Annotated in this window: 44 protein-coding genes and 1 riboswitch (1 of these 45 only partly in view); of the genes, 16 read left to right on the forward strand and 28 right to left on the reverse strand. The window is 67.7% G+C overall.

The genetic code is table 11. From position 1 onward, the window contains the following. The 4 genes in view from BMY53_RS22210 to BMY53_RS22225 are tightly spaced (at most 25 nt apart) and all read right to left on the reverse strand, a layout consistent with a single transcriptional unit that may run on beyond the window. Window positions 1-1,963, reverse strand: partial view of a DEAD/DEAH box helicase gene (locus BMY53_RS22210; RefSeq protein ID WP_092948796.1) — the 5' portion only. The gene continues 323 nt to the left of window position 1, outside the view; the window shows 1,963 of its 2,286 coding nt (coding positions 1-1,963); the start codon lies at window positions 1,961-1,963; its stop codon lies beyond the left edge, outside the window. Window positions 1,964-1,988: 25 nt separating this feature from the next. Continuing rightward, window positions 1,989-3,266, reverse strand: coding sequence for a hypothetical protein (locus BMY53_RS22215; protein WP_143074185.1), 1,278 nt, complete (start codon window positions 3,264-3,266; stop codon window positions 1,989-1,991). A gap of 14 nt (window positions 3,267-3,280) precedes the next feature. Then, window positions 3,281-3,769, reverse strand: a complete 489-nt coding sequence (locus BMY53_RS22220; protein WP_092948800.1) for a hypothetical protein — start codon at window positions 3,767-3,769, stop codon at window positions 3,281-3,283. Next, window positions 3,766-4,428, reverse strand: a complete 663-nt coding sequence (locus BMY53_RS22225; RefSeq protein WP_092948802.1) for an RNA polymerase sigma factor — start codon at window positions 4,426-4,428, stop codon at window positions 3,766-3,768. Before BMY53_RS22225 ends, BMY53_RS22220 begins: the two co-directional genes overlap by 4 nt. 714 nt (window positions 4,429-5,142) lie before the next feature. Here BMY53_RS22225 and BMY53_RS22230 point away from each other — a divergent pair. Together BMY53_RS22230 and BMY53_RS22235 are read left to right on the forward strand one after the other, a co-directional pair. After that, window positions 5,143-5,904, forward strand: coding sequence for a TSUP family transporter (locus BMY53_RS22230; RefSeq protein ID WP_404947904.1), 762 nt, complete (start codon window positions 5,143-5,145; stop codon window positions 5,902-5,904). 85 nt (window positions 5,905-5,989) lie between these two features. Then, window positions 5,990-6,808, forward strand: coding sequence for an HDOD domain-containing protein (locus tag BMY53_RS22235; RefSeq protein ID WP_092948885.1), 819 nt, complete (start codon window positions 5,990-5,992; stop codon window positions 6,806-6,808). A 16-nt stretch (window positions 6,809-6,824) separates the two neighbouring features. Here BMY53_RS22235 and BMY53_RS22240 read toward each other — a convergent pair whose 3' ends face one another. Further along, complete coding sequence (locus tag BMY53_RS22240) at window positions 6,825-8,126, reverse strand: GGDEF domain-containing protein (RefSeq protein ID WP_177200998.1); 1,302 nt, start codon at window positions 8,124-8,126, stop codon at window positions 6,825-6,827. Window positions 8,127-8,520: 394 nt separating this feature from the next. Continuing rightward, window positions 8,521-8,710: riboswitch (FMN riboswitch) on the forward strand. 97 nt (window positions 8,711-8,807) lie between these two features. On the opposite strand from BMY53_RS22240, the gene BMY53_RS22245 reads away from it, so the two are divergent. Beyond that, window positions 8,808-9,377, forward strand: a complete 570-nt coding sequence (locus BMY53_RS22245) for a 6,7-dimethyl-8-ribityllumazine synthase (protein WP_092948887.1) — start codon at window positions 8,808-8,810, stop codon at window positions 9,375-9,377. Here the strand turns inward: BMY53_RS22245 and BMY53_RS22250 are convergent. The 5 genes from BMY53_RS22250 to BMY53_RS22270 all read right to left on the reverse strand — a co-directional run bounded on the left by BMY53_RS22250 (window position 9,372) and on the right by BMY53_RS22270 (window position 16,181). Next, complete coding sequence (locus BMY53_RS22250) at window positions 9,372-10,313, reverse strand: pseudouridine synthase (RefSeq protein ID WP_092948806.1); 942 nt, start codon at window positions 10,311-10,313, stop codon at window positions 9,372-9,374. The two genes, BMY53_RS22245 and BMY53_RS22250, sit on opposite strands and share 6 nt — an antisense overlap. 5 nt (window positions 10,314-10,318) lie before the next feature. Further along, window positions 10,319-11,338: a TIGR02285 family protein gene (locus BMY53_RS22255; RefSeq protein WP_092948808.1), complete on the reverse strand. Its 1,020-nt coding sequence runs from the start codon at window positions 11,336-11,338 to the stop codon at window positions 10,319-10,321. Window positions 11,339-11,358: 20 nt separating this feature from the next. Then, the gene (locus tag BMY53_RS22260) at window positions 11,359-12,660 is read right to left on the reverse strand and encodes a UDP-N-acetylglucosamine 1-carboxyvinyltransferase (protein WP_092948810.1); all 1,302 of its coding nucleotides are present in this window, start codon (window positions 12,658-12,660) and stop codon (window positions 11,359-11,361) included. Window positions 12,661-12,752: 92 nt separating this feature from the next. After that, window positions 12,753-13,709, reverse strand: a complete 957-nt coding sequence (locus tag BMY53_RS22265; protein ID WP_143074186.1) for an oxygen-dependent tRNA uridine(34) hydroxylase TrhO — start codon at window positions 13,707-13,709, stop codon at window positions 12,753-12,755. 102 nt (window positions 13,710-13,811) lie between these two features. Continuing rightward, a complete protein-coding gene (locus BMY53_RS22270; protein WP_092948812.1) occupies window positions 13,812-16,181 on the reverse strand; it encodes an aminotransferase class V-fold PLP-dependent enzyme in 2,370 nt (789 codons plus the stop codon). Between the two features lie 411 nt (window positions 16,182-16,592). Here BMY53_RS22270 and asd point away from each other — a divergent pair, with 411 nt between their 5' ends. From asd to BMY53_RS22290, 4 genes are all read left to right on the forward strand, one after another. Continuing rightward, the gene (gene asd, locus BMY53_RS22275) at window positions 16,593-17,435 is read left to right on the forward strand and encodes an archaetidylserine decarboxylase (RefSeq protein WP_092948814.1); all 843 of its coding nucleotides are present in this window, start codon (window positions 16,593-16,595) and stop codon (window positions 17,433-17,435) included. A 46-nt stretch (window positions 17,436-17,481) separates the two neighbouring features. Beyond that, window positions 17,482-18,801 carry a tryptophan--tRNA ligase gene (locus BMY53_RS22280; protein ID WP_092948816.1) on the forward strand — a complete coding sequence of 440 codons (1,320 nt, stop codon included), beginning with the start codon at window positions 17,482-17,484 and terminating at the stop codon, window positions 18,799-18,801. 142 nt (window positions 18,802-18,943) lie between these two features. Next, the gene (locus BMY53_RS22285; RefSeq protein WP_092948817.1) at window positions 18,944-20,662 is read left to right on the forward strand and encodes an AMP-binding protein; all 1,719 of its coding nucleotides are present in this window, start codon (window positions 18,944-18,946) and stop codon (window positions 20,660-20,662) included. A gap of 24 nt (window positions 20,663-20,686) precedes the next feature. Then, the gene (locus BMY53_RS22290) at window positions 20,687-21,067 is read left to right on the forward strand and encodes a YkvA family protein (RefSeq protein WP_092948819.1); all 381 of its coding nucleotides are present in this window, start codon (window positions 20,687-20,689) and stop codon (window positions 21,065-21,067) included. A gap of 12 nt (window positions 21,068-21,079) precedes the next feature. Here the strand turns inward: BMY53_RS22290 and BMY53_RS22295 are convergent, their stop codons facing one another. Continuing rightward, window positions 21,080-21,976, reverse strand: coding sequence for a LysR family transcriptional regulator (locus tag BMY53_RS22295; RefSeq protein ID WP_255370333.1), 897 nt, complete (start codon window positions 21,974-21,976; stop codon window positions 21,080-21,082). A 239-nt stretch (window positions 21,977-22,215) separates the two neighbouring features. Then, the gene (locus tag BMY53_RS22300) at window positions 22,216-22,542 is read right to left on the reverse strand and encodes a DUF4148 domain-containing protein (protein ID WP_092948823.1); all 327 of its coding nucleotides are present in this window, start codon (window positions 22,540-22,542) and stop codon (window positions 22,216-22,218) included. A gap of 332 nt (window positions 22,543-22,874) precedes the next feature. Here BMY53_RS22300 and BMY53_RS22305 point away from each other — a divergent pair, with 332 nt between their 5' ends. Continuing rightward, the gene (locus tag BMY53_RS22305; protein WP_092948825.1) at window positions 22,875-24,212 is read left to right on the forward strand and encodes an MFS family transporter; all 1,338 of its coding nucleotides are present in this window, start codon (window positions 22,875-22,877) and stop codon (window positions 24,210-24,212) included. 42 nt (window positions 24,213-24,254) lie between these two features. On the opposite strand, the gene BMY53_RS22310 is transcribed toward BMY53_RS22305, so the two are convergent. The 8 genes from BMY53_RS22310 to BMY53_RS22345 form a co-directional block, all read right to left on the reverse strand. Next, window positions 24,255-25,910, reverse strand: a complete 1,656-nt coding sequence (locus tag BMY53_RS22310; RefSeq protein WP_092948827.1) for a SulP family inorganic anion transporter — start codon at window positions 25,908-25,910, stop codon at window positions 24,255-24,257. A 76-nt stretch (window positions 25,911-25,986) separates the two neighbouring features. Continuing rightward, entirely contained in the window at window positions 25,987-28,167 is a 2,181-nt protein-coding gene (locus BMY53_RS22315) for a GGDEF domain-containing protein (RefSeq protein WP_177200999.1), read from the reverse strand. Next, on the reverse strand, window positions 28,164-30,329 hold the full coding sequence (locus BMY53_RS22320) for a GGDEF domain-containing protein (protein ID WP_092948831.1): 2,166 nt from the start codon (window positions 30,327-30,329) through the stop codon (window positions 28,164-28,166). Before BMY53_RS22320 ends, BMY53_RS22315 begins: the two co-directional genes overlap by 4 nt. 120 nt (window positions 30,330-30,449) lie before the next feature. Next, complete coding sequence (locus BMY53_RS22325; protein ID WP_092948833.1) at window positions 30,450-31,733, reverse strand: solute carrier family 23 protein; 1,284 nt, start codon at window positions 31,731-31,733, stop codon at window positions 30,450-30,452. Window positions 31,734-32,049: 316 nt separating this feature from the next. Beyond that, the gene (locus tag BMY53_RS22330) at window positions 32,050-32,649 is read right to left on the reverse strand and encodes a TetR/AcrR family transcriptional regulator (RefSeq protein WP_092948835.1); all 600 of its coding nucleotides are present in this window, start codon (window positions 32,647-32,649) and stop codon (window positions 32,050-32,052) included. Window positions 32,650-32,898: 249 nt separating this feature from the next. Beyond that, entirely contained in the window at window positions 32,899-34,593 is a 1,695-nt protein-coding gene (locus tag BMY53_RS22335; protein WP_092948837.1) for an ABC transporter ATP-binding protein, read from the reverse strand. Window positions 34,594-34,612: 19 nt separating this feature from the next. After that, complete coding sequence (locus BMY53_RS22340; RefSeq protein ID WP_092948839.1) at window positions 34,613-35,659, reverse strand: ABC transporter permease; 1,047 nt, start codon at window positions 35,657-35,659, stop codon at window positions 34,613-34,615. 14 nt (window positions 35,660-35,673) lie between these two features. Next, window positions 35,674-36,612 carry an ABC transporter permease gene (locus BMY53_RS22345; protein WP_092948841.1) on the reverse strand — a complete coding sequence of 313 codons (939 nt, stop codon included), beginning with the start codon at window positions 36,610-36,612 and terminating at the stop codon, window positions 35,674-35,676. 360 nt (window positions 36,613-36,972) lie between these two features. Between BMY53_RS22345 and BMY53_RS22350 the strand changes: the two genes are divergently transcribed. The 8 genes from BMY53_RS22350 (at window position 36,973) to mdoH (ending at window position 50,280) form a co-directional block, all read left to right on the forward strand. Next, window positions 36,973-38,886 (forward strand): ABC transporter substrate-binding protein, encoded by a 1,914-nt coding sequence (locus tag BMY53_RS22350; RefSeq protein ID WP_177201000.1) that lies wholly within the window; start codon window positions 36,973-36,975, stop codon window positions 38,884-38,886. Window positions 38,887-38,902: 16 nt separating this feature from the next. Further along, complete coding sequence (locus tag BMY53_RS22355; RefSeq protein ID WP_255370334.1) at window positions 38,903-40,870, forward strand: ABC transporter substrate-binding protein; 1,968 nt, start codon at window positions 38,903-38,905, stop codon at window positions 40,868-40,870. Window positions 40,871-41,055: 185 nt separating this feature from the next. Continuing rightward, the gene (locus BMY53_RS22360) at window positions 41,056-42,936 is read left to right on the forward strand and encodes an ABC transporter substrate-binding protein (protein ID WP_255370335.1); all 1,881 of its coding nucleotides are present in this window, start codon (window positions 41,056-41,058) and stop codon (window positions 42,934-42,936) included. Window positions 42,937-43,109: 173 nt separating this feature from the next. Continuing rightward, window positions 43,110-44,561 (forward strand): sensor histidine kinase, encoded by a 1,452-nt coding sequence (locus BMY53_RS22365; protein WP_092948845.1) that lies wholly within the window; start codon window positions 43,110-43,112, stop codon window positions 44,559-44,561. Continuing rightward, the gene (locus BMY53_RS22370; RefSeq protein WP_092948847.1) at window positions 44,525-45,124 is read left to right on the forward strand and encodes a hypothetical protein; all 600 of its coding nucleotides are present in this window, start codon (window positions 44,525-44,527) and stop codon (window positions 45,122-45,124) included. Before BMY53_RS22365 ends, BMY53_RS22370 begins: the two co-directional genes overlap by 37 nt. Beyond that, entirely contained in the window at window positions 45,121-46,485 is a 1,365-nt protein-coding gene (locus BMY53_RS22375; RefSeq protein ID WP_092948849.1) for a sigma 54-interacting transcriptional regulator, read from the forward strand. The genes BMY53_RS22370 and BMY53_RS22375 overlap by 4 nt, the downstream gene beginning before the upstream one ends. Window positions 46,486-46,648: 163 nt before the next feature. After that, window positions 46,649-48,181 (forward strand): glucan biosynthesis protein G, encoded by a 1,533-nt coding sequence (locus BMY53_RS22380; RefSeq protein WP_255370336.1) that lies wholly within the window; start codon window positions 46,649-46,651, stop codon window positions 48,179-48,181. Next, a complete protein-coding gene (mdoH, locus tag BMY53_RS22385; protein ID WP_092948851.1) occupies window positions 48,154-50,280 on the forward strand; it encodes a glucans biosynthesis glucosyltransferase MdoH in 2,127 nt (708 codons plus the stop codon). The genes BMY53_RS22380 and mdoH overlap by 28 nt, the downstream gene beginning before the upstream one ends. Before the next feature lie 138 nt (window positions 50,281-50,418). On the opposite strand, the gene soxA is transcribed toward mdoH, so the two are convergent. The 8 genes from soxA to BMY53_RS25705 all read right to left on the reverse strand — a co-directional run bounded on the left by soxA (window position 50,419) and on the right by BMY53_RS25705 (window position 57,406). Further along, entirely contained in the window at window positions 50,419-51,261 is an 843-nt protein-coding gene (soxA, locus tag BMY53_RS22390) for a sulfur oxidation c-type cytochrome SoxA (RefSeq protein ID WP_218151287.1), read from the reverse strand. Then, window positions 51,261-51,584, reverse strand: a complete 324-nt coding sequence (gene soxZ, locus BMY53_RS22395; protein WP_092948853.1) for a thiosulfate oxidation carrier complex protein SoxZ — start codon at window positions 51,582-51,584, stop codon at window positions 51,261-51,263. The genes soxA and soxZ overlap by 1 nt, the downstream gene beginning before the upstream one ends. Window positions 51,585-51,588: 4 nt before the next feature. Beyond that, the gene (locus BMY53_RS22400; RefSeq protein WP_177201001.1) at window positions 51,589-52,014 is read right to left on the reverse strand and encodes a thiosulfate oxidation carrier protein SoxY; all 426 of its coding nucleotides are present in this window, start codon (window positions 52,012-52,014) and stop codon (window positions 51,589-51,591) included. Beyond that, window positions 52,011-52,430, reverse strand: coding sequence for a sulfur oxidation c-type cytochrome SoxX (gene soxX / locus BMY53_RS22405; protein ID WP_092948855.1), 420 nt, complete (start codon window positions 52,428-52,430; stop codon window positions 52,011-52,013). The genes BMY53_RS22400 and soxX overlap by 4 nt, the downstream gene beginning before the upstream one ends. Before the next feature lie 89 nt (window positions 52,431-52,519). Continuing rightward, a complete protein-coding gene (locus tag BMY53_RS22410) occupies window positions 52,520-54,703 on the reverse strand; it encodes a xanthine dehydrogenase family protein molybdopterin-binding subunit (RefSeq protein ID WP_092948857.1) in 2,184 nt (727 codons plus the stop codon). Then, complete coding sequence (locus BMY53_RS22415) at window positions 54,700-55,203, reverse strand: (2Fe-2S)-binding protein (protein ID WP_092948859.1); 504 nt, start codon at window positions 55,201-55,203, stop codon at window positions 54,700-54,702. The genes BMY53_RS22410 and BMY53_RS22415 overlap by 4 nt, the downstream gene beginning before the upstream one ends. Before the next feature lie 112 nt (window positions 55,204-55,315). Further along, window positions 55,316-55,681, reverse strand: coding sequence for a GFA family protein (locus tag BMY53_RS22420; protein WP_092948861.1), 366 nt, complete (start codon window positions 55,679-55,681; stop codon window positions 55,316-55,318). Between the two features lie 75 nt (window positions 55,682-55,756). Continuing rightward, window positions 55,757-57,406, reverse strand: a complete 1,650-nt coding sequence (locus BMY53_RS25705; protein WP_177201002.1) for an endo alpha-1,4 polygalactosaminidase — start codon at window positions 57,404-57,406, stop codon at window positions 55,757-55,759. Between the last annotated feature and the right edge of the window lie 265 nt (window positions 57,407-57,671).

Below are 57,671 nucleotides of genomic sequence, written 5' to 3' on the forward strand. Positions count from 1 at the left end.
CCAGCATCACCGGCACCTCCCCGCCCTGGAAGCGCTGCACCAGGTCGCCCCGCTGGTGGGCCGGGGTGTCGCCGGTCAGGCTCAGCCAGGGGATGCCGGCGGCTGTCAGCACGTCGCGAGCCAGGGCCAGCATGCCCGTGAACTGGGAGAACACCAGCAGGCGCCGGCCCTCGGCCACCATCGCCGGGATGTGGGTGCCCAGCCATTCCAGCTTGGCCGCTTCCATGCCTTGGGGCACGGCAATGCCCGGCACCAGGCGCGGGTCGCAGCAGACCTGGCGCAGCTTGAGCATGGCGTCCAGCACCGAGATCAACCCGTCGCCAAACATCTGCTGTTGCGCCAGCACCCGGCGCACCAGATGGTCCGCGCCGATGCGCACGCTTTCATAGAGCTGCCGCTGGCGCCCCTGCAGGGCGATGCGTTGGGTGACCACCGTCAGCGGCGGCAGTTCCGGCGCCACATCTTCCTTGAGCCGGCGCAGGATGAAGGGGCGCACCAGTTGCGCCAGCAGGCGCGCGCGCTCGGCGCTGCCGTTGTACTCGATGGGCTTGCGCCAGTGACGGGTGAAGTGCCGGCTGTCGCCGAGGTAGCCCGGCAGCAGGAAGTCGAACTGCGTCCACAACTCGCCCAGATGGTTCTCCAGCGGCGTACCGGTGAGCACCAGTCGCTGGTCGGCGGGCAGGCGCCTCAATGCGCGCGCGGCGCGTGAGCGGGGATTCTTGACCGCCTGTGCCTCATCCACCAGCAGCACGCTGAAGCGGTGGCGAGACAAGGCCCTCAGCTCCCGCCAGGCGAGGCCGTAGCTGCACAGCAGCACGTCGGTCGAGCCGAGCCCGGCCAGCACGTCCGTACGCTGGGCAGGGTCCGAGAAGCTGGCCACCCGCAGGCCTGGCGCCACCCGGGCCGCCTCCTGCGCCCAGTTGAAGATCAGCGAGGTGGGCGCGACCACCAGGGCGGGGCGGGTCAACCGGCCGGCCTGCTTCTGTACCCACAGGTGGGCCAGGGCCTGCGCGGTCTTGCCCAGGCCCATGTCGTCGGCCAGGATGCCGCCCAGGTCGTTTGCAGCCAGATATTGCAGCCAGGCCAGGCCCTGCAGCTGATAGGGCCGCAGCGTGATGCCCAGGCCCTCGGGCGCGGCCACCGGCGCGGGTGGGCCGGCGGTACGCAGGCGTGTCCATAGCGCACGCAGGGCTTCGGCACCGTGTAGCTGCCAGCGGCTGTCTTCGCCATCCAGCAGGGAAAGCCGCGCGGCCTCCCAGGCGCTCAGGGCCAGGGGCGTACGGCGCGAGCGCTGCGCCACCAACACCTCCAGCAAGGTCAGCATCAGGCGCTTGAGCGGCGCGGCGGTGCTGTGCAGGCGTTTGCCGCCGGGCGCGCGCAGGCTGAGGATGGCGTCGTCGTCGATGTGGCTGATGGCCTCTGCCGACAGCCAGCGTTTGTCCCGGCGCAGCAGGTCCCAGATCATGGGCGCGAGGTCCACCCGCTGGCCCTGCACCAGCACGCCCAGGCTGAGCAGCCAGGAGCCCTTGCGGCGGGACAGGCCCAGGGTGGGGATGCGGTCGGCGCTCCCATCGGCTTCAACCGCCTCCAGCTCCCAGCCGTCGATGGCCTGGCTGTAATGCGCGAAGCCTGGCGCCAGCTCGACCTCCCAACCGGCCTCGCGCAGGCGGGGAATGTCTTCGGCTGCGAAATCGGCAAAGAGGTCTTCCCGCTCCAGCGTCCAGCTGGGGGTCAGGGCGAGTCCGAAGCCGATGTCCCGCCACTGCAACATGTCCACCTCCACCGGGTGCAGCGGCAGGTTGGCCCATTGAAGGCGGTGGTTCGTGTCCTCCGGGGCCTGGACCAGGCGGATCAGGGTGACCCGATCCCCCCGTGGGCCGAGCTTGCCGTGGGGGCGCATGCCGAGCAGGCCGTCGCCGCGGGAGAGGGTGCGCAGAATGAGATGGGGGCGGGTGCCGGGCATAACCCGCCATTGTCGGCGGTGTCCGTCAGCCCTTCCTGGCTTTGGGCTCGCCAGTGCGGCGATAGTCCGCCGGAACCTTCATCAGCGCGCCATCAGGCTCGCCGCGCCGGATGTCCTGGAGCTGGTAGTTCTGGTCGCCACTGCGCGGGTCCTTCTTCACGGAGCTGACGGTCAGCTGCAGCTCCGGCGAGGTCCAGATCTCGGCGGTGATGACGATGGGTTTCTCGTTGCCGATCTTGCCGGGCTCGATCGTGCTGGTCAGGCGTTGCCCCGTCACCTTCAACCCACCCAGCTCCCGAGCGGGCAAGGTCTCGACCTGGGCCTTGCCAGTCACCGCCGTGAAGCGCTCGGCGCTGAAGCCGACGGCGGCCGGGATGGGCGGGATGGGGCTGTCAATGCCGTCCGGCGTGCCGATCTGGATGACGCGGACCTCCTGCCGGTCCACCGATGGGGCGATCACCACGGCTCGGGGCGGCGGCGGAGGCGGCACCGGCTTCGCTGCGGGGGCGGGCGCCGCCTTGGGGTCCGGACGGGGCTCGGGTTGCGGCGCCGCCTGAGGATCCGGTCGCGGGTTGGCGCCTTCACGCCAGGCCTGGGCATGTTCCCGGGCCCACTCACGCATCCGCGCGGCATAGTCGCGCATGCGCTCGGCATAGTCCTTCTGGCGCTCGGCGTAGTCGCGTTGCCGTTCGGCCTCCTCCCGGCGCGCGTTGTCTTCCACACGGCCGCCCAGGAAACGCGCGGTCTTGCGCTCCGGGTCCAGCAACCAGTTCTCGCCGCTCACCGGGTCGCGCAGGTAGACCAGGCGTCGGCCCTGCCGGTCCACTTCCTGGCGGGTACGGCCTTCACCGTCCCGGCACAACTGGCTGCTCTGCTTGTGCACGATGCGATTGCCGTCGGCCAGCGGCTGAACGGTCTCATGCAACGCCTGGGCGCAGTACGGCGCACCCTTGACCACGCGCTCGCGCTTCATCAGCACGGTGGCAAATCCCGTGTCGATGTCGATGCGGGCCTGTTCCGCGGCGAGGGCGGCACGCTCGGCCAGATCTTCCGGCGGCCTGGGCGGTGGTGGCATCGGGGCTGGTGGCGCGGCCGGCGCCACGGGGGCGGGCGGTGGCGTGGGTGTCTCGGCGGCATCTTCCTGCGCATGCGCGGTGAGCGGGCCGAGGGTGAGCCCGAACGTCAAGGCCACCGCCGCGAGGACGGACGTGCGGCGGTGGAGGTGGCGGAGCCGCCCGCTGCGGCCCATGCGCGTGTCGCTGGCCGCGCCGGAGGGGGTGTCAGTGTTGAGGCAGGCATTCATGTCGTTCTCCTCGATCAAGGCAGGACTCGCATCGCCAGCACGTCGCCGGATGCGTGGATCAGCAGTTCGGTGTGCACGGGCTCGGCCGCGGCACCGGGGTCATAGGGGAGGCCCAGCAGGGCCAGGCGTTCACGCGGTACGTCGGTGGGTACCAGCCAGGCGGTATTGGTGCCGCCGGATTGGTAGGCCGCCCAACGTTCCGCACTGACCAGCACGATGAAATCGCTGCCCCGTGCCACCACGGCACCGCTCTCGCCGGGCGGCGCGAGGCTGAGCAAGCCCACACAGGCCATCAGCGCGGCGGCACACAGGCCGGGGCCGGCCAGCCACCAGCGCCAGCGTGGCCGGCGGGTGGCGGCCTGCCGGGACGCGAAGCTGGCGCGCATGGCGTCCAGGGTGGCCATCTGCTGCGCCTGGGTGGGGTGGCGCTCTTGCAGCTCACGGGCACCAGACCACAACCAGTCGGCCAGGCGGATGAATCGGGGGGCGTCGTCGGATGTCATGGCAGGGTCGGGCTCGAAGAAGGGGCCGGGATGGCGGCCGGACGGCCGGCAGGTGCTGCAGTGCTGCCCTGCAGCAAGGCCAGCAGGCGTGCGCGGCCGCGATGCAGACGGGTGCGCAAGGTGTTGAGTTCAATGCCGGCGATGGCGGCGGCTTCCACATAGCTGCGCTCCTGCAGGTCCACCAGCACCACCGCTTCGCGAAAGCTCCACGGCAGCTGTTGGAGCGCCTCCCAAAGCCGGGCATGGTCCTGGGCCTGGACGAGTTGCTCTTCCGGTGAATGCGCCAGGTCCTCGGGCTCGGGCATGGCGTCATCCGAGACGGGTCGGTCGCGCCAACGGGCCAGCAGGTGGTGACGCGCCATGCCCGCCAGGTAAGCCCCCAGGGGTGCCCGTCCTGGGTCCCAACCCTCGGGCCGGCCGGCAAATTTCACAAAGGCGTCCTGCATGGCGTCTGCCGCCCAGTCGGGCTGTCCGCACAGGGCCAGGGCATAGCGATAGACCGGGCCGGATTCGCTCCGGTAAAGCGGCTCCAGCGCGGCCGCGTCGCCCTGGCGCAGGCGGCGCACCAGACCCTCGATGCTCGCCTGGGCGGTGGTGATGGCGGCCGCATCGTCCCCGCCTACGCGGGCACGTCCGGCCATGCGGGTCCAGAAGCTCACTGGAGGTCCCTCCGCCGGGTCGGAAGGCGCGTCGCTCGCGGGCTAGCCTTGGCTGCCAGCGGCACGTCATCGCGGCGCCGGGCGCGGGGCATGGCAGTTCGACGGAAGGTGGGCGGTCGCAGCATGACCGTATTGCGCCTGCCAGCACAAAAGTTCCCACTAGGGGAACCTCTGCCTTAACCCCCGCAGCCGCCGCGGCCCCGCTTCTGGTGGAGCGCCGAGTCGCGGCAGGTGCTCACCATGGCGCCCGCAGGCGCTGTGGATCGAGGGCCATCCTGGCTTGCTGGAGACGTGCTGCGCAGGCGGTGCCGCTGCGGGGCATCCTTCATTTCAGGGGTATGACACCCTGTTGTAACGCCGTTCGATCATCGCCCACGAGCCAGAAGCGTGCAAAGTGCGATGTTCGCAAAACGTTTTCGACGGGGCTTCTAATGGCAAGTGAGCGCAGGCTTACAGTTCCAACTTGGTGCATTCCCCAAGTGAAAACCCCAAGTGCGTGCATGGATTCACCGTCCTACGATCCAACCCACTCGACGCGACTGCTGTGCGAATGGTGGTTGCCTACGGGGGCTGAGGAGACAAACAGATCAGACCAACACCAACGAAATGCGGTGACACTGTCACAATTCGCGGGCACCTGACGACAGGTGCCCGCTTTGTTTTTGTGGCCCCGACTTTTCCTGGTTTGCGGCCCGCTCCTGCGAGTCGCTGCTCATGATCGAACTCTTCACCGTGGCCGTGGCCTCGCTGCTGGCCGGCTTTGTGGACGCCGTCGTCGGCGGTGGTGGCCTGGTGCTGGTGCCGGCCCTCTTCAGCACCTTCCCCAACGCCGCGCCGGCCACCCTGTTCGGTACCAACAAGGGCGCCTCGGTCTGGGGCACCGCCTGGGCCACGCATCAATACGCCAAGCGGGTCTCCCTGCCCTGGCTTGCCCTCATGCCTGCGGCCATCGCCGCCCTGGCCGGCAGTTTCTGTGGCGCCTGGGCGGTGACGCAGGTGGACCCGTCCGGCCTGCGCAAGGCGCTGCCGGTGATTTTGCTGGCGGTGCTGCTGTACACACTGGCCAAGAAGGACCTGGGCCGCCGCCACGCCCCGCGCCACACGGTGGGCGTGCAGACCGCCATTGCGGCCGTGATCGGCGTGGTGATCGGGTTCTACGACGGCTTCTTCGGCCCGGGTACGGGCAGTTTCTTCGTCTTCCTGTTCGTGCGCCTGCTGGGCTTCGACTTCCTGCACGCCTCCGCCACCGCCAAATTGCTCAACACCGCGACCAATGCGGCTGCCCTGGTACTGTTTGCCAGCAAGGGTCATGTCTGGTGGCACATTGCCGCCGTGATGGCCGTGGCCAACGTCGCTGGCAGCCTGGTCGGCACCCGCATGGCCCTGGCCCGCGGCGCCGGTTTTGTACGCGGCATGTTTGTTGCCGTGGTTGCCCTGCTCATTCTCAAAACGGGCTACGACGCGTTCTTGCGTTGAACTCCTCCCGGGTCTCTCCGCCAAAGGCGGGATGACGGGATAGCCCACAGTCGCTATACCATTGGACAAACAACCGCCGCTCACCATGCCCGTCGATCCACAACTGCGTTCGTTGGACATTGAAATCCCCACTCAGCCGGAGGTGCTGGTCAAGCTCTCGCTGCTGATGGCGGATGAAGACATTGACCTGCAAGCCGTCTCTTCCCTCGTCGAAACCGACATGGCCCTGGCCGCCGCCGTGATGAAGGCGGTCAATTCCTCGCTGTACGGCCTGCGGGGCCGGGTGCAGACCGTGCATCAGGCGCTGACCTATCTGGGCATGCGCGAGGTGGCCGCCATCACCTTTGAAATGGGCTTGCGCGCGGCCTTCCCGCCAGCGGCGGAGCTGGAGCCTGTCTGGAGCCGTGCTGCCAAGCGCGGCCTGCTCATGGGCCGCATGGGCCAGATGCTGGGGGTAGACCCCTGGGCATCCCACTCGGCCGGCCTTTTCGAGGAATGCGGCAAGGCGGTGCTGTACCGCCATGCCCCGGGCCACTATCCGGCCATGTTGCGTGCCGCCGGCAGCGATGTGGAGTTGGTGCAGCTCGAACACACGGCCTTCGGTGTCAGCCATGACGCCCTGGGTTCGGCCCTGTGCGAGAGCTGGGGCCTGGCGCCCGCAGCCGTCAGCAGTGTGCGCTTCCACGTCCAGGTGCAGGACGAACTGCGCATGCCCGAGGCCATGCAACGCCGCGGCGTGGGGGCCATCTCGCTGGTGGCCTGGACCTTGATGAACGATCCGTCCAAGCTGGACGAAACCGTGATGCTCATTGCGCCGCAGGCGCAGCTGGACGAAACCCTGATGCTGCGCGCTGCACGGCGGGTCGAAGAGCAACTTCAGCAGGCGGAATCTCAGGGGCGATGAGTGCCGGCCAGGGGCCTCAAGACGCCAGGCAGATGCGGTCGCGCCCGGTGTGCTTGGCGAGGTAGAGCGCCTCATCGGCCGCCTGCATCAATGCCTGTGTGCTGAGGTAGGGGCGGCCCGGCTGATAGGCCGCCAACCCGATGCTGACGGTCACCAGATCGTCGCGGGCGCTGCGGCCGCGTGACGCCGGCAGTGCACCGTGCGGCATGGCCACAGCCCGCCAGGCATCCCGCACGGACTCCATGCGGTCCTGCGCAGTCCGGAGGTCCAGCCCCGGCATCAGCACGACGAATTCCTCGCCACCGAGGCGGGCCACCATGTCCGTGTCACGCTGGAACTGTTCCGCCAGGAAATGCGCCAGCCGCTTGAGCAGCTCATCGCCCGAGGCGCGCCCGTGACGGTCGTTGTAGGGCTTGAGGTCGTCCACGTCGATGACGGCCAGGGCCAGGCGCCCCTGGTCCCGCTGCACCCGCTTGAACTCGCGCCGCAGTTCCAGCTCCAGCTCCCGCCGGTTGGCCACGCCGGTCAGCGGGTCATTGCGCTCCAGCGCGGCCAGCTCGCGGCGCTTGGCCTCCAGCGAGCGCTCCACCTGCTCCAGGCGCTGATGCTGCCGGGCGATCTCATCACGCAGTTGCCGGCCCCGTGTCTGCTCCCGCTGCAGCTCACCGCCCAGGGTGGTGTGCACGTGCGCAAAGGCGCGTTCCAGTTGCAGCACCTCGTGGGGCCCGTGTTCATCGGGCTCCAGCCAGGAGAGCGATTGCGGCGGCATGGTGGGGTCGAACCGGCGCACCTCTTCACTGAGCCTGCGCAACTGTTGCAGCAGCCACCGGTCCAGCAGCACGGCGGCCACCAGCCCCAGCGCCACCACCACCAGCAGATGCGTCACCGTGCTGCGCAGCAGGGGGTCGTGCCGCAGCGTCTGCATGACTGACGCCGCCTGGGCCTGGACCCGCAGCGCACCGCCGGCGCCACCCAGCGCGAACTCCATGCTCGGCCCCGGATCGCTGTCTTCATCGCTCAGGGCACGGAGCTGCTCGCCGGACTGCATCTTCAACTCGATGCTGCGCAAGCCATGCTGGCGCACGATGCGCTGCAGCAGCGCTTGAGTCGCCTCTCGCGGCTGGCCCTGGCTGTGCAGCAGGGCGACGGTATACAGCGGCGCAATGACGCCCAACTCCTGGTCCAGTTGCTGCGCGCGTCGACGTGTCTCCTGCCGCAGGTCCCAGCCGCTGGACAGGGCCGCCAGCAGCAGCCCCAGCACGAACAACGCCAACAGCGTGCGTGCGCCGACCGAGATGCGAATCGCCTTTGGGGTCATGGGGAGGTGCCGCAACGATCTTGAAACATTGTGCATTTCCATGCCCCTTGGCTTCCCCGGGGAAACGCGCAGGCTCGGGCCCCCTGATGAGGGCCGTGGTCACCCGGAGGTACCGGCATCATGGCGCTCCGCCAGGCGCAGAGCCCCATGCTGCGGGCGGTCGCTGCCGTGGCACCACCGCCGTTCGACGGCCAGCAAGGTGTGGACAGATTGAGGGGACAACACCCGGCACGCCGCGGCGATGACGGGGAGGACCTCGTGCTTTTGGGAAGCGACGCCAACGCCCCGCAGCGGTGCGATGTTCAGCGCACAACGCAAAAAGGGCATCCACTCCAGCCCAGCGCCTTATCGAACGACCGTCCTAAAATCTGCCCCGTCCCGGCTCTCGCCGGGGCAGCGTTCTCAGGGCGGGGTGCAATTCCCCACCGGCGGTATCCGGAACGCGGCGACGTGAGCACGTGGCTGCGCTGTCCGGGAGCCCGCGAGCGCCCTGTAGGGATGGCCGAAAGCCCGCCCCGCAGGGGTCAGCAGACCTGGTGAGAGGCCAGGGCCGACGGTCACAGTCCGGATGAAAGAGATCGCGTTCATCGTCGGCCCACCGGCTGCGCATGCCTGCATGCGTGGCGGAGCCGCGCTGTGCGTGCGCGCCCTGATTCATTGTTCAACCTGAAGAAGGTCCTCATGAATCAGCCTGTTTCCCGCTCCGTATCCTCCCAGCAGCAAGCCGCTGCGCCGCAGTCCCCGCAGTCTCCGCATGCCGCCGGCGCCTCTGGGTCCCCCCCGCGTACGTTTGGCAGCGGCCACCCGCCTCGCATCGCCATCGTGTCCGCCAGCTGGCATGCCGACCTGGTCGGCCAATGCCGCGACGCTGCGGTGAAGGGCCTCGAAGCGGCCGGCCCCTGTCACATCACCCACATCCATGTGCCTGGCGCCTTCGAGACTCCGTTGCATGCCCTGAAGCTGGCGCGCAGTGGCCAGTTTGATGCGGTGCTCGCCTGCGCCCTGGTGGTGGACGGCGGCATCTACCGCCATGACTTCGTGGCGCAGGCCGTGATCGACGGGCTGATGCGTGCGCAGATGGACACGGGCGTGCCGGTGTTCTCCGCCGTGCTCACCCCGTTGGCCTTCCATGAGCATGCGGTGCATCATCAGTTCTTCCATGAGCATCTGGTGCACAAGGGCACGGAGCTGGCCGCCGCGTGCGTGGCCACGCTCACCAGCCTGCGGCAGATCGAGGCGCTGTCCTCATGAGCGCCTGATCGACCCCGGGACGCCCGCCAACTGCAACCGGGTGCTGAAGCGCCTTGCCTGGCCGGTGACCGGATCGTCGAAGCGCAGGGTCCGCGCCAGCAACTGCAGCGGATGGGAGAAGTCCGGGGTGTCCTCCGCCGCTTGCAGCACCGGGTAGATCCGGTCGCCCATCAGCGGCAGGCCCAAGGCGCACATCTGCGCACGAAGCTGATGTTTGGCGCCGGTGGCGGGTTGGAGCTCATAACGCGCCCACCCGCCATCGAGCCGTTCCAGCACGCTCACCCGCGTGAAGGCATTGGGCTCGCCCGGCACGGTCTGCATCTGCATGAAGTCCACCGGGTGCTCTTCCAGCCGCGTGGCCAGGTCCACCGGGAAGGCTTGGGTGTCGGACCAGGGCGCTATCGCCTCATAGACCTTGTCCACCTCGCGATCCCGGAACAGCCGCTGATAGGCGTCCCGGCTGTCCGCGCGCACGGAGAACAGCACCAGTCCAGCCGTCTCGCGGTCCAGTCGGTGCAGGGGGCTGAGGTCTGCGATGCCCGTGAGCCGACGCAGCCGTGTCAGCAGGGTCTGCTGCACATAACGGCCCTTGGGCGTCACCGGCAGGAAGTGCGGCTTGTCCGCCACCAGCAGGTGCTCGTCCTGATGAACGATGCCGACCTCGCCGGGGACCTGCGGCTCGTCCGCCAGCCAGCGCCAGTAATACAGCCGCCGCCCGCGGCAGGGTGCAAAAGGGGCGTCGATCGGCAGCGGCTCGCCGCGCTCATCCAGCACGTCGCCCCGGGCCATTCGCTCGGCCCAGTCCTGTCGCGCCACCAGGGGCAGCCGCTCGGCGAGGAAGTCCAGCACCAGCGCCCATGGCCCGGGCGGGCACGACAAGGCGGACGCGGCCACGCCATCGCGCAGCGGCAGTGCCAGCTTGGTGGGGCGGGCCATGAGGCTCAGTCGACCTGGGCCGGGCCGCGACCGCGCTCGTCCAGATAACGCAGCAGGCGCTGGTGATCCTCGGCGTCCAGCGGGAGCTTGCGCCGCCAGGCGCGGATCCAGGCATCGCGTTGTGGGTCCACCGCCATCTGCCGCAGGGCCTTGTCGATTGCCAGGATCGCCACCCGGCCCTCGGGCGTGCGGCTGCAGCCCGCCGTGGCCAGCGTGGTGCTGCGCCCCTCGGCCACCGGCAGCTTCGCCAGGCCCGGTGCCTCGGGGTGCTGAGCCATATAGTCATCCACCGTGGCGGGATATTCCAGCGTGTAGTCCATGCGCCTCGCCTTCAGCATGGGCAGCAGGTTGGTGCTGCGGCCGGCCACGATGGTGCGGGGCGCGCGTTCGGGGTGGGTGGCGAGCAGCTTGTCGATGCGGGGGCCGTAGCTGCGATTGCGGGGCAGCAGGCCGACCAGGTCCGAGCGCTGCAGCAGGTCCGACAGCTGCAGCACCTGTCCGTCCTTCACGAACTTCCCCATGTCTTCCAGCCGCACCACCACATGGATCTGCCGCGAGACCTGCGGCGGGTAGAGCGAGGTGAAGTACAGCCACTGCAGCCGTTCAGGCGTGCGCACATGCAGCACGCTGCACAGCGTCTCGCCCTGCCGGGCCAGGGCTTCGAACCGTGGCAGGCTCACCTCCAGGAACTCATGCCGGAACTGCGGCATGCGGTCCACCAGCAGGTGGAGGAAGCCGTCCACTTCGCCCTCCCCCAGGTCCTGCGGGCGTTGCGGGGCGCGACCGTCCTTGAAGGTGAAATGCGGGGGCAGGTCCGCGACCACCCAGTGGATGGTCGAGGTGGGCCATGCAGGTGCTGCCGCCGCGCTTGCGGCGCCCGCGCCCGTGGATTGCGAAGGCGGATGCGCGGGCATCTGGGGCGAAGCGGGATGTGCCTGCGCAGGGCCACACAGCGCCAACAGCGTCATCATCGCCATCGCTGCCGCCCACACCGGCGGCACCAGGTCCGGGCGCCGGTGCAGCATCAAGGTTCAGCCAGCCAGGTTCAGTCGCCTTCGACCCATTCCACCCGGGCGCCGAGGCGGGTGATGTTCTCGGCGAACTGGGGATGGGCGCGGCGCACGGGCGCGGCGTTGTGGATGACCGACTTGCCGGGGATGCTGGCCGCCACCATCAGCAGGGCAATGGCCACGCGGATGATGTAGGGGCTTTCCACCTCGGCCGGCGTCAGCGGCTTGCCGCCGAAGGTGACCATGCGGTGCGGGTCCGAGAGGAAAGCGTGGGCGCCGAACTTGGAGAGTTCGGTGGTCCAGCCCATGGCCCCGTCATAGACCTTGTTCCAGAACATCACGCTGCCTTCGGCCTTCACGCCCAGGGCCACGAAGATCGGCAGCAGGTCCACCGGCAGGTAAGGCCAGGGCGCCGCTTCCACCTTCTGCAGGATGTTGCGGGTGAAGGGCTCCTTGACCTTGAGCGAGCCGTTCACCACCGTGCGCGACCAGCCCTCTTCATGCACGACCTGCACGCCGAACTTGGCGAAGGTGCGGTCGATCAGCGGGAACTGCTCCGGGTGGGAATTCTTGACCCGCACGTCGCCGCCGGTGATGGCGCCCAGCGCCAGGAAGGTGACGATCTCGTGGAAGTCCTCGGCGAAGGTGAATTCGCCGCCTCCCAGGGACGACACGCCATGGATGGTCAGGCGCGAGGTGCCCAGGCCTTCCAGTTTCGCACCCAGCATCTGCATGAACTGGCAGAACTCCTGCACATGCGGCTCGCTGGCGGCATTCATCAGCGTGGAGGTGCCGTCCGCCAGCGCGGCGCACAGCACGAAGTTTTCGGTGGTGGTGACCGAGGCGTAGTCGGTCCAGTGGTCGTTGTGGCGCAGCTTGCCTTGCACCTTCAGCAGCAGGCCGTCGGCGGCGCGGTCCACCGAGGCGCCGAAGCGCTCGAACACCTCCACATGCGGATCGATCTCGCGGGCCCCCAGGGTGCAGCCCTTCACGTCATCCTCGATGCGGGCGGCGCCAAAACGCGCCATCAGCCCCGGCACCAGCATGATGGAGCTGCGCATTTCTTCGGGCAGGTGGTCCTTGGCGGGGTCGAAGTGCGTGTCCTGGTGGTGCAGGTCCAGCACGCCGGTGCTGAAATCCACCGAGACGGCGCTGCCGAGCTGGCGGAAGACCTCCAGGATCTTCTTGACGTCGGTGATCTCGGGCACGCCGTGCAGCCGGATGGGTTCCCGCGTCAGCAGCGTTGCGCACAGGATGGGCAACACGGCGTTCTTGTTGGCCGAGGGAACGATGCGGCCCTTCAGGGGGGAGCCGCCGTGGACGATGAGGTTGGACATGGGCCGCGCGAACCAGTTGGAGCAATCAGGCTGCGATTATCGACGCAGCATCGAAGACCGGCCATGCCCTGCGGGCATCTGGTCACGTTCTTTCACGAACTGGCGCCCGGATCCAGCCGTCGCGCCCGTGCCAGGCGCCAGGCTTCGGCCGGGTCGTCGCCGTAGACCTGCTCGGCGGTGGTGGCCGTCTCGCGCCGATGAGTGTCGATGGCGATGCGCTTGTCGAAGACAAAACACTCGCCCAGCCAGTCGGCCTCCGCATCGGGCATCTGGGCGAAGTAGTTGACGATGCCGCCCTCCAGCTGGCGCACGGCCAGGCCCTGGTCGCTCATCCAGCCGGACAGCTTCTCGCAGCGGATGCCTCCGGTGCAGTACATGGCCACCGTCTTGCCCGCCTGCTTCCAGACCTCGGCGTGGGCCTGCACGTAGGCGGGGAAATCGCGGAAGTGCCGCACCTCGGGGTCAACCGCGCCGGCGAAGTGGCCGAGCTGGAACTCGAAGTGGTTGCGGTTGTCCAGCACCACCACGTCGTCACGGCGGATCAGCTCGCGCCAGTCCTGCGGGGAGACGTGGGTGTCCGGCCGGTCTTCCAGGCCGGACACGCCGGGCAGGCCAAAGGCCACCAGCTCCGGCTTTTCATGCACCTTCAGCAGTGTGAAGGGGCGCGTGATGCAGAAGCTGCGCTTGAACTGCAGGTCGGCCAGGGCGGGGTGTTCCTGCAGCGCGGCTTCGTAGGCGGCCAGCGCCGGCGTCGGCCCGCCGATGGCACCGGAGATGCCTTCGGGCGCCAGCAGGATGTTGCCGCCCACCTGGCGGCCCAGGCGTTCATAGGTCTGCCGCAGGTGCTGCGCCAGGCTGGGCGTGTCGTCCAGGGCGACGAACTTGTAGAACGAGCTGTGCTGATGCTCCACCAAGTCCGGCGCGGGCGTGTCGGCCGAATGCGCCGAATGCGCCGAATGCCCCGGACCAGCGGATGCGGCGGCGGAAGGCGCGGCGGCGGCGCTGGTGGGAGCGCCGTCGGGCGCGTCGATGGCAGAGGAGGCGGGCATGGAAATCAGGACGTCGCGGGAACGGAACGGCAGGGAGGGTGGCTGCGAATGCAGATGCGGGTGCGGATGTCGTTGCGGATGCGGCTGGCTGGGGGCCGGTGGCTACATGTACAGCGCCGAATCCAGGGCCTCGGCCCGCAGCGCCTGGTCCCGCGGCCACAGGGCCAGGCCACCCGCCAGGGTGTAGGCGGCTTCATGCCCGAGGCGCCGCAAGGCCAGCGCGGCCTGTGCGCTGCGGTTGCCGCTGCGGCAGAAGAAGATCAGCGGCACATCCGCCGGCAGCTGCAGCCATTCGGGCAGGGCGTCCACCAGGCGCGAGAGCGGCGTGGCATGGAGGTGGTGGCCCGGGCCGAGTTCGGGCAGGTCGGGCATCAGGCTCAGCCGCTGCTCATAGGGCTCGCGGACGTCGATCAGCCGCGCTTTTGGCGACTGCTGCAGCAAGTCGCGCAGGGCGTCCAGGTCCACTTCGATGGCAGCGCCGGCCAGGGCCGCATCGGGCGGCTCCACCCGGGCGCCGCAGGCCATGGTCTTGAACTCGGTCAGCGGGAAGTGGCGCTCCAGCCCGGCCTTGGCGGCCGCAAAGGCGGTGGCGTCCAGCGTGCCGCGCAGGGCGTGGGCCAGCAGCGGCTGGCGGGCGGCTTCGGCGCTGAAGGTGGTGGCAAAGCGCTGGTCGTAGTCGTGGGCGGGGGCCAGCACCAGGTGGGGCCCCACGGTTTCGGCCAGGTGGCGCAGGGAGTCGCGGAAGGCCAGGGGCGCGCTCTGCGAGAAATCGCTGCGGCCCAGCGCGCCGGGCATGACGGTGTCGCCAACGAATGCCACGCTGGTCTCGCCATGGGTGCTCAGCAGATAGGCGGTCGAATCTTCAGTGTGGCCGGGGGTGGCCAGGCGGCGCAGGCGGCGCTCGCCCAGCGTCAAAGCTTCCTGGCCTGCGGGCCAGCCCAGCGGATCAATGGGGCCGGCCGGGGCCAGATGGCCCACGGCGTCCCTCAGCGCGGCAGCGGAGGAGGCGTGGTCACCATGGCTGTGGGTGTCCAGCACGGCCACCAGCTGATAGTCCTGACATCGCACCCATTGGGCCAGCCGGTCGGTCAGTTCAGGCAGGGGGTCGATGACCACGCAGCGGCGGCTGGCCGCGTCGGCGATCAGCCAGCAGCAGGCGCCGTCCACCATGAAGCGGGTGATGCCGTCGGCGGGCTGGGGGTGGTTGCCGTCGGGGCTGAGGCAGTGGTCGCGCAGGGCTTCGCCGCAGGCGCGGATGCGGGCGCAGGCCTCACGGATGAAGGTCTCGTCCACGGCGGGGCCGAAGGACAGCCGCACGGCGGATTCCGTCTGGGCCGCTGGCAGGCCCATGGCCTCCAGCACGTGGCTGGGTTGGGCCTTGGCGGCGCTGCAGGCGGAGCCTCCGCTGATGCGGATGTCCGCCGCGTCAAAGAGGTCCAGGAGCAGCTTGGAGCTGAGGCCGGGCACCGAGAAATTCAGCGTGGTGGGCAGGGTGGTGGCCTGCGGGGCGTTGAAGCGCAGTTCCGGGAAGGCATCGCGCAGCGCGGCGGTCAGCCGGTCTCGGAAGGCCTGCAGGGTGGCCAGGTCCCGAAAGCTGCCGCCCTCCTCCAGCGCGGCCAGCACGGCGCCCAGTGCGGCGATGCCGGACATGTTCTCGGTGCCGGAGCGCAGGGCGCTTTCCTGGCCGCCACCGGCCATCAGCGGTGTGAACGGGGCGCCGGCCCGCACGTACAGCAGGCCGATGCCTTTGGGGGCGTAGAGCTTGTGACCGGAGAACGGTGCGTAGTCCACACCCCAGGCTTCCAGCCGCAGGGGCAGTTTGCCCAGGGCCTGGACGCCGTCCACCAGCCAGAACGGGCGCTGCGGGCAGGCGGCCAGCACGGCGGCGATGCCATCCAGGTCGGAGATCACGCCGGTTTCATTGTTGGCGGCCATGGTGCAGACCAGCCCGGCCTGCGGCGCGTACTGGCGCAGCCATGCCAGATCGTGGCGGCCGTCCGACCCGACCGGGATGGCCTTCACCTCCAGGCCGAGGCCCAGCAGTTGATTCCAGTGGCGCAGCGCTTCTGGCACGGCCTTGTGTTCTGTGGCGCCGTAAAGCAGCCAGCGCACGGGTGGACGGGTTTCCAGCGGCGAGGGGTTGGCCGGCTGCAACGCGGTGCCGGTCGCTTCGGCAAGGGCGCCAGGAAGCGCGAGGGCATCGGCCCCCGCCGCGCGCAGGGCACTCAGCGCGGACAGCACGGCGGTCTGAATGCCTTCAGTGGCACCGCTGAGGAACAGCAGCTGGCCTGTCTCTACCCCCAGGACACGCCGGGCCCGGGCGCGTACGGCGTCCATCAGCGCACGGGCTTTCAGGCCGGTGCTGTGGATGCTGCTGGGGTTGCCGAAATCCTGGTCCATCACGGCCAGCGCGGCGGCGCGGGCCTGTGCCAGCACGGGCGTGGTGGCGTTGGCGTCGAGATAGATTTCCATGGCGTGGCCGGGCTAGAGGGGGCGTTGTGGTGGCGATGGTCCCTGCGCCGGGCACAGCTGTACCAAGTCAGGTCACCAGCCGTGATGGTACCGGCTGACCCCTGCCACCGCCTACGCCCTGGGCGCCCGCCGGACATACCCTCCCCGCCCACCCATATGCTCCCACCAAATATGCCCACCCCCTCCCCTTGGCGGCCGCAAGGCCCGCCCCTTCTCGCAACAGCCCGGGTCAGCGTCTCCCGACCGACCGACCGACGGACGGCCTCCCTTGGCGGCCGCAAGGCCCGCCCCCTCCAGCCACATCCTTGGTCAGGGTCCCCCTGACCAACGGATGGCGCCCCTCGGGGGCAGGAGCGAAGCGACTGGGGGGCACCATACAATCTGGTGTTATTGCTTTTCAGAAAAACAATCGTGTCAGACCGCCTTGCCGTTCTCCCGCAGTACCTGATGCCCAAGCTGTTGCTGACCCGCATGGCTGGCCGGCTGGCAGGCGCGGAACTGGGCGGCTTCACCACCTGGACCATCCAGCGCTTCATCAGGAAGTACGGGGTGAACATGGCCGAGGCGGCGGAATCCGACCCGACCGTCTATCCGACCTTCAATGAATTCTTCACCCGGGCGCTCAAGCCGGGCGCCCGCCCGCTGGCGGATGCGCCGCTGATCTGCCCCGTGGATGGCGCCATCAGCCAGTTCGGGCCGGTGCACGCCGAGCAGATCCTGCAGGCCAAGGGGCACCACTATTCGGTGACCTCGCTGGTGGGCGGCGACCAGCAACTGGCAGCCCGCTTCCGGGACGGCCATTTCGCCACCATCTACCTCAGCCCGCGTGATTACCACCGCATCCACATGCCCTGCGCAGGCCGGCTGGTGCGCATGATCCATGTGCCGGGCGACCTGTTCTCGGTGAACCCGACCACCGCCCGGGGGGTCCCTGGCCTGTTCGCCCGCAATGAGCGGGTGGTCTGCCTGTTCGAGGGTCCGCAGGGGCCCTGGATCATGGTGCTGGTGGGCGCCACCATCGTGGGGTCCATGGCCACCGTCTGGCACGGCGTGGTCAACCCCCCCCGCCCCGGTCGCATCCGCACCTGGCATTACGAGGAAGAGCGTTTCAGCTACGCGCAAGGCGACGAAATGGGCCGCTTCCTTCTCGGCTCCACCGTTGTGATGCTCTTCCCCAAGGAACAGCCCATGGCCTTCAACCCGAGCTGGGTCCCCGGCGGCGCGGTCCGTCTTGGCGACGTCATGGCCACCTGATCAGCGAGAATGGGGGTCTTTCCCAGCGTTCCGACCGAAGGCCCCCATGTCCCTGCGTGTCCTGACCGGCATCACCACCACCGGCACCCTGCATCTCGGCAACTATGTCGGCGCCGTGCGCCGCGCCATTGCGGCCAGCCGTGAGCCCGGTGCCGAGAGCTTCTTCTTCATGGCGGACTACCACGCGCTGATCAAGTGCGACGAGCCCGACCGCATCGAAGCCTCCCGCCTGCAGATCGCCGCCACCTGGCTGGCCGCCGGCCTGGACACCAGCCGCGTCGTGTTCTACCGCCAGAGCGACATCCCCGAGATCCCCGAACTGACCTGGCTGCTGACCTGCGTGACCTCCAAAGGCCAGATGAACCGGGCCCATGCCTACAAGGCCTCGGTGGATGCCAACGTGGCTGCGGGTGAAGATCCGGACGCCGGCATCACCATGGGCCTGTACAGCTATCCCATCCTGATGGCGGCGGACATCCTGCTGTTCAACGCCCATCGTGTGCCCGTGGGCAAGGACCAGGCGCAGCACATCGAGATGGCACGGGACGTGGCCCAGCGGTTCAACCACACCTTCGGCAAGGGGCAGGAATTCTTTGTCCTGCCCGAAGCCAGCATCGACCAGGAGATGGAGCTGCTGCCGGGGCTGGACGGCCGCAAGATGTCCAAGAGCTATGACAACGTCATTCCGCTCTTCGAAGGCGGTGCCAAGGCGCTGCGCGAGGCCATCGCCCGCATCGTCACCGACTCGCGCCTGCCCGGCGAGCCCAAGGAGACCGAGGGCTCCCACCTGGTGCAGATCTACGACGCCTTCGCCACACCGGCGCAGCGCAAGGCCTTCCGCGAAGCGCTGCACGCCGGCCTCGCGTGGGGCGAGGCCAAGCAGCAGCTGTTCGACGTGATCGATGCCGAGATCGGCCCGATGCGCGCCCGCTACGACGAACTGATGGCGCACCCCGAGCGCATCGAGCAGATCCTGATGGAAGGCGCGGCCAAGGCCCGTACCCTCGCCGGCCCGCTGCTGCAGCGCTGCCGCGAGGCCGTGGGCTTGCGCCGCTTCCAGATGCTGGCTGCGCCGGTGGTCACGGCCGCCAAGGCCAAGACGCAGGTGCCGGGCTTCAAGCAATACCGCGAGGCAGACGGCCAGTTCTACTTCAAGCTGCTGGCCGCCGACGGCACGCTGCTGCTGCAGAGCCAGGGTCTGGCTTCGGGCAAGGACGCCGGGCAGTGGGTCTCGCGCCTCAAGCGTGAAGGCCAGGGGGCGCTCGCCGAGGCCCCCGTGGTACGCGAGGCGGACGAAGCCACGCTGACCGCGGCGCTGGATGCGCTGGTCACCGCAGAGCAGGAAGCGGCCGCCCAGAAGGGCTGAGTGCGGCGAGCGCAGCGGTTCATCGAGAACTCGATCACGGTCGATCGTCCTGCCTGTGTCCGCGCGAGGGCGGCCCGTCGTAGTCTCCTGAATCATCGTCCGGACGTGCATGCGTCCGCGAGAACAACAGGAGACCCGATCGATGTCCGTGCCGCGCCTTTCGTCCGACGCCCTGGCCCTGCAGCGCCTCTACCACTGGGAGGACGAAGCGCCGGACCGCCTGACCCTGCGCCAGCCCATGGGTGGCGCCGAGCTCAAGGACTTCACCTGGCGTGAAGTGGCGGACCAGACGCGCCGCATGGCGGCCTATCTCAAGACCCTGGGTCTGGAGCAGGGCTGGGCGCCGGGCTCACGCATCGCCATCCTCTCCAAGAACTGCGCCTGGTGGCTGATGAGCGACCTGGCCATCTGGATGGCGGGTTATGTCTCGGTGCCGCTGTACCCCACACTGACGCCCGAGACCGTCAACCAGATCCTGACCCACAGCGAGGCCCGGCTGTTGTTCGTGGGCAAGCTCGATGGCTGGGAGGGCATGAAGCCCGGCATCCCGGCCGGGCTGCCCTGCGTGAGCTATCCCGTGTCGCCGGAAGACGCCCAGGACCATTACGACACCTGGGACGCGATCTGCTGGGACACCCCGCCGCTGCGTGGCCGCCCGGCCCGCACTGCCGATGAACTCTGCACCATCATCTATACCTCCGGCACCACCGGCCAGCCCAAGGGCGTGATGCACAGCTTCGGCAACTTCGCCTGGGCCATCCACTCCGGCCTGCGCCGGGTGAACCTGAATGGCGAGGACCGCATGCTGTCCTACCTGCCGCTGGCCCATGTGGTGGAGCGGGTGCTGGTGGAACATGGCTGGCTGCGCACCGGCATGACGATCTACTTCGCGGAAAGCGTGGAGACCTTCGCGGCTGACCTGCGTCGCGCCCGCCCCACCGTGTTCTTCTCGGTGCCGCGCCTGTGGACCAAGTTCCAGCAGGGCGTGTGGGCCCGGCTGCCGCAGGGCAAGCTGGAATTGCTGCTCAAGCTGCCTTTCATCGGCAACCTGGTGCGCCGCAAGGTGCTCACCGCCTTGGGCCTGGACCAGTGCCGCCTGGCCGCCGGGGGGGCCGCACCGATGCCGGTGGCGATGCTGCGCTGGTATCGCGCGCTGGGCCTGCCTATCAACGAGGGCTACGGCATGACGGAGAACCTGGCCGTTTCCCACATCACTGTGCCGGGCGAAGACCAGACGGGCACGGTGGGTCCGTCCTACGATGGCGTGCAGACGCGCCTGGACCCCATCACTGGTGAGCTGCAGATGAAGAGCCCCGCACTGATGCTGGGTTATTACAAGCAGCCCGAGCTGACCGCCGAAACGATCACTGCCGACGGCTGGCTGCACACCGGCGACAAGGGCGACATCCTGACCAAGGGCGCGGTGTCTGGTTGCGTGCGCATCACGGGCCGGGTGAAGGACCTGTTCAAGACCAGCAAGGGCAAGTACGTTTCACCCGCGCCGATCGAAGACCGCCTCGGTGCCCATCCGGTGCTGGAGGCCTGCGCCGTGGCCGGTGCCGGGCTGTCCCAGCCTGTGGGCATCGCGATGCTGTCCGCCGAGGCCATCAACCAGGTGGCCACCGCTGGCGGCCGCGAAGCGCTGCTGGCCGGCCTGGCCTCGCACCTGGCTGCGGTGAATGCCAAGCTCGACCCGCATGAGCAGCTGGACACCCTGGTGGTGGTGACCACCCCGTGGACGGTGGACAACGGCATGATCACCCCCACCTTCAAGGTGCGCCGCCCCAAGCTGGAGGAGGTCTACGGCCCGAAGCTGGAAGGCTGGGTCGCACAACGCCGCAAGGTCTTGCTGGCCGAGTGAGCGGGCGTGCCGCATGATGGCGGCATGAAGCGAGGTTCCCTCAAGCGCTGGGCCGCCCTGCTCAAGGGCGAGTTGCTCACCGTGTTCTATGCCGCCAGGGACCGTGAGGCCCCCTGGCCGGCCCGCCTGCTGGCGCTGGCGGTGGCCGCCTATGCGCTCAGCCCCATTGACCTGATTCCCGACTTCATCCCCGTCATCGGCTGGCTGGATGACCTGCTGCTGGTGCCGCTGGGGTTCTGGCTGGTGCTGCGCCTGATGCCGCCGCCGGTCATCGCCCGGGCGAGGCAACGCGCAGCGCTGCAACGGGAGCGGTTGCCGCGCAGCCTGCGCATGGCGGCGGCCATCATGGTGGCGTGGGTGTTGCTGGTGGTGGTGTTGGCCGTGTGGTGGTTCCGGTCGCCGTAAGGCGGGCTGGCTTCAGCTCACGCCCAGGCCGCGCTTGTGCAGGGTTTCGGCCACCCATTCGATGAACACCCGCATCCGTGCGGAGACATACCGGTTCGGTGAATAGACCACGTAGATGGGGACGGCGGGCGCTTGCCAGTCCTCGAAGAGGGGCACGAGTTCGCCATTGGCCAGGTGTTGTTCCACCGCGTAGGCGGCCACCTGCACGACACCCAGGCCGGCCAGCCCGGCGGCCACATAGGCATTGCTGTCGTTGACGTCCAGCCGCCGTCGGCCCTGGATCTCCAGCTTGGTGTCGTTGCGCCAGAAGGAGAACGGGAACACCCGGCCGGTGCGGGAGGAGAAGTAACCGACCGACAGGTGCGGTTCCCGGTCCAGGTCTTCCGGATGGGCAGGCCGCCCGTATTGGGCGAGATAGCCTGGCGAGGCGCAGACGCAGAAGCGGATCTCGCCCACCCGCCGGGCCACGAAGCCCGGATCGTCGATCTTGCCGACCCGCAGCACGCAGTCCACGTTGTCCACCAGCAGGTCGATGGCGCGGTCGCTCACACCCAGGGCGATCTCGATGTCCGGGTAACGGGCGTGGAAATCCCCCATGGCGGGGATGAGCACCTTGGAGCCTGTGAGCGTGGTCACGTCCACCCGCAGGCGGCCGCGGGGGCGGCTGTTGTCGTGCAGCATGCCCTGGTCGATGGCTTCCAGCTCGCTGAGCAAGGCGACGGTGCGTTCGTAATAGGCGGCGCCGTCCTGGGTCACGGTCACTTTGCGGGTGGTGCGGGTGAGCAGTTGCACCCGCAGGCGCGCTTCCAGGGCCTGCACCAGCCGTGTCAGGCTGGCCTTGGGGAGGTCCATGGAATCTGCGGCCTTGGTGAAGCTGCCGGTTTCCACCACCCGGGCAAATGCCCGCATTTGCACAATCCGGTCCATCGCACGCCTTTTGGTATTCCGCCCAATATCGGGCGGAGGACGCGCGGATTTTCAATAATGATCCGCCAATCGTCCATTCGGGTCAGTTCCGGGCGATTTTCGGATATTCACGGCAGCAAGCAATATCCCCGTGGCCTGCCCACAAGCAAAACCCTCCGGAAGAGATTTCTCTCTCCCGAAGGGCTGATGGCTTTCACGAAAAGCGACTGAGGGGCCAACAATTACCGGCCAGCGACAGCGGTGATCTTGCTGGCGTCGCCACCGAAGCGCTTCACCAGCGTGGCGTAATAGGGCGATTGACGCAGCTGGGTGTACTTGGCCTGGGCCTGTTCACGGCGGGCCACGTCGTAGCCATAGGATTCGGACTGCTCCACAGCGGCCAGGCCCGATTCACGGTAGATCTGCAGGTCGGCCAGCACTTCGGCACGGCTCACCTGGCTGGGGGTGTTCACCGGTTGCAGATGCGGGTTGTCGTTGGCCATCGCGTTGCCGGCCACAGCGGCCACGGAAGCGAACAGGACGGAAGCAATGATGTTCTTGGCGGTCATGATGATTCCTTTCGAATTCAGCCTCAGGGCCTCAGCGACCTTTTCAGGTGGCCTTTGCGGAGGGGCTTCAGGTGTTTCGACGTTTCGGAATTGATTTGTCGATGGCGTAACGATAGAGGATTAGGGTTCCCCCTTAAATCCGTCCCCACGCAACACACCGTTGAATGATTTGGAACAATGCGTCCGATTCGGCCGCCTGACGATCAAGGCGGCGCGAATCGCACGGATGGGCCGGTTTGGGGCGCCCGATTCCGCCCGCCCGTGCGCGCAGCGTTCGCCACCGGCCGCCGGCCGTCAGCAGCTTTTAGGCTGTACGAGTAGGCTTGCCGCCCATGACCGCCTATAACAACACCCCCAATACCCTGGCGTCCGGACGGAGCACCGGGCACTACACGCCGCACGAGAAACGCAACCGCATCCTGGCGATCGTGGGTGCGTCCTCCGGCAACCTGGTCGAGTGGTTCGACTTCTACGTCTACGCCTTCACCTCGATCTACTTCGCACACGCCTTCTTCCCCAAGGGCGATCCGATCGTGCAGCAGCTCAGCAGCGCGGCCGTCTTCGCGCTGGGCTTCCTGATGCGACCGATCGGTGGCTGGCTGTTTGGCCGTATTGCCGACCGGAAGGGCCGCAAGACCGCGATGATGATCTCGGTGCTGATGATGTGTGGCGGCTCGCTGACCATCGCGCTGATGCCCACCTACGAGACCATCGGTGTGATGGCACCCGCCCTGCTGCTGCTGGCCCGGCTCTTCCAGGGCCTGTCGGTCGGCGGTGAATATGGCACCAGCGCCACCTACATGAGCGAAGTGGCGCTGCGTGGCCAGCGCGGCTTCTACGCGTCCTTCCAGTACGTCACCCTCATCGGCGGGCAACTGCTGGCCGTGCTGGTGGTGGCCCTGCTGGAGCAGACCCTCACCGATGCGCAACTGCACGAGTGGGGCTGGCGCATTCCCTTCATCGCGGGCGCCCTGACCGCCGTGGTGGCCTTCTACCTGCGCCGTTCGCTCAACGAGACCGCCAAGGCCGAACAGCTGCAGAGCAAGGAATCGGGCTCCATGCGTGAGCTGTTCAAGCATCACGGCAAGGCTTTCCTGATCGTGCTGGGCTTCACGGCGGGCGGCTCGCTGGCGTTCTACACCTACACCACCTACATGCAGAAGTATCTGGTGCTGAGTGTGGGCATGGACAAGAAGACCGCCAGCACGGTGATGACCGCCGCGCTGTTTGTCTACATGTGCATGCAGCCGCTCTTCGGCGCCCTGTCGGACCGCATTGGCCGTCGTACCTCGATGCTGCTGTTCGGCCTGCTGGGCATGCTGGCCACCTGGCCCATCCTCACTGCGCTGAAGACGGTAAGCAGCCCCTACGCGGCCTTTGGTTTGATCATCGCGGCGATGGCCATCGTGAGCCTGTACACCTCCATCGGCGGCCTGATCAAGGCGGAGATGTTCCCGCCCCACATCCGTGCGCTGGGCGTGGGCCTGTCCTATGCCATCGGCAACGCCATCTTCGGCGGCTCCGCCGAGGCTGCCGCGCTCTACCTCAAGACCATCAACCACGAGAGCCTGTTCTACATCTACGTCTCGGTGATGTGCGGCTTCGCCTTCCTGGTCTGCTGGCTGATGCCCGACCTGCGCAAGACCGGTTATCTGAACGAAGAGCACTGATCGGCCCTGCTCATCACCGGCCCTGCTCATGGCCGGTCCTGCTCATGGCCGGTCCTGCATCCCCTGGTGATGGCTCAGGAAGAGCTTGCCGCGGAACCAATGGTCCCACCCGCCTGCCTTCAGGCGGTCTATGACCGGCCCCTTCACTTCGCTGAGATCCAGGCGCCGGCCCTGACGGGCCAGCGCGTCATGCAGCTCCTTCAGCGCGCTCAGGCCGCTGAAATCGATGCTGTTGACCGGAGACATCTGCAGCAGCACCCGCTGGGTGGACGGGTGGGTGTCCAGGTGGGCCTGGACCACGTCCGCCAGGCTGCGGCCATTGAGAAAGAGCAGGCTTTCGTCGATGCGCAGGCCCAGCACTTCGGGGTCCAGCTCCACCTGGTAGCGCTCGACGTTGCGGTAGTGCTCGGTGCCGGCAATGCGCCCGATCAGCGCCACATGGGGGCGCGCGCTGCGCTTGAGCAGCAGGGCGATGGCTGCCAGCACACCCAGCCCCAGCGCGGCCGTGATGCTCACCCCCAGCACCAGCAGCGTCACCGCCATCATCAGCAGCGCTTCCGCGCGGTCATAACGCCAGGCTTCCCGGTAGGGCTGCAAGGTCAGGCCGGACAGCACCGCCACGATGATGCTGGCCGCCAGCACGGGCTTGGGGCACCAGGCCAGGACGGGTGACAAGGTCAGCAAAGCCACCCCCATCAGCGCCGCGACGAAGACACCGGTCATGCGGGAACGGCTGCCGGCGTCGCTCATCAACACGCTGCGGGAGAAGCTGGCGGCGGCGGGCATGCCGCCCGTGAGTGCCGCCGCGATGTTGGCGCCGGCCAGGCCCATCAGTTCGCGGCGCGGGAACACGCGTTGACCCACGCGCCGAGCCAGGGATTCAGCCACGGCAAGGCTGGAGACGTAGCCCAGCAGCGCAATCAAGGCGGCCCCCGGCAGCAGCGCGGCCCAGAGGTCGGCATCCAGGCGGGGCACGGTCAGGCCCAGCGCCAGCGGAGGCAGCGTACCTACGCGGGCCAACCCGACCGGATCCAGCCCCCAGCCAAAGGCCACGCCCGCCAGCAACACGGCCAGCGGCGCCATCCGCGACGGCAGGCGCTTGGGCAGGCGCCGCACGAGGACCAGCGCCACCAGTGCGATCACACCAAAGGCTGCGCTGACGGCATGCCCGTCAAAGCCATGGGCCTGGGCGGAGGTCCACAACTCCGGGAGCGTGGCACCGGCCGCCTTGGCACCCAGCAGAACGGGCAACTGGCTGGCTGCAATGGCCAGCGTGGCGCCTGTCTCGAAGCCATGCAGCACCGGCACGGACAGCAAGGCGGCCAGCGCGTCCAGCCGCAGCAGTGCTGCCGCACCGAGCAACAGCCCGACCTCGGCCGCCAGCACCAGGGCCGCTTCGCTCGGGCTCACGCCAGCGGGCGCCAGCTGCAGGGTCTGCAGGATCATCAGTGCCAGCACCGCCACCGGGCCGACGTTCAGGAACGGGCTGGAGCCCAACGCCGCATACAGCAGCGGGGGCAGCAGGCTGGCGTACAGGCCCACCTGCGGCGGGAGGCCGGCCAGCATGGCGTAGGCCAGGCTTTGCGGAATCAGCAGCACGCTGACGACCAGCGCAGCGACCAGGTCGTCCTTCAGGCATGCCTGGACGTAGTGGCGCACACGCTGACGCAAGGGGAGCCGAAGGTCGATCAGGGGCATGGCAACGGCGCAACGGCCATCTGGAGGCGGCGCGCGGCAGTATAGGTGGCGGGGCTGGCCGGTGCCCGCCCGGGCATCACGCCACCGCCTGCTCGGGGCCGAGGATGGTCTGCAGGCAGACCTGCCCGGCGCCGCAGGCCGCTTCGAAGTCCGCCTCGATGCGCAACAGCGTGTGAATGTCGGCCGCCTGTACCGACACGATCCCGCGTGCGCGGTTGCGCCCCTGGGACTTGGCCGTGTAGAGCGCCATGTCCGCCCAGTTGACGGCCTGCTCCCAGTGCAGGGGCAACTGGGGGGCGGTGGGCGGCAACGGGGTCAAGGGCACCGGCGGTGTCAACGGCAACGGCGGCACCAGCGGCTCCAACGGGAAATGGGCAAAGCCGATGGAGCAGGCCACCGCCAGCGGGCCGGCCGCCGTCTCCACCGGTGCCTGGCCCACGCCCAGCAAGATGCGCTCGGCCAGATGCTGCAGCGCTTCCGGCGCCACGGTGCGGGCAAAAACCAGGAATTCCTCACCGCCCCAGCGCACCACCAAATCTTCCGCCCGCACCGCATGGCTGATGCGGCGGGCGATTTCCCGGATCACCGCGTCACCGGCGGCATGTCCATGGCGGTCGTTGATCTGCTTGAAATGGTCGATGTCGATCATCAGCAGCGCGCCGCTGAAGACATCCCGCCCTTCCTGGCGTTCCATCACCGACAGGAAATGGCGGCGGTTGGCCAGGTCGGTGAGCGGGTCGCGCTCGCTCTGGGCCCGCAGCAGGCGCTGGTTGGCCTTGAGCCGCTTGTTGGCGTCTCGCATGCGCAGCAGCATCACACCGATCAGGATGAAGGAGAGCCCGAGCAGGACGGCCAGACCGAGACCCACGTACTGCGCCAGCCGGCGGTTGGTCAGTTCCTGGCCGGTCAGCGCCTGCTGGCGGCGGGCCAGCTCCAGGTCGCGCTGGCGGGCACTGCTGTCGTACTTGAGGCTGATCTGACGCAGCGCGGATTCACGCTTGCGCTGGGCTGCCTCGGCACTGAGGGTGCGTTCCTCGTGATAGAGCCGCAGCGCCTCGCGTGGCTGATTCACTGCCGCATAGGCTTCCCCCAGCTCGCGCAGCTGCAGGATGCGGCGCACCACGTCATCGTCGCCCTGGGCCAGCGCGGCGACGCGGTTGAGCTCGCGTCGGGCGGCATCGAACTGACGCAACAACACCAGCGCCACCGACAGGTTGTGGCGAAGCGTCCGCTCCAGGCGCTGGTCGCCGAAGGCCTGCACCACCGGCAACGCCTCGCGCGCCAGGGTGGCGGCGCGGGCGGGCTGGTGGGAATGCATGTAGGCGTCCGACAGGCTGGCCTGCATGGACGCCACCTCACGACGGCCGTTGGTGTGTTCGGCCAGGCGCAGGCCCTGGGCCAGCGCAGCCAGCTGCGCCTTGGGGTCCTTGCGGCGGGCTGCCATGCCGGATTCCACCATGTGCATGCGCGCAGTGGCGAGCGGGTCGCCCTGGGCCAGTTGGAAGGCCTGCGACAGCCAATGCTGGGCGGTCGTGGGTTGGTCCATGTCCTGCAGGGTGGCGGCCAACTGGCCCATCACGTTGAGGGTGGCGTAGGTGTCCGGCGCCGCCTGGGCCAAGGCCAGGGCCTGGCGCAGGCGTGTCTCCGCAAAAGGGGCCTCGCCGCGTGCTGCAAGCGCGCGTGCCGTAATGCGCAAGGCGCTGAAGAGGGTGCGCCAATCGCAAGCCGGCGTGAGTTGATAAGGCGGCTCTTGCGGGCATGTCGGCGCCAGCGCATCAACCGCCTGCTGAGCGAGTTCACCAGCCTTGACCGGTTGTCCGATACGTTCCTGCACCTCGGCGCGCAGCATCTGGGCGAGCGGTTGGCCGCCCGCGCGCTGCTCGAGCTTGTCCGCCAGGCGATGGGCCTCGGCCATGTCACCCGCGATGGCCTGCACCCGGCCGATGGTGTAGTCAATGCGCAGCGCGCGGTTGGGATGCTGTGGGGCCTTGAGCGCTCGGAGGGCGCCCAGGGCCTTGAGCGCTTCGGCAGGTTCGTTGAAGCCCAGGCGTTCCCAGTGCGCGAGTTCGATGTCCAGCTGCCGGTCCGCGGCGTCCGCAGCTTGGGCCCGCCCGGGGGCGATCGCCAGGCCGATCAACAGCAGGGCGGCCGCGACCACGAAATGCCGTGGCGACCGCATGGGCCACGACGGCGACCCCCAACGCCGCTGCCAGGGATGCCGGCCGGGCCGCTGGCAGGACAGCGCGGGCCCGCTCATGCTCGCTCCTCCAGCTGCGGCCCGAGCAGATTGATCAGGTCCACCTGCCCCTGGTGCCAGGCGGATTCCATCCGGCCGGCCAGGGCCAGCAGCTCTTCCGGGTTGCGCGCCGTCATGGCCGCCACGCCGTACGCCTTGTTGCGGCCGTGCGCCTTGCTCATGTACATGACGGTGTCCACCAGGTCCACGGCACGCTCCCATTCGAGCGTCAGGCCGGCGGGTGCCATCGGGAAGCTGGCGAAGCCGATGGATGCGGTGACGGGAATGGCCAGCGGCCCATGTTCCACCGGCACGCCGCCGATCTGGTCCAGCAGCCGCTGGGCCAGCAGGCGCGCGTCATCGGTGCTTTCGGAGCGGACCAGGATGAGGAACTCCTCCCCGCCCCAGCGCACCACCAGGTCCTGCTCGCGCAGCACACTGCGCAGGCGCCGGGCCACCGCGACCAGCACTGTGTCGCCAGCGGCGTGGCCCCATTGGTCGTTGATGCGCTTGAAGTGATCGATGTCCACCAGGAACAGGCTGCCGCGCACGCCATGGCCACCCTCACAGCGCCCGACGATGTCCTGCTGGAAATGCCGCCGGTTGGCCAGGCCGGTGAGCGGGTCGCGCTCGCTTTGCACCCGCAGTGATTCATTGGTCTGCGCCAGGGCGGCATTGGTGCGGCGCACGCGCCGGTAGGCCACGATCAGCAGCGCGCCGGAGAGCAACACGCCCACGCCGACCTCGGCCCAGAGCTTGAGCTGCAGATCCCGGCTGCGGACCTGTTCGGCCTTGAGGTGGTTGTCCTGGTTCAGCAGCGCGATTTCGCGCTGGCGCTGCTGGTCCTCGAAGCGGGCCTGGGCTTCCAGCACCGCCTTGCGGGTTTCGTCGCGCAGCACCGCGTCGAAGAGTTGACGCGAGCGGTGGTACGCGTCCACCGCACCGGCGCTGTCGTCCACCTTCTCCAGATAGGTGCCGAGTTCCAGCCAGGCGTCGGCCGTATAGCTGCTGGCTTCGCGCTGCGCGTCCATGGTGATGGCTTGCAGTACATCGCGTTTGCCTTCGTCCAGCCGGCGCAGGCCGATCTTGGCGATGCCCATGTTGTGGCGCGCCAGGATCTCGGTCTGGATGTCGTGGATCTCCTGCGCCAGCACACTGGCGCGTTGCGACAGGTCCAGGGCGCGGGCGTAATGTTCCTGGCGGAGTTCCAGGTCGGCCAGGTTGCCCATGGCCAGCGCCTGCAAGCCGCGAGACTGGGCGTCGCGGGCAAAACGCAGGGCCTGCTCGCGGGCCTGCAGGATGAAGGGCGTGTCGTCGTCCTGCGAGTGCACGATGCCGATCATCGTGTGCACCGTGTACATGAGCACCGGGTCCGGGTCGATCTGGGCCGTGGCCAGCGCCTCGGCCATGATCTGCTTGGCATGGTCGAACTGCTGGCTGCGGAAATAGGAGAAGGCCAGCGTGGTCTGTGCGGTGGCGGTGCGCCAGCCCGCGCCCATGCTGCGGGCCTGGCCCACTGCCTTCAGCAGGTTCTCCACGGCGTCGTCCACCTCGCCATAGTCACCCTGCAGGTAGCCCAGCAGCAGCGTGGCACGCCAGAGCATGCGCGGGTCCGCGTGGGTCGTGTCCAGATCGGACAGGCCGGCCAGCATCCGCATGCCGGCGCCCAGCTGACCGTTGGCCTTGAGCCATTGCGCACGTGCCAGCATCAGCGCCAGCGGCACCTGGGCTCGCGCGGGCGCGTCCGCCGGCCAGGCCTTGATGGTCTCCACGGCGGCCTCGTGCCCGGTCCGGTCACGGACCTGCGCCAGCAGCGCGGCACGCTGGCTCACGGCTTCCAGCCGTTCCGCGCTGCCGGGCGGCAGGCCGGCTTCCAAGGTCAGCAGTTGCCGCACATGTTCCTGCGGCTGGGCCAGGCCGATGCGTTCCTGCTGCTCCAGCTCGGCGATCACGGCGCGATCATGGGCCGGCGCTTCAGTGACCGATGGGCTCGGGTTGGCGGGGCAGCCGGCCAACAGGCCTAACAGGCCCAGCATGCCCAGCAGGCGGGTGCCCCACAGCCCGGCCACCCCGGCACCCAACCAGGCAGCCGGCAGCCACCCGCGACCCCGGGCGCCCGGCCTGCCGGCAGGCGCGCGTGACCACGGGGCCCCTGCGTCTTCGGCTTGCGGACTCCCAACCATGTCTTTTTTTCTCTCTCGCTAGGTCTGTTTGTACGTCTTGTTACGGTCGCCCGGTGACGGCGTCCGTGGGCAAGCGTGCACTACTGCGCGTCGGGACGAGATAAGAAGGGAGCCGGGCGCTCAGCGCCGGCCCGGACGCAACACGGCGTGCAGCAGGATGGCGCCGAAGGTGGCGGTGCCGATGCCCCCCAGGGAAAACCCGCCCATGTGCAGCGTGTAGTCGCCCGTGCCGATCACCAGCGTGATGGCGGCCACCATCAGGTTGCGCGGGTCCTTGAAGTCCACCTGGTGTTCCACCCAGATGCGCGCGCCGGCCACGGCGATCAGGCCGAAGACCACGATGCTGACGCCGCCCATGACCGCCAGCGGAATGGCCTGGATGAGAGCGCCGAACTTGGGCGAGAAGCCCAGCAGCAATGCCATCAGTGCCGCCACGACAAAGACGGCGGTGGAATAGATGCGAGTGGCGGCCATCACGCCGATGTTCTCGGCATAGGTGGTCACGCCGGTACCGCCCGAGGCGCCGCTGATCATGGTGGCCACGCCGTCACCGATGAAGGCGCGGCCGAGGTAGGGGGACATGTCCCGGCCGGTCATGGCGCTGACGGCCTTCAGATGGCCCAGGTTTTCCGCCACCAGGATCAGCGCCACCGGCACGATCATCAGCATGGCCTGTGTGTCGAACTGCGGCGCGGTGAACGTGGGCCAGCCCAGCCAGGCGGCGGCGTAGACGCCGCTCAGGTCCATCGGCTTGCCCAGGCCCAGGCCGTTGGTCAGCAGCGCGTACAGCAGGCTGGCGGCGATCAGCCCGGCGAGGATCAACAACCGACGCCACATGCCGCGTCCATGCACCGCCACCAGGGCCACGCAGACAAAGGTCAGCCCCTGCATCCATGCGTCGAACGGGGTGGGTGCCATGTTCTTGATGGGCACCGCCGCCAGATTCAGGCCGATCACCGCCACCACGGCGCCGGTGACGACCGGTGGCATCAGCCGTTCCACCCAGCCGCCGCCGACGGCGGCCACCACCGCGCCGATCAGGGTGTAGACCAAGCCGCAGATGATGATGCCGCCGAGCGCTGCAGGCAGATGGGCATTGGGGCCGCTGCCGCCGTAGCCGGTGGCCGCGATGACCACGCCGATGAAGGCGAAGCTGGATCCCAGATAACTGGGCACACGGCCGCCCGTGATGAAGAAGAACAGCAAGGTGCCGACACCGCTCATCAGCACCGCCACGTTGGGGTCGAAGCCCATGAGCAGCGGCGCCAGCACGGTCGCACCGAACATGGCGATCACGTGTTGCAAGCCCAGGGCGACGGTGTTGGGCCAGGAGAGTCGCTCGTCAGGAGCCACTGCCATCTCGGGGCTGGCCACCACAGGGCGCCAGCGCATCATCCATCCCATGGTCTCTACCTCAGTTCAAATAGCCACTGAGTGTAGTGAGCCCGCGCACGTGCAGACCCCCGGGCATTTCCTCTGCAGCGGCGTCAGCCCAGGCGGGGCCTGCCGGCTGGCCGGGTCAGAACAGGACCAGGTCGCGGTTGTGCCGCGGCAGCATGCGCAGCAGCCGGCGCCAGCTCACCCAGGCGCGCCAGACACCACCACCCGCAAAGAGGGCCGCCAGCAAAAGGATCAGCATGATCAGCTCCTTGAAAAATTTCCGCACGACCGTGCGAAGTAAAGCGACAAAAAATGAGGTCGGGCAGGGAAAGGGCCGGCCTCAGGCTTGGTAGTGACGGATGAGACGTTCGAAGCTGGCCCAGGCCCGCGCGGTGGCATCGGGATTGCGCAGGAAGCGCACTTCCCGGACGAGTGCGGTGAAGAGGCCGTCCAGTTCGAAGATGAGTTGGTCCAGGTCGGCGTCCGGCTGCAGGTGGCCGGCCTCCCGGGCCTGGATCAAGGTGCGGTGCAAGGTGGCGCGCCAGCGGCGAACGCCTTCCAGCAGGCGGTCGCGCAATTCGCCTTCGCGGTCATCCAGTTCAAAGGCGCCAGACACGTACAGGCAACTGCCGTTCGGTCCACCGACGCGGGCCAGCCAGCCCTTCACCATGGCGTTGAGCCGTGGCAGGCCGCGGGGTTCACGCAGCGCCGGCAGCAGGACCTCGTGCTGGAAGGTCTTTTCGAAGGCGTCGATGACCGCGCACTGCAGCGCCTCGCGGGAACCGATGCGCGAGAAGACGCCGCTCTTGGAGAGGTTCAGGCGCTTGGCCACCTCGCCGACGGAGAGGCTCTCCAGCCCGTCCGTACGCGCCATCTCCAGGGCGACATCCACGATGGCGCTCTGGGTCAATTCGCTGCGGGCGGTCTTGGCGGTTTCCATGCGGGGCAATTTAGCACGGTCGTACGGAATTTATCCGGCGTGCGGCAAGACCTTGTCGGCGGGCGGGGCAAAGCGGTCGTCGCCCGATCCGCCCATGAGGTAAATCCGCCCTGTCGGCCCTATTCGCCCTATGGGCCCTACGCGCCCTACGCGCCCTACGCGCCCAACGCGCCCTACGCGCCCTACGCGCCCTACGCGCCCTACGCGCCCTACGCGCCCTACGCGCCCAACGCGCTTCAGGGTCCCGACTCAGGCGACGGCCGCTGCCTCGCCCTCGCGTGCCGAATAACCGCGGGGCACCGCACCCAGCAGACGCCGGGTGTATTCCTGTTGGGGCGCGGCCAGCAGCGCACGCGCATCGGCCTGTTCCACCACGTCGCCCTGCTGCATCACCAGCACCTCGTCCGAGATGAACTTGACCACCGCCAAGTCATGGCTGATGAAGATGTAGCTCAGGCCAAACTCGTCCTGCAGGTCCTTCAGCAGGTTGAGCACCTGGGCCTGGACCGACACGTCCAGGGCCGACACGGCTTCGTCCAGCACCAGCACCTCCGGCTTCAGCGTCAGGCAGCGCGCGATGGCAATGCGCTGGCGCTGGCCGCCGGAGAACTCATGCGGATATTTGTGCAGCGCGCTTTCGTCCAGCCCCACGCGCAACAGCAGCGCGCTGGCCGTGGCCAGCCGCTCATCATGCGAGGCGCCAATGCCATGGATCTCCATCGGTTCCAGCAGCGTCTGCGCAATGGTGAAGCGCGGGTTCAGCGAGGCATAGGGGTTCTGGAACACCACCTGGATGCGGCGGCGCATCTTCTGCCACTCGGCGCCGGACATCTTCAGCAGGTCGCGGCCCTCGAACAGCACCTCGCCGCCGGTGGGCTCATGCAGGCGCAGCAGCGTCAGGCCCATGGTCGTCTTGCCCGAACCGGATTCGCCCACCACGCCCAGGGTGTGCCCCTTGCGCAGCTGGAAATCCACGCCCTTGACGGCCTTGAACTCCTCCTTGGAGAACAGCCCGGACTTGAAGAAGAAGCTCTTGCGCAGGCCCTTGGCTTCGAGGATCACCGGCGCGTTCGGATCCTTGGCCTTGCCAGCGCCCTGCGCCTGGCGGCCGGCGATGTGGTCGTCGATCACCATCAGCCGTACCGGGTTCTCCGTCAGCGACGGGCGGCAGGCCAGCAAGGCCTTGGTGTAGGCGTCCTGCGGGGCGTGGAAGATGTCGGCCACCGGCGCCTTCTCGCGGATCTCGCCATGACGCATCACCACGACCTGGTCGGCGATCTCGCCCACCACGCCCAGGTCGTGGGAGATGAACAGCATGCTCATGCGGTGCGTCTCCTTGAGACGTGCGAGCAGCTCCATCACCTGGCGCTGGATGGTCACGTCCAGCGCGGTGGTGGGTTCATCGGCAATGAGCAGCTTGGGATTGCAGGTCAGCGCCACGGCAATCATCACGCGCTGCTGCTGGCCGCCGGACATCTCGTGCGGATAACTCCTGAGCCGCCGCTTCGGGTCGGGGATGCCCACCTCGTTGAGCAGTTCCTCGGCGCGCACCAGCGCTTGCCTGCGCGACAGGCCCAGATGCTTGATCAGCGGCTCCATGATCTGGTCCGCCACCGTGAGCACGGGGTTGAGCGAACTCATCGGGTCCTGGAACACGCAGGCAATCTCGCGGCCGCGCACCGCCTGCAATTCACGCAGGCTGGTCTTCAGCAGGTCACGGCCCTGGAACAGGATCTGGCCACTGCGCTCGGCATTGTCCGGCAGCAGGTTGAGGATGGACATGGCGGTCACGCTCTTGCCCGACCCCGACTCGCCCACCAGCGCCACCGTGCTGTTCTCCGGGATGTCGAAGCTCACGCCCTTCACCGCCAATGCCCGCTGCACTTCACCGTGGACCTTGCCCACGCGGAAGGCCACCTTGAGGTCCTGAATACTCAACAACATGTGTCTCTCCGGTCGGTCTTCAGCGCAGCTTGGGGTCGAGCGCATCGCGCAGCGCATCGGTGAACAGCGAGAAGGCGGTCACAAAGATCGCCATGAACACCGTCACCACCACCAGCTGCCACCAGTAGCCCAGGATCAGTTCATTCTGGGCTTCCGACAGCATCGTGCCCCAGGAGACCTGGTCCACGCTCACGCCCAGGCCCAGGTAGGAAAGGATGACCTCGCTCTTGATGAAGGACACCACGTGTGCCGAGAGCTGCACCAGTGCCACGTGCGAGACGTTGGGCAGGATGTGCTTGAACATGCGCGAGGTCTTGCTGGCGCCGATGGCCTCGGCCGACCGCACATATTCACGCACCGAGTGCTTGATGAACTCGGCACGTACCAGGCGGTAGATGCCGGTCCAGCCGGCCAGCCCCAAGATCATCACCACCGGCATCACGCCGCGGCCGAACACCACCGCAAAGGCGAAGATCAGCAGGATGTTGGGCATGGCGGTGAAGACGTTGTAGACCCACTCCAGGAAGTCGCCCACCTTGCCGCCGTAGAAGCCGGAGAGGGCGCCCAGCACCGTGCCGATCAAGGTGGCCACCACGGCGGCCAGCAGGCCGACCATGATGGAAATCTCGGCACCCTTGATGGCCTTGGCCAGCACGTCGCGGCCCAGGCGGTCCGCGCCGAAGGGCAGCGTCTGTGCGCGCGGCGTCTCGTCGGTCTTGTACTGTTTGGCGCGTTCGGTCCATTCACCGTACTTCGGTGCCAGCGGATCGATGTCGCTCAGGTCCACATTGGGGCCCTTGGGCACCTCGATGGCGCTCGCGCTTTCCGCCGCGCCCGGGCCCATGAAGCTGGGCGGTGCATTCGGCACGCCGGTCTCTTTCTGCCAGCCGCTGGCCACCAGGCCCAGCGCCGCAGAAAGCACCAGCAGCAGCGAGAGTGCCACCACCGCCAGGGCCGTCATGCCCACCTTGTCCGCCCGAAGGCGGCACCAGGACGCGGCCCACACCCCCCGGGACTTCTGTGCCGCAGGGGCTGCGGCCCCGCTGGCTGTCATCACACTGCTCATGCCGCTGTCTCCGCTCACTTCAACACCACACGGGGATCGACCAGCTTGTAGAGCAGGTCGGTCACCAGGTTCACCACCATGGTGATGGCCGCGATGTAGATCGCGAAGGCCTGGATCACCGGGAAGTCGCTGCGGTTGACCGCGAGCAGGATCTCCCGGCCCAGGCCGGGAATGGAGAAGAACACCTCCAGCAGGAAGGAGCCCACGAACAGGCTGGGCAGGGCCACCGAGATGTTGGTGAGGATGGGGATCAGCGCGTTGCGCAACACATGCTTGAGCAGGATGGTGCGTTCCGTCAGGCCCTTGGCGCGCGCGGTGCGCACGTATTCATGGCCGATCTCGTCCAGGAAGAAGGTGCGGTACAGCCGCGTGTAGGGGGACAGCGCCACCGCCACCGCCACGAACACCGGCAGTGGCGCGTAGGTGGTGAGGTTGGTCCAGAGGCTGTCGCTCCAGCCCTGCACCGGGAACCAGCCCAGCTGGAAGGCGAAGACGTACTGGAACACGATCACATAGACCAGCAGCGAGATCGACACGGCGATGGTGGTGCCCATCATCACCATGCGGTCGACCGCGCGGCCACGCAGGTAGGCCACGATCAAGGCGAAGGGCACCGGCAGCAACACCTCCAGCAGCAGGATGGGCACCATCACCGTCAGCGTGGCGGGCAGGCGCGTGGCAAACAGATGCGCCACGGACTCGTTGGTGGCCCAGCTCTTGCCCCAGTCGAAGGTCACGATCTGCTTCAGGAAGATCAGCAGCTGTTCCCACACTGGCTTGTTGAGGCCGAGCTGGTCGCGGATGGCCTGGATCTGGTCGGCGCTGGCGTTCAGGCCGCCCAGCACTTCTGCGGGGTCGCCGCCAAACCATTTGAAGAGGAAGAACACCAGCAGCACGACACCCAGCAAGGTGGGAATCATTTGCCACAGGCGCCTGAGCAAGTAAGCCGCCATCGCTGGGGGACTCCATTCAAGCGTCGCCATGTTGACGACAAAAAAAGCAAAACCCTGGACGCTTGTGACGGCCAGGGCCTTCAGCAACCTCCGCAAATCACGCGCGAGTCTAAGTCAGCACATGCAAGACCCGTACCGGCATTTGCCCTCAATGAATCGCTAACGCATCGGAGAAAGCTGATGGCTGACTGCGGTTGTTTCTGCGGGATGGTCGCCATGCGCCCAGTGTGGGCCGACGGGCCGGCGGTGAGGGTTGCCGGCATGGTCAAGCGAGGGGCCCCCACCTAGACTGCGCGTTTTATCGCGCACGGCCATGAGCCTCGCGCGCCCCGTTTTGAGGATGGTTTCCTGATGCGACGCATGACGGCCTCGACCCGAGGCCTGGCCACGGCCCTGGTATTCGGTTTTTCTTCCTGGTTTGCGCAGGCCGCTGCAGCATCCACGCCGGCCTCCGCGCCCGATGGGGCCACGCGTGCGCCCAGCAGCGCATCCGCGACGGCGGCAGACACCTCCCAGCGCGCCGGCACCGACAGCCAGGCGCCGGAGAAGGTCCTGCGATTCGCCATGCGCAACGCCGAGACTGGCTTCGACCCGGCCTACGTCACCGATCTGTACTCGCGCAACGTGCTGGCCAACATCTTCGATGCACCGCTGCGCTACAGCTATCTGGCCCGGCCCTACCAGCTCGAGCCCGCCGTCACCGACGGCATGCCCGAGGTGCTGGACAACGCCACCCGCTTTGTCTTCCGCATCAAGCCCGGCATCTACTTCGCGGACGACGAGGTCTTCAAAGGTCACAAGCGTGAATTGACCGGTGCCGACCTCATCTACACGCTCAAGCGCCACTACGACCCGACGGTCAAGAGCGGCCACCTGTACCGGTTGGAAGGTGCTGGCATCCTCGGCATGAACGAGGTGCGCACGGAAGCGCTCAAGGGCAACAAGCCCTTTGACTACGACCGCGCCGTGGAGGGCCTGCGGCTGGTGGACCGCTACACGGTCGAAATCCGCGTGCGCCACAGCGACCCTCGTTTCATCTATCACTTCGCGGATCCGATGCTGGCCCTGGTGGCCCGCGAGGTGGTGGAGGCGTATGCGGGCCATGTCGGGGAACATCCGGTTGGCACCAATGCCTGGGTGCTGTCGCAATGGCGCCGCTCCTCGCTGATGGTGCTGACGCGCAACCCCAACTTCCGCGAGGTCTACTACCACGAGCCGGTGCCGGAGAACCGCCCGGACCTGGCAGCCGACGTGAAGCGCCTGCAAGGCCGGCGTCTGCCGATGGTCGACCGGGTCGAGGTCTCCATCATCGAGGAGAGCCAGCCGCGCTGGCTCTCCTACCTCCGCAAGGAATTCGACCTGCTCGACGACCTGCCCAACGAGTTCGCGCCCGTGGCCATGCCGCAGAACAAGCTGGCGCCCAACCTGGTCAAGCTCGGCCAGCGCGCGGTGCGTTATGACCGTGCGGACGTGACCATGAGCTACTTCAACATGGAAGACCCTGTGGTGGGCGGCTACACGGCGGACAAGATTGCGCTGCGCCGCGCGATTGGGCTGGCCATCAATGTCGACGAGCAGATCCGCCTGCCACGGCGCGGCCAGGCCATTCCCGCGCAGGGCATCATTTCTCCGGGCGTGACCGGCTACGAGAAGCAGCTCAAGTCCGAGATGGGCGATTTCGACCGTGCCCGCGCCAAGGCCTTGCTGGACCTCTACGGCTATGTGGACAAGGACGGCGACGGCTGGCGCGACCTGCCCGATGGCAGCCCGCTGGTCATCGAATACGCCACCGAACCCGACGCCCAAAAACGCCAGTTTGCCGAGCTGTGGCAGAAGAACATGACCGCCATCGGCGTTCGCATCCGTTTCAAGATCGGCAAGTGGCCGGAGAACCTCAAGGCCGCCAACGCCGGGCGCCTGCAGATGTGGGGCCTGAGCTGGAGTGCGGACATTCCGGACGGCGAGAACTTCCTCGGCCTGGCCTACGGCCCGAGCAAGGGTCAGTCCAACAAGTCCCGCTTCGACCTGCCTGAATACAACCGGCTCTTCGAGCTGCAGCATTCGATGCCCGACGGCCCCGAGCGCCTCGCGGTGATGAAGAAGATGCAGCGGATGGCGGTGGCCTACATGCCGTTCAAGGCGGAAACCCACCGCGTGTTCACCGACATCACGCAGCCCTGGGTGATCGGCTACGACAAGAATCTCTATCAACGCGATTTCTGGGCCTATGTCGATATCGATACGGATGTGCTGCGACGAGCGTCATCGCGCTGAGGGTCGGCTGCGGTTGATGCCGTCATGGGTCCGACAGCGGGGGCAACGGCCCCAGCGGCCGCAGCGGCCGCAGCCGCTGCGTGCATTGGCCACCTCGGCCGCCTCGATCGCGTTGCCCCTGTTGACCGCGCTGGCCATCGGCCTGGCCGCCCCGCCGGCCCGGGCCCAGGGCACCGGCCCTGATGGCTCGCCCCCCAAGGTGCTGCGCTTCGCCTTGCGGGTGGCCGAAACCGGCTTTGATCCAGCCAGGGTCAGCGACCTGTATTCCCGCATGATCACGCCCCACATCTTCGAGGGGCTCTATACCTACGACCAACTGGCCCGCCCCGCGCGTATGAAGCCGCTGACGGCGGCCGCCCTGCCCGAGGTCAGCGATGACTACCGGACCTGGACGGTGCGTCTGCGCCCGGGCATCTTCTTCGCCGACGACCCGGCCTTCCAGGGCCGGCCGCGTGAGCTGGTAGCGCAGGACTATGTCTACGCCATCAAGCGTTTTGCCGACCCGGCCGTGGTCTCGCCCAGTTGGAGCGAGATCGAGGAACTCGGCCTGCTGGGGCTGGCGGAGTACCGCACGGAAGTGCGCAAACGCGGCGTTCCCTTCGACTATGACCATCCCATCGAAGGCCTGCGCGCGCTGGACCGCTACACGCTGCAGTTCCGGGTGAAGGAAACCCGCCCGCGCCTGATGGAGACCTTTGCGCAGAGCGACCTGTACGGCGCCGTGGCGCGTGAGGTGATCGACGCCTATCCCGGCCAGTCGGCCGCCCACCCGGTGGGCACCGGGCCCTTCGTGCTCACCCAGTGGCGACGCAGTTCGCGCATGGTGCTGGAGCGCAACCCCCAGTACCGGCCACGTTTCTATGACCAGGAGGTCCAACCCGCGCCTGAGGATGCCGATGGGCAGGCCCTGGTGGCCCGCCTGAAGGGACGCCGCCTGCCCATGATCGACCGCGTGGAGATCAGCGTCATCGAGGAAACCCAGCCGCGCTGGCTCTCCTTCCTCAACGGGGAGTTCAACTTCATCGAGCGCGTGCCGGAGGACTTCATCACCCAGGCCATGCCCAACGGCAAGCTCGCCCCCAACCTGGCCAAGCAGGGCATGAAGGCCTATCGCGTCACCGCGACGGACGTGATGTTCACCGTGTTCAACATGGAAGATCCGGTGGTCGGCGGCTACACGCCGGACAAGGTGGCCCTGCGCCGTGCGATCGGCCTGGCGCTGGATGTGAACCGCGAACTCAGCGTGGCCCGGCGGGGGCAGGGTTATGTGGCGCAGTCGCTCTACATGCCCAACACCACCGGCTTTGATCCGGCGTTCAAGAGCGAGAACGGCGACTTCGACCCCGCCCGCGCCAAGGCCCTGCTGGACCTCTACGGTTATGTGGACAAGGACGGCGATGGCTGGCGCGACCAGCCTGACGGCCGTCCTCTGGTGCTGGAGAGCCTCACCACGCCGGAGGCCTTCCAACGGCAGATCGACGAGATCTATCAGAAGAACCTGGCGGCCATCGGCCTGCGCATCAACTTCAAGACGGGCAAATGGCCCGAGAACCTCAAGGCCATGCGCGCGGGGCGCTTCTCGATCTGGTCATTGGCCACCTCCGGCTCCAAGCCCGACGGCCAAGACTCGCTGGGCCGGCTCTATTCCGGCCAGATCAACGGGCAGAACTACGCACGTTTCACCCTGCCCGCGCTGGACAAGCTCTACCAGCAGGTCAGCCATCTGCCCGACGGGCCGGAGCGGGCGGCGGTGTTCCTGGAGACCAAGCGCATCTCCGCCGCCTACATGCCCTACAAGTACCGGCTGCACCGCTACATCACGGACATCGCCCGACCCGAGATCATCGGCTATCGTCGGTCGCCGTTCTGGCTCAACTGGTGGGAGTATGTGGACATTGCGGCGGATGGAGCTTCCCCATCCGCCACCCCACCCGCCGGGGCCAGCCCGGCATCTGTCGCGTCTTCATCGGCCCTGTCCCGCTAGCACCCTTGCCCACCATGCTCCTGCGCTTGCCTGTTTCTTCTGTCGACGCCTCGCGATCAGCGCTACAGCGATGCTGGCGGCGGGCGGTTGAAGGCGCAGTCAGCCAGGGTCCCGCAGGCTTAAAGCCGCCCGAGCCGCCCGAGCCGCCCGAGCCGGCGAGCAACCGTGCGCTGGGCGCCCGGGTGATGGCGGTCGTGGTGGGCGTGGCATGTGCCGCGGGCTTGATGGGTGCGGCGAGCTTGTCGGCCGCCACACCTGCGGCCCCTGTCGCCGCCACCTCCGCCACCTCCGCCGCAGCGTCGGCGCCTGCTGCTGACGCTGCCGCTGCCGGTGCCCCCCGCGAGAAGGTGCTGCGGTATGCCTTCCTGGTGGCGGAAAGCACCTTCGACCCTGCGCAGATCAGCGATCTCTATTCGCGCACGGTCACGGCCCATATTTTCGAGTCGCTCTACAACTACGACTACCTCGCCCGGCCCTACAAGCTCAAGGCCAACACGGCGGCGCAGATGCCCGAGTCCACGGACAACTACCGCACCTGGACCATCCGCCTGCGCCCCGGCATCTACTTCTCGGACGATCCGGCCTTCAAGGGCCAGCGCCGTGAACTCACGGCGGAAGATTACGTCTACAGCCTCAAGCGCTTCTTCGACCCCGCCGTGAAGGCGCCGCTGTACTCGAGCTTCCGCCAGGAAGGCATCAGAGGTCTGCAGGCGCTGCGCGACGAGGCGATCAAGACCAGGAAGCCCTTCAACTACGACAAGCCCGTGGAAGGGGTGAAGGCGCTGGATCGCTACACGCTGCAGTTCAACCTGGAGCAGCCCCGCCCACGCTTCATCTACAACCTGGCCGGCGGCGACACCTACGGCGCCGTCGCGCGCGAAGTGGTGCAGGCCTATGGCGGCAGCATCGGCGAGCATCCGGTGGGCACCGGCCCGTTCAAGCTGGAGCAGTGGCGGCGCAGCTCCTTCATCCGTCTGGTGCGCAACCCGGCCTTCCGGGACGTCCGGTATGAGGTGGAACCCAATGCCGACGATGCCGAAGGCCAGGCCCTGCGGGCGCGTTTCCAGGGTCGCCGGCTGCCGCTGGTGGATGCGGTGGAGATCAGCATCATCGCAGAGAGCCAGCCGCGCTGGCTCTCCTACCTGAACCGCGAGTTCGACCTCATCTACACGCTGCCCGAGGAGTATGCGGACGTGGCGCTGCCGCACGGCAAGCTCGCGCCCAACCTCGAAAAGCGAGGCATGCATCTGCATCGGGTGCTGGCGAGCGACCGTTACTTCTACTACTTCAACATGGAAGATCCGGTGGTGGGGGGCTACACACCGGACAAGGTGGCCCTGCGCCGCGCGATTGGCCTGGCGACCGATGTGAGTGCCGAGATCGCCATCGCGCGCCACCAGCAGGCCGTACCGGCGCAGTCGGTGGTGGCGCCCCTGACGTGGGGCTTTGACGAGCATTTCAAGTCCGAGAACGGCGACACCGACCTCGCGCGCGCCAAGGCGCTGCTAGACCTCTACGGTTATGTCGACAAGGACGGCGACGGTTGGCGCGACATGCCGGACGGCAGCCCGCTGGTGGTGGAGGTGGCCTCGACGCCGGATTCACGTTCCAAGCCCTATGACGAGCTCTGGAAGCGCGACATGGACCGGCTGGGCGTCAAGCTGCGCATCCGCATGGCGCAATGGCCGGAGAACCTCAAGGCGGCGCGAGCAGGGCAACTGCAGATCTGGCAACTGGGCTTCAACAACACCACGCCGGATGCGCAACTGGGTCTGGAGCTGGTGTATGGCCCGGCTTCGGGCGGGCAGAACCTGGGCCGTTTCAAGCTGGACCGGTTCGACGAGATCTACCGCCAGATGCTGGTGCTGCCCGATGGCCCCGAGCGCCTGGCCTTGCTGCGCGAGGCCCAGCGCCTGTTGACCGCCTACATGCCGCAAAAGATCCGCGTGCACCGCATGGTGACGGACATCAGCCAGCCCTGGGTGATCGGGTACCGGCGTCCCTTCTTCAATCAGTTGTTCTGGCAGTACGTCGATATCGACACGGCATTGCAGCCCAGGTTCTGATGGGCCCACGCCAGGCGTGCCCGGCAAGGCCCATGGGCAGGCAGGGCTACACTGCCCGCCATGCCCATCCCCCCTTCATTCCGTCGGCCCCTGTGCAGGCCGTTGGCCCCGGATTGCCGTTCTCAGCGCGTTGACGTGAAGCCCCCGATGGCCCGGCGTGGCGGCATGGCGTGATGTTCGGTTTCTTCCGCATTTCCTTCCGCCAGGTGCTGCTGATCGGCTTTCTGCTGATCGCCGGCTTGTTGTCGGCCGCATCGTTGGGCGCGCTGCTGACGCTGGAGCGGCTGACGGTACAGGGCCGTGAGGCCGTGCTGCGCGCCGCCCGCATGGGCAACGAGGTGCAGCAGCTGGCTGAACGCAGCGTGAGCATGGAGCGTGCGGCCCGGCAGTACCTGGTGCTGGAGGACCGCAGCCTGCGCCAGCGCTTCGAGGACGATGCCGAGGACGCTGAACGCCTGCTGCAGCAGCTGCGCGACCAATCGCTCTACCCCGAGCCCCTGGAGGCCTGGGCGAACAAGCTCGCTGAAATCCGCAGCCTGCTCGACCTGGCCTCGCGCGCAGGGCCCGCGCGCCGCAAGGAAACCGACCTCACCGCCAAGTTCCGCGACCTGGGCGCCCTGACCGCCAAGCTGGCAGACATGGTGCGCCAGCACACACAGCAGAGCAACGGCTCGCTGCAGGACCAACTGGAAAGCGGCCGGGTGAAGCTGGGCCAGCAGGTGCTGGGGGCCATCGGGCTGTCCGTGTTGCTGGCGCTGGCCTTCGGCTTCTGGCTCACGCGGCCGCTGCGCCGCCTGGAACAGGCCATCGTGCGTCTGGGCGAAAACCGCCTGGAGGAGCCCATCGACTTCCGCGGCCCTGCCGACTTGCAGTCCCTGGGTCAGCGCCTGGACTGGCTGCGCCTGCGCCTGGGTGAGCTGGATGCCGACAAGGCACGGTTCCTGCGGCACATTTCCCATGAATTGAAGACCCCGCTGGCCGCGCTGCGCGAGGGCGTCTCGCTGCTGGAAGACGAAGTGGCCGGTGTGCTGAACGACAAGCAGCGCGAGGTCGCCCGCATCCTGCGCGACAACACTGCCGTGCTGCAGCGCCAGATCGAAGACCTGCTGCGTTTCAACGCGGCTGCCTTCGAGGCCCGCCGCCTGCAGCGCCAGCCCACCGAGCTGGCCTCCCTGATCCAGGGGACGATCGACGCCCAGCGGCTGCAGTGGCAGGTACGAGACTTGCGAATCTCCGTGGAGGGGGGGCCGCAGGAGATCGAGGTGGATCCGGACAAGCTGGGCGCCGCGTTCGGCAATCTGCTCTCGAACGCGATACGCTTCGCCCCGCCGGGCGGTGGGATTCGTTTTGAACTTTCTCGCCGGGACGGCCACTTGCTCATCGACCTGGGCGACGACGGTCCGGGCGTTGCGCCCGCCGATCGCGCCCGGATCTTCGAGCCCTTCTACCGTGGGGAACGCCAGCCGGAGAACGCCTTGCGCGGCACCGGCATTGGCTTGTCCATCGTCAAGGAGTACATCGCCGCACACGGCGGGCAAATCGACCTGATGCCCTCCGAGCGCGGTGCCCATTTCAGAATCAGCCTGCCATGCAGCCACACGCACCTTCCCCCCGCCACGTCCTGACGCCGACCACGCTCGCCGCTGTGCTGACCCTGCTGCTGGTGGGCTGTGCCCCGCTGCCGCCCAAGACCATCGTCAAGGAAGTGCGGGTAGAGGTGCCGGTGCAGGTGCCGACCGTCAGCCCGGCGGATGCAGCTGCGCGCAGCCTGCTGGCCTATCACGACCGCATCCGGCAGATGCAGGCGCCCGAACTGGCCCAGGAACTGCAGCCCCGGGACGACGCTGCCCAACCGCCCGCTGCGGCCGTACCGCTGGCCCTGGCGCTGATGACCAACCACGGGCAAGGCGAGCTGGCGCGAGCCCAGACGCTGCTGGAGCAGGTGCTGCGCCAGCCCGACGCCGGCGACTGGAAGCCGCTGGCGCAACTGCTGCTGGACCGGCTGGTGGAGCAGCGCCGCCTGGAGGACCAGGCCGACAAGCTCAACCAGCAGCGCGGCAGCCTGCAGCAACGGCTGGATCAGGCCAACCAGAAGCTGGAAGCGCTCAAGGCCATCGAACGCAGCCTGGTCGCGCCACGTCCCAGCGCCACGGCGGCCAGTGCGCCGGCCAGCGGGGCGTCCAAATGACCGGCACGCGCCTGCTGCTGGTCGATGACGACGCCGACCTGCTGAAGCTGCTGTCCATGCGCCTGGACGCGGCAGGTTACGACGTCACCGCCGTCGCCTCCGCCGAGGCGGCGCTGACCCATCTGGCGGTTCAGCGCCCTGCACTGGTCCTGAGCGATGTGCAGTTGCCGGGCATGGACGGCCTGGCCCTGTTCGATGCCATCCGTGAGCGCCATCCGGCCTTGCCGGTGATCCTGCTCACCGCCCACGGCACCATTCCGGATGCGGTGGCCGCCACGGCGCGCGGGGTCTACACCTATCTCACCAAGCCCTTTGACGGGCGTGCGCTGCTGGACACCATCGCCCAGGCGCTGGCCCTCACGGCGCCCCAAGGGGATGTCGAACAGCATGGCGACACGGCCTGGCGCGAAGGCATCGTCAGCCGCTCCAACATCATGGCCGAGGTGCTGGCGGAGGCCAAGCTGGTCGCCACGTCCCAGGCCAGCATCCTGATCCGGGGCGAAAGCGGCACCGGCAAGGAACTGCTGGCCCGCGCCATCCATGCGGCCAGCCCGCGCGCCGGCAAGCCCTTCGTGGCGGTCAACTGCGGCGCCATTCCAGAGGCGCTGCTGGAGTCCGAACTGTTCGGCCATGTGAAGGGCGCCTTCACCGGCGCGGTCAGCAACCATCGGGGCCTTTTCCAGGCGGCGGACGGCGGCACCCTGCTGCTGGACGAGATCGGCGACATGCCGCTGCCGCTGCAGGTCAAGCTGCTGCGTGTGCTGCAGGAGCAGCAGGTGCGGCCGGTCGGGTCCAGCGAGACCGTGCCCATCGATGTGCGCATCCTCTCCGCCACCCACCGCGACCTCGACCTGGCCATGGCCGAGGGCCTGTTCCGCGAGGATCTTTATTACCGGCTGAATGTGGTCAGCATCACATTGCCCAGCCTGAACGAGCGGCGTGAGGACATTCCGCTGCTGGCGCAGCATCTGCTGAACCGCCTGGCCGCCAAGTACGACAAGCGCCTCAACGGCTTCGCACCGGACGCCTTGAAGGCGCTGAGCATGGCCACCTGGCCCGGCAATGTCCGCCAACTGCACAACGTGGTGGAACAGGTCTGCGCCCTGGCGACCTCACCGCTGATCCCGCTTTCGCTGGTGCAACGCGCGCTGCGGGTGCCCAGCATGGAAGTGCTGAACTATGCCCAGGCCCGGGAACGGTTTGAGCGGGAGTACCTGGTGGGGCTGCTCAAGCTCACCGACGGCAACGTGGCGGACGCCGCACGCCTGGCGGATCGCAACCGCACCGAGTTCTACCGATTGCTGCAGCGCAATGGCCTGAACCCCGGTCTTTTCCGCGCAGATCCCCCTGTCGCTGAATAGCGACAAGAAAAAACTCAGCCAAATCAATAACTTGGAGTATTTCGCCGTAGATCCGTCGCCGCCCGGCGACACATAAGCGGGAAAAATTACGCATCCCCTGCGTAAGTCATTGATTCATAACGGTTAAGTTGCATGGCACGGGTGTTGCATAAGACCCTGTCACATGCGTACTCCTGCCCCCACCCTCACCCCCCGATACGCCGGCCTCCTGATGGGCCTGGCGCTCATGCTTCGCTGCGCCGCAGCACAGGCTTTCGGCTTCGACGATGTGGCCGAGCGTGCACGGGCCCTCGCGGCCAAGCCTTACCAACCCGCCACCCAGGCGCTGCCGGCCGAACTCAAGAATCTTGATTACGACGGCGCACGAGACATTCGCTTCAAGCCGGCCCGCGCCCTGTGGCGCGAGGACAAGCTGCCCTTTGAAGTGATGTTCTTCCACCTCGGTCACTACCAGACCGAAGGCGTGCGGGTGAACGAGATCACCGGAGCGGGCGCCCAGCCCGTGCCCTTTCGCAAGGACGACTTCGACTACGGCAAGAACAAGCTTTCGCCGCAGAAGTGGGGCGATCTGGGCTTTGCGGGGTTCCGCGTGCACTACCCGCTGAACAACAACCAATACAAGGACGAGCTGGTCGTCTTCCAGGGCGCCTCGTATTTCCGCGCCCTGGGCAGCGGCCAGCATTACGGCCTCTCCGCCCGCGGCCTGGCCATCGACACGGTGGGCGGCAAGGGCGAGGAATTCCCCCGCTTCACCGAGTTCTGGATCGAACGCCCGGCCGCTGACGCCAAGGCGCTGACCATCTACGCGCTGATGGACTCCAAGAGTGTCAGCGGCGCCTACCGATTCGTGGTGCAGCCCGGCACCGACACCGTGGTGGATGTGAAGGCCCGTGTCTTCCTCCGTACACCGGTCGCGACGCTGGGCCTGGCCCCGCTGACCAGCATGTTCCTGTTCGGCGAGAACCAGCCCCAGGTCGGCGACTTCCGCCCCGAGGTGCATGACTCCGACGGCCTGATGGTCAACAGCAGCTCCGGTGAATGGATCTGGCGCCCGCTGATGAACCCCAAGGGCACCTTCACCACCTCGTTCAGCCTGCCGGGCGTGCGCGGCTTTGGCCTGATGCAGCGGGACCGCCGCTTCTCCAGCTACGAAGACATCGAGGCCCGCTACGAAAAGCGTCCCTCGGCCTGGATCGAGCCCGTGGGTGACTGGGGCCCGGGCCGCGTGGAGCTGATGCAGCTGCACACGCCGGACGAGACCCACGACAACATCGTGGCTTATTGGGTGCCTGCCAAGCAGCCCGCGCCCGGCCAGCCGCTGGACTTTGCCTACAAGCTGCACCAGCAGGGCGACGATCCCCAGCAGCGCCCGCCCGGCGCCTGGGCGGTGCAGACCCGCACCGGCTACAGCTACGCCAAGCTGGCCGCCAACGAGGTGCAGTACATCGTTGATTTCGAAGGCCCGTCGCTCAAGGCGCTGCCGCCCAACGCCGAGGTCAAGGCCCAGCTGAGTGCCAACGCCAATGGCCAGATCACCGAAGCGAACGCCTATCCCAACCCCGTCACCGGCGGCTGGCGCATGACCGTTCGTGCCAAACAACTTCGCCCCGGGCAGCCGCTTGAGCTGCGCGGTTTCCTCCAACAAGACAACAACGTACTGACCGAAACATGGAGCCTCGTACTACCTCCCCAATGAGTGCCGGCCTCGCCGGCCCGGCGGGCGCCAGCGCTCCGTCGGTCAATCGTGGTGCCATGGTGCCGCGTCCGTGGTTCAGCGAAGCGCCCGTTGAGGGTGCGCTGCCTGCGGCGCCGGAACTGGCCCCTTGGGAACGCGCTGCCCGTCGTCGGCGCCGTGCACTGATGCTTTCCATCGGTGCTGCCACCACGCTCGCCACCGGTGTGCTGCTGCGCACGCAAGGCGGCTGGGCCTCGCCCGGTCTGCCGCTGCTGCTGCAGTGTCTGCACCTGAGCCTGTTTGTCTTGCTCTTTGCCTGGGTGAGCGCCGGTTGCGTCACGGCCGTGATGGGCTTCTGGGTGCAACTGCGTGGTGACCGACATGCCCTGTCGGCCCACCAGGCCGGCAACGGCCCCATCAGCGCGGACGCCCGTACCGCCCTGGTGATGCCGATCTGCAACGAGGACGTGACCACCGTGTTCGCCGGCCTGCGTGCCAGCTGCGAGTCACTGGCCGCTGCAGGCGCGCTGCGCCTGTTCGACGTCTACATCCTCTCCGACAGCAGCGACCCGGAATGCCGCACGGCTGAACTGGCCGCCTGGGCGGAGCTGCGCGAGCAGTTCGCTGGCCAGGGCCGCATCCATTACCGCTGGCGCCAGCGCCGGGTCAAGAAGAAGGCCGGCAATGTGGCCGACTTCTGCCGCCGTTGGGGCCGCAACTATCGCTACATGGTGGTGCTGGATGCCGACAGCGTGATGAGCGGCGACTGCCTGCTGACGCTGGTGCGCCTGATGGAAGCCAACCCGCGCGCCGGCATTTTGCAGGCCGCCAACCAGGTCTGCGGCCACGAGACGCTGCATGCGCGTGCTCAACAGTTCGCCAGCCGCGTGACCGGCCGTCTGTTCGCCGCCGGCATGCAGTACTGGCAACTGGGCGAGGCCCACTATTGGGGCCACAACGCCATCATCCGCGTTGAACCGTTCATGAAGCACTGCGCGCTGGCGCCGTTGCATGGCAAGGACATCATGTCGCACGACTTCGTCGAAGCGGCCCTGATGCGCCGTGCCGGCTATCAGGTGTGGCTGGTGCATGACCTGGTGGGCAGCTACGAACAACAGCCGCCGCACCTGCTGGCCGAGCTGCAACGCGACCGCCGCTGGTGCCAGGGCAACCTGCAGAACGTGCGTCTGGTGGCGGAGCCCGGCCTGCATTCGGTGCACCGTGCGATGCTGGTGACCGGGGCGCTGTCTTACTTCGCAGCGCCGCTGTGGTTGCTGTATGTGTGCCTGGGCGCCCTGCTGTGGAACGTGGGTGGCAACGATGCCTTCCACCCCTTCACGCCCGACGGCCGCCTCGCACCGGGCGTACTGGCCCTGTGGGTGGGCACCATTGGCATGTTGACGCTGCCGCGTCTGCTGTCGGTGGGTTCGGTGCTGCTGCGTGGTGAGCAGGGTGAATACGGCGGTGCCCTCAAGCTGTTGGCCAGCAGCGCCGTGGAAGCGGTGATGGCCCTGCTGCAGGCGCCCCTGCGCATGGTCGCCCACAGCATCTTCTGCCTGGTGGCACTGACCGGCATCTCGCTGGAGTGGAAGTCGCCCCCGCGGTCGGCCGAAGACGTGTCCTGGAAGGAAGCATTCGCCGCCTTCGGTCGCCCAGGTCTGTTCGCGCTGGCCGTGGCGGTGGTGCTGGCGGTGCTGCGTCCCTCCACGGTGCTGTGGATTGCGCCGATCGCCCTGCCGCTGATGCTGGCGGCGCCGATCACCGTGTTCACGAGCCGTGCCTTGCTGGGTGCCCGTCTGCGCAAGCTGGGCCTGCTGATGATCCCCGAGGAGAGCCGCACACCGACGGTGCTGCAGCACGCCTGGGCCTATGGTCAGCAGAACCGTCGCCTGCCGGGCTGGGCCGACATGCTGGAGAACCGCCGCCTGCTGACCCTGGCCTGCCAGGCGATGGGCCACCGTGACACCGGCCGTGGGCTGCGGGCGCATGTCCGTGACCTGCACCTGTCGCGCATTGCCATGTTGCCCAGTGCGCTGCACAGCCTGGCCGCCAATGAGCGCATGCGCTTCCTGAGCGAGCCCAGCCATCTGCTGCGCTTGAGCCAGCTGAAGGCCGCCTGATCCGCTGACCGTTGCTCCGGCGCGGGCCGTGGTTGTCCACTTCGGTGGCACCCGGCCCGCGTTTCTATTTGGGGCCGCAGAAAGGGCCCTTCTCCCTGCACTGGCCGTGGCGACGTGCGAGGACAGGGCTGACGCGGTTCAGGGCCGTACGGCGGGCGTTTCAAGCGGGAGACCGTTGGCACGCTGCATCAGGTAGAGCTCCACCTGCGTCAGTTCCTCTTCATTCAGCGGCGCCGCCCGCACGCCGGTGGTGCAGTTGAGCAGCCGGCGAGGCAGGGAGCCCAGGCCCTGCCACTCCAAGCGATACAGCGGATAACCCGTTGCCAGCCCGGAAGGGATGACGGCGCCGGCCAGGCGCTGCCCGGCCCGATCCTCATGGCACTGCGCGCAGGAGAGGTTGAGCTGCCCGATGCGGGCGCGGTAGAGCGCTTCACCTGCCTGGCGCCAAGGCGTGAGGCGCTCATCCTCCGGTGGGTCAATCGGCAGGCCCCGGGACTGCTGGCCAATGTAGGCAGCCAGGGCCAGCAACGGTTCGCTCTCGTTGGGCCAGGCCGCTTGTTCCTGATGCGTGGTGCGGCAGCGGTTGATCTGCTGGAGCAGCGTCACGGGGCGCTGCAGGGCGTCCGAGAACGCAGGGTATCGGTTGGCGGTGCCGGCAAGGCCGGACGCATGACAGCCGGCGCATGCGGGCTTGCCATTGGTGGGCGCCGCCTTCCAGAGGTCAGCGCCGCTCGCGACCCAGAGCATGGCCGGGTTTTGGGCATCACTGCGCTGCATGGCCTTCAGGGCGGGGGTCATGAAGTCGAATCCGGAGCGCTGAGCCGGCGCCGCCATTGACGCGGACTGTGCCGGGGACAGTGCCCGCGCGCGTGCCTGTGCCTGTGCTGCGGGCCCGCCGCTGCCCGCGCCGAGCAGCCATGGCAGGGTGGCCAGTGCGAGCCGCAGGGTACCCCGCCGCAGCACGCACCGGCGCTTGAGCATCACCCCTGCACCTCCAGCATCCGCACCTCTTGCTGCTCGAACCCATGGTCGCCGGTCCACCGGAACGCCACCTGCCCGCTGCGCTCCGCCACGAGCGTGAAGGCGCAGTAAGGGTTGGCGGCGATGGCTGGGAACAGGTCCAGGCTGATCACCGTCTGGTCCAGGTAGCGGCACTCAAAGTGGGTGATGATGTCGCGGGGGACGAGCCGGCCCTGCTCGTCGCTGCGGTGGCCTGTTTCCATCGGGTGGGCAATGAGCCATTGCACCTCGATGGCTTCGCCGCGTCTGGCTTGTGCAGGCAGCGTGATGCGCGTGATGGCCATCGCTTCAACCTCCTTCAATGCATGCGGCCAGCGTGACGATCACGTCCACGCGGTGCGACCACCACCTGCCGTCCTGCGTCTGCGCCAGTGCCACCAGTTGCTGGCTGGTGGCCAGACGGATTCGCGTCGCAAGCCGGGCACCCGTGGGGCCTGGCGGGAGCCGGGCCTGCAGAACTTCGCGCTGCGGGTTCAACTCGTTGAAGAGTGCCAGCGCCCTCGCGGGTTGGGTCGTGGACAAGGTCACCGGCACCGCATTGCCGTTCTCGATCAGCGGTGCAACGTCCAGACGCACTTGGCCCACGCGGGGCACCTGCCCTTGGGTGAACGCGAGGATGGCCTGCTCGAGCTCCGCACGGTTTGCCCAGGCCGGGTGTGGAAGTAGCGCGGCCATGGACAGGGTCTGCAGCACCAGGCGTCGGCTGGCCATCATTTCAGCGTCCCCAAGTAGGCCACGATGTCCTCGATCTGTTGGGCCTCCAGAATGGGCCTGCCCTCCAACTCACGCGCCACGCGCTGCAGGCCGGCCTCCGGTCCGGCCCGGTAATACGCCGGCATGACCGTCTGCGCATTCACCGCCTGCGGTGCCACCAGCCGCAGCCGCAACTGACCTTCGGCCAGACGTTGCGCCACGCCTGCCAGATCCGGCGCCAGGTTGCCTTGCTGCCGCTCCTCCGGGATGGGCGCGGCATGGCAGAGCAGACACAGGCTTTGAGACCGGCTGGCCACCAGCGCACGGCCCCGTGCCACATCGCCTTTCAGCCCGCCCAGAGGCTGATTGATGGCGTCCCCTTCCAGCTGGAAGGGCAGCAAGGCACTTGTGGCCAGCAGCATGACGGCGATGGGCATGGCGGGGACTTCGGTGGCCGGGGAGGCTTCGGGCGCTGGATGAGACGGACGGGTCGGTGCTGAAGCGCCTCATTCGGCGCCACGCGCGCTCAAGCCGCCTTCGGTTTGAGCTGATGCCGGGACAGCGGCAGATCTCGGATCCGCTGCCCCGTGGCCGCGAAGATGGCGTTGAGCACGGCCGGTGCGGCCACGGCGATGGTTGGCTCGCCCACACCACCCCAGAAGCCCCCGGACGGCATCACGATCGACTCCACCTGCGGCATGTGCTCCATCTTCACCACCGGATAGGTGTGGAAGTTGTCCTGTTGCACGCGGCCGTCCTTGAGCGTGATCTCACCGAACAGCGCCGCCGAGAGCCCGTAGACAAAACTGCCCTCCACCTGCGCCTGGATCTGCTGCGGATTGACTGCATGGCCGGGGTCCGTGGCCGCGATGATCTTGTGGATCTTCAGCGTGCCGTCCTTGGCCACCGACACCTCTGCACACGCCGCCACATAGCTGCCGAAGCCCATGATCTGGGCCAGGCCGCGGTATCGACCCTTGGGGGCCGGCTTACCCCAACCCGCCTTGTCCGCCACCGCATTGAGAACGGCCAGGTGTTTGGGGGACTGCGCCAGCAATTCGCGGCGCAGCGCCAGGGGGTCCTTGCGGGTAGCGTGGGCGATCTCGTCGATGAAGCTCTCGACATAGATCGCGTTCTGGTTGAGGTTCACCCCGCGCCAGAAGCCGGGTGGCACTGGCGGGTTGCGCATCGCGTGGTCGATGAGCAGGTTCGGCACGGCATAACCGAACGCGCCTTCGGCGCCGCCCTGGTTGAGGCCCTGGAACACCACTGGGTCCAGACCGTTCTTGATGTTCTGAGGAAAGATGTCCGCCACGATGGACTGGCCCGAGATGCGCATGTGCAGGGCCTGCAGCTGCCCTTTGGTGTCCAGCCCTGCTGTGAACTTGCACTGCGTGATCGGGTGGTAGCGGCCGTGCTGCATGTCCTCTTCACGGCTCCAGATCAACTTGACCGGTGTACCGGGCAGCGCACGGGCGATGGCAACGGTCTGCCGCACCCAGTCGTGCACAGCACCTCGTCGGCCAAAGCCACCGCCCAGGTGCAGCTTGTAGACATCACACTGCGCGGGCGGCAGGCCGGCGGCTTCGGCGGTGGCGGCCAGCGCGGCTTCACCGTTTTGCGTCGGGGTCCAGACCTCGCAACGCTCCGGCGTCCAGCGCGCCGTGGCGTTCATGGTCTCCATCGTGGCGTGGTTCTGGTGCGGGTAGCTGTAGACCGCCTCGATGCGGCGTGCCGCCCCCGCAAGCCCGGCGGTGAGGTCGCCCTGGCGCTGGCCGACCACTGCCTCCGGGGCGTCCAACCCGGCCTTGAGCATGGCGGCAATCTGCTCGCTGTCCAGCTTGGCGTTGGGGCCTTCATCCCACACGATGGGCAGTGCGTCCAGCGCCGTCTTGGCGTGCCACCAGGTGTCCGCCACCACGGCGACGGCGGAGTCACCCACGGGCACCACTTTCCTGACGCCGGGCTTGTTCGCGATGGCTGCGGCATCAAAGCTCTTGAGCTTGCCGCCAAAGACCGGGCAGTCCTTGATCGCGGCATTGAGCAGGCCGGGCATCTTGAGATCTATGCCGTAGACCTGGCTGCCGTCGAGCTTGCCGCGTGTGTCCAGCCGCTTGAAGGGCCGGCCCGCAATCTTCCAGTCCTTGGGGTCTTTCAGCGTGATGTCGGCTGGCGGCGTCTGGGTGGCGGCCTTGGCAGCCAGTTGCCCATAGGTGGCGCTGCGGCCGCTGGCGGCATGGCGCACTTGGCCGGGTGCGGTGCTCAGCTCGCTCACCGGCAGCTGCCATTCATCGGCGGCGGCCTGTATCAGCATCAGGCGAGCGCTGGCGCCGCCCTTGCGCATGTAGTCATGGGATTCGCGCACGCCCCGGCTGCCTCCCGTGGAGAAGCTGCCCCAGATGCGGTTGCGCGCCAGGTTCTGACCCGGGGTGGGGTATTCGGTCTTCACGCGGGCCCAGTCGCAATCCAGCTCCTCGGCCACCAACTGGGCCAGCCCGGTGAGGGTGCCTTGGCCCATCTCGGAGCGGGCGATGCGGATGATCACGGTCTCGTCGGGCTGGATGACGACCCAGGCGTTGATTTCTGGGGGGGTGCCAGGGGCGGCTGTCTCGGCTGCGAAACCGGGAACGTGGAAGCCCACCATCAGCCCACCAGCCACCGCCGAGGACTGCAGGAACAGGCGGCGGCTCCATGGGTGCGGCGCGTTCATGCTTCGCTCCCGTTGGGGTCCAGCAGCCGGATGGCGATGGCCTTTCGGTTCACTTGGCCAGCCGCCAGGTGGATGGCGGCACGCACCCGGTTGTAGGTGCCACATCGACAGATATTGGTGATGGCGGTGTCGATGTCCGCATCCGTCGGTTTGGGCTTTTGCTTCAATAGCGCGGCGGCGGCCATGATCATGCCGCTCTGGCAGAAGCCGCATTGCGGCACGTCCAGCGCGGCCCAGGCCTTCTGCACCGGGTGGCTCGCATGGGCGGCGAGGCCTTCGATGGTGGTGATGCGGTCGGTGGGGGCCACCGTGGAGAGCGGGCGTACGCAGCTGCGTACGGCTTCCCCGTTGAGGTGTACGGTGCACGCGCCGCATTGGGCCAGGCCGCAGCCGTACTTGGTGCCGGTGAGCCCCAACTGCTCACGCAGTGCCCACAGCAGCGGCGTGTCGCCATCGGCGTCCACATTCAGTGTCTTACCGTTCACATGCAACTGAGCCATGACATCTCCCCTGCGGTGGAGCTTTGACTTTAGCGATGGGACGGGGCGATGGCGTGGGGGATTCTGCTGATCGCTGGTGCTGATCGCTGTTGCTGATCGCGTTCGGGCCCGGTTACTCCTCCAGGAACGACCAGGTGACTGCTCCGTCGAATTTGCGAACACGTACCGAGGCGATCAACGCCGGATCGAAATTCCCGAGATTGACACCATGTCTTTCACCGGGCTCCAGCGTGATTGGCTCCCAGTGGGTGACGCAGCCGCAGTGTTTGCAGTGGATCGTGCGCAGGGTTTTGTCGCCCTGCACATAGGCCACGGTCGATTCGGGATGGCCTTCGATCTTCACGGTGCCAAACGCGAAGTACACCCAGGGTCCGCCGATCCGGCGGCAGAGGGAGCAGTTGCATCTCGTGGCGACTTCGGGCGTCGATGGGAGCGTGAGCCGGACGGCTCCGCAGTGGCAAGCGCCTTGATGCGTCATCAGAAGCTCCCGTTGAATGAGGTCGCCGGAGCCTACCTCAAGGCGGCCAGCCGCCCTGAAGTCATGGAACCGTGATCAGTCGCAGCTATACCGGAAGCTGCCGTCCAGATCCAGCGGCAACACCAGCGTGCGGATGTTGGCAGCGCGCGAGGCCGTGCACAGCTTGTCGCGAGCACCGCTGGTGTTCTTGACGTACTTGCTGGCGTATTCCGCATTGAACACCGGCTTGTTGTTGGACGTGAACGCGCTGTAGCCGCCGCACTCGCTGTATTCGTTGCACTGCTCGTTGACGGCGAAGTCGAAGGAGGGCTGAAGGGCGGCAATCTGGTCGACGTCGTTCTTCAGGCCGATGCCCAGCCCCCGGGCATGGGCTTGTGTGGCCAGGAACTGGTTGTAGTCCAGCTGCGTGGCTGCGGTGAGCGGCAGGCCGCTCTTGTTCGTGTAGCCATCGACGTTGTCCGGCTCCACGGCATCACAGCCCTTGGACTTGGCCAGGTCCAGGCGGGCCGTCATGACGGCGCGCACGGTCGCGGAGCGTGTATCCACCCAGTACTCGCCGGGCCAGCCGTCCAGCCCCTTGCCTTTATCGGCTGTGATGAACTGGGCGTAGTCCGAGCGCCAGTCTTCCGCGCTGCCGGCGGAGAAGTAGCACACCACCCGGCGGCCAGCGGCTTTCAGTTGGGCAATGGTGGCGGCGGTGTTGTCGAACAGGTCGATGTCGTAGACCGTCGCGTTCACGGTGGTGTCCAACTTGCCGGTGAGTTGCCAGGTCCAGGTAGCAGTCGCCGTGGGCTTGTACCAGGAACCTGGTGCAGGGGCCGGTGCGGGCGCCGGAGCAGGTGCTGGTGCTGGTGCTGGTGCTGGTGCTGGTGCTGGTGTGGGAGCAGGGGCAGGGGCCGGTGTGGGAGCCGGAGCAGGCGCCGGTGTTGGGGCCGGCGCAGGGCTGGGCGCCGGAGAAGGTGCGGGTGTCGGCGCGGGAGCCGGGGCGGGTGATGGCGCCGGTGTGGGCGCAGGAGCCGGTGCCGGAGCGGAAGCCAACGAAGAGAGGCTGAAGATCTCGTTCGCGTTGCTGCTGCTGCAGGTGGCGGTGGAGAAGCCCAGCGTGCCCAGCTTGGACGCCCCCACCAGGCACAGGCCGCTGGCGATGTTGCGCAGCTCGACGTGCAGGCCATCCGCCTGCATCAACACCTGGAACTGCTGGCTGGTGCTGGTGTCACAGGTGTCGAGCTGCACATAGGCGCCGGCACGAGTGCTCTCGGGCTTCAGGCAGGCGCCCTTGATGCTGGCCGATTCAATCGTGTAGACCGAAGAGCTTCCGCTCACCGGATGGAACACGAAGTTCTGATCAGTGCCGCCGCTGCAGGCACTCAGCTTGACGTCCCAGCTGGACACGGCCTGCGTGCAGGCGTTGAGGGCACTGGCCACGATGGTGGTGGTGGTGCTGGGCAGTGCTGCCGCAGCGGCCTGGATGGACACACGGCCACGGGCCTGGCTGATCGAGGTATCGGTGCTTTCGGTGGCCGCCGCAGCGGAAGCCGTTGGCGCGGTGTCGGCGCCCGTGCCACCACCGCACGCGGTGAGCAGGCTCAGCGTTGCGCAGCTGCTCAGCACGGAAACCAGGTAGGTCAGGCGCGAACCATGGCTGGTGTCAGCTGAGAACCGAGCGGCACCGAACGCGGGGCGGTACTTCGGAGCGGGTGCGGGATCGGGGAGCTTGTGAGCCATGGTCTTGCCGGAGGGGATTGGAAGTCGGCGCATTCTTGTCGTGATTGTTTTGGGATGTGTATTCAATTGAAATCGAAGACACATGGCGCCGTGGCGACCGCCGTTGACTGCGGTAGATCGGGGTTGCCCGCTGATCGGACTTGGCGGGTGTTTGAGGATGAATCCCGCGAATTGCGCGGGGTCACCGGTTCTTTAAGGACGCGGTCATATTCGGGCGATGCCGTCTCCCGACGGCGGCGCCTCACATCAGGAGACATTTCAGGCG

The organism is Roseateles sp. YR242, assembly GCF_900109745.1.
Classification (GTDB): Bacteria; Pseudomonadota; Gammaproteobacteria; order Burkholderiales; family Burkholderiaceae_C; genus Roseateles.

Excerpts from the sequence above, each read along its gene's own strand:
- BMY53_RS22215 (WP_143074185.1), bottom strand. The coding sequence starts at position 3,266 with ATGAATGCCTGCCTCAACACTGACACCCCCTCCGGCGCGGCCAGCGAC.
- BMY53_RS22220 (WP_092948800.1), bottom strand. The coding sequence starts at position 3,769 with ATGACATCCGACGACGCCCCCCGATTCATCCGCCTGGCCGACTGGTTG.
- BMY53_RS22230 (WP_404947904.1), top strand. The coding sequence starts at position 5,143 with ATGATCGAACTCTTCACCGTGGCCGTGGCCTCGCTGCTGGCCGGCTTT.
- BMY53_RS22235 (WP_092948885.1), top strand. The coding sequence starts at position 5,990 with ATGCCCGTCGATCCACAACTGCGTTCGTTGGACATTGAAATCCCCACT.
- BMY53_RS22240 (WP_177200998.1), bottom strand. The coding sequence starts at position 8,126 with ATGACCCCAAAGGCGATTCGCATCTCGGTCGGCGCACGCACGCTGTTG.
- BMY53_RS22245 (WP_092948887.1), top strand. The coding sequence starts at position 8,808 with ATGAATCAGCCTGTTTCCCGCTCCGTATCCTCCCAGCAGCAAGCCGCT.
- BMY53_RS22250 (WP_092948806.1), bottom strand. The coding sequence starts at position 10,313 with ATGGCCCGCCCCACCAAGCTGGCACTGCCGCTGCGCGATGGCGTGGCC.
- BMY53_RS22255 (WP_092948808.1), bottom strand. The coding sequence starts at position 11,338 with ATGCTGCACCGGCGCCCGGACCTGGTGCCGCCGGTGTGGGCGGCAGCG.
- BMY53_RS22260 (WP_092948810.1), bottom strand. The coding sequence starts at position 12,660 with ATGTCCAACCTCATCGTCCACGGCGGCTCCCCCCTGAAGGGCCGCATC.
- BMY53_RS22265 (WP_143074186.1), bottom strand. The coding sequence starts at position 13,709 with ATGCCCGCCTCCTCTGCCATCGACGCGCCCGACGGCGCTCCCACCAGC.
- BMY53_RS22270 (WP_092948812.1), bottom strand. The coding sequence starts at position 16,181 with ATGGAAATCTATCTCGACGCCAACGCCACCACGCCCGTGCTGGCACAG.
- BMY53_RS22280 (WP_092948816.1), top strand. The coding sequence starts at position 17,482 with ATGTCCCTGCGTGTCCTGACCGGCATCACCACCACCGGCACCCTGCAT.
- BMY53_RS22285 (WP_092948817.1), top strand. The coding sequence starts at position 18,944 with ATGTCCGTGCCGCGCCTTTCGTCCGACGCCCTGGCCCTGCAGCGCCTC.
- BMY53_RS22290 (WP_092948819.1), top strand. The coding sequence starts at position 20,687 with ATGAAGCGAGGTTCCCTCAAGCGCTGGGCCGCCCTGCTCAAGGGCGAG.
- BMY53_RS22295 (WP_255370333.1), bottom strand. The coding sequence starts at position 21,976 with ATGCGGGCATTTGCCCGGGTGGTGGAAACCGGCAGCTTCACCAAGGCC.
- BMY53_RS22300 (WP_092948823.1), bottom strand. The coding sequence starts at position 22,542 with ATGACCGCCAAGAACATCATTGCTTCCGTCCTGTTCGCTTCCGTGGCC.
- BMY53_RS22305 (WP_092948825.1), top strand. The coding sequence starts at position 22,875 with ATGACCGCCTATAACAACACCCCCAATACCCTGGCGTCCGGACGGAGC.
- BMY53_RS22310 (WP_092948827.1), bottom strand. The coding sequence starts at position 25,910 with ATGCCCCTGATCGACCTTCGGCTCCCCTTGCGTCAGCGTGTGCGCCAC.
- BMY53_RS22315 (WP_177200999.1), bottom strand. The coding sequence starts at position 28,167 with ATGAGCGGGCCCGCGCTGTCCTGCCAGCGGCCCGGCCGGCATCCCTGG.
- BMY53_RS22320 (WP_092948831.1), bottom strand. The coding sequence starts at position 30,329 with ATGGTTGGGAGTCCGCAAGCCGAAGACGCAGGGGCCCCGTGGTCACGC.
- BMY53_RS22325 (WP_092948833.1), bottom strand. The coding sequence starts at position 31,733 with ATGGGATGGATGATGCGCTGGCGCCCTGTGGTGGCCAGCCCCGAGATG.
- BMY53_RS22330 (WP_092948835.1), bottom strand. The coding sequence starts at position 32,649 with ATGGAAACCGCCAAGACCGCCCGCAGCGAATTGACCCAGAGCGCCATC.
- BMY53_RS22335 (WP_092948837.1), bottom strand. The coding sequence starts at position 34,593 with ATGTTGTTGAGTATTCAGGACCTCAAGGTGGCCTTCCGCGTGGGCAAG.
- BMY53_RS22340 (WP_092948839.1), bottom strand. The coding sequence starts at position 35,659 with ATGAGCAGTGTGATGACAGCCAGCGGGGCCGCAGCCCCTGCGGCACAG.
- BMY53_RS22345 (WP_092948841.1), bottom strand. The coding sequence starts at position 36,612 with ATGGCGGCTTACTTGCTCAGGCGCCTGTGGCAAATGATTCCCACCTTG.
- BMY53_RS22350 (WP_177201000.1), top strand. The coding sequence starts at position 36,973 with ATGACGGCCTCGACCCGAGGCCTGGCCACGGCCCTGGTATTCGGTTTT.
- BMY53_RS22355 (WP_255370334.1), top strand. The coding sequence starts at position 38,903 with ATGCCGTCATGGGTCCGACAGCGGGGGCAACGGCCCCAGCGGCCGCAG.
- BMY53_RS22360 (WP_255370335.1), top strand. The coding sequence starts at position 41,056 with ATGGCGGTCGTGGTGGGCGTGGCATGTGCCGCGGGCTTGATGGGTGCG.
- BMY53_RS22365 (WP_092948845.1), top strand. The coding sequence starts at position 43,110 with ATGTTCGGTTTCTTCCGCATTTCCTTCCGCCAGGTGCTGCTGATCGGC.
- BMY53_RS22370 (WP_092948847.1), top strand. The coding sequence starts at position 44,525 with ATGCAGCCACACGCACCTTCCCCCCGCCACGTCCTGACGCCGACCACG.
- BMY53_RS22375 (WP_092948849.1), top strand. The coding sequence starts at position 45,121 with ATGACCGGCACGCGCCTGCTGCTGGTCGATGACGACGCCGACCTGCTG.
- BMY53_RS22380 (WP_255370336.1), top strand. The coding sequence starts at position 46,649 with ATGCGTACTCCTGCCCCCACCCTCACCCCCCGATACGCCGGCCTCCTG.
- mdoH (WP_092948851.1), top strand. The coding sequence starts at position 48,154 with ATGGAGCCTCGTACTACCTCCCCAATGAGTGCCGGCCTCGCCGGCCCG.
- soxA (WP_218151287.1), bottom strand. The coding sequence starts at position 51,261 with ATGCTCAAGCGCCGGTGCGTGCTGCGGCGGGGTACCCTGCGGCTCGCA.
- soxZ (WP_092948853.1), bottom strand. The coding sequence starts at position 51,584 with ATGGCCATCACGCGCATCACGCTGCCTGCACAAGCCAGACGCGGCGAA.
- BMY53_RS22400 (WP_177201001.1), bottom strand. The coding sequence starts at position 52,014 with ATGATGGCCAGCCGACGCCTGGTGCTGCAGACCCTGTCCATGGCCGCG.
- soxX (WP_092948855.1), bottom strand. The coding sequence starts at position 52,430 with ATGCCCATCGCCGTCATGCTGCTGGCCACAAGTGCCTTGCTGCCCTTC.
- BMY53_RS22410 (WP_092948857.1), bottom strand. The coding sequence starts at position 54,703 with ATGAACGCGCCGCACCCATGGAGCCGCCGCCTGTTCCTGCAGTCCTCG.
- BMY53_RS22415 (WP_092948859.1), bottom strand. The coding sequence starts at position 55,203 with ATGGCTCAGTTGCATGTGAACGGTAAGACACTGAATGTGGACGCCGAT.
- BMY53_RS22420 (WP_092948861.1), bottom strand. The coding sequence starts at position 55,681 with ATGACGCATCAAGGCGCTTGCCACTGCGGAGCCGTCCGGCTCACGCTC.
- BMY53_RS25705 (WP_177201002.1), bottom strand. The coding sequence starts at position 57,406 with ATGGCTCACAAGCTCCCCGATCCCGCACCCGCTCCGAAGTACCGCCCC.